Raw genomic sequence first — 43,993 nt, forward strand, 5'->3', positions numbered from 1 at the left:
GTTCCGGGGCAACACGGAAAGCGCCAACCGGCTCTGCGCCGACAGCGTCACGAGGCTCGGCCCATCTCGGCGGGGCACGACGACGTCGACCACAACCTGACCGTCGGTCTGCGGGGCGCCAACGTTCGCCACGGTCGCCTCGATGGCCTGCGGGGCGGCCGGCGGCTGATTGGTGGGCTTGGCGTCCGGTACGACGGCCACGCGCGGATCTGGGGTCACCACCAGCAGCACCTTGTCGCCGCGGCGCAGCGGCGTGGCCGGCATCTGCGCAGGTTTGAGCTCGATGCCGAACAACTGCTCGCCGGGCGCGGGGATCGGCGTGTCCGTGATCTGTTCCGCGGTGAGCAGAGTGCCTGGGACCAGGTCGACCCGCGCGTACCGGCCGACGTATTTGCCCCGATCACGTGCGGGAATCGGCTGCAGGCCTGGTGCCTTGTTGACGTTGACCACGCGCAGGTCGTCCTCGCCAACCTGAACGCCGACCGCGACCGGCCGGGCGATCGCCAGGAACGATGCGGGCCCGCTCGCGGCGGTGTACGCCCAGGCGCTGAGTGTGCCGAGCACGGTCAGAACCACGCCGAGCGCGACCAACATCGGGCTGCGCCGTCGAGGCTGGACGCGGGCGACGGTCGGCGCCGTAGGCCCGGTTGGGCTGGCAGTGCCTGGGCGGGTGGGGGCGGTCAGGCTCATCGGGTTACCACCTGCAACTCGTCGATCTGAACTGTGGTTTGCGACAGGCGGGTGGCGGTGGCGTCACCGCGCTCGCCGCCCCCGACGACCCACCACTGGATGGTCCAGGTGGCAGTGGCCGTGACGGTGAACAAGCCGCCGGGGGGAGTGGGGCGCTCGTACCGGTAGCCGCAATCTGGTGACGGAGCGCCACCGAAGGCGGGCCGGTACGCCGTGCCGGGGGTTGTGCAGGTCACGCTTCCGCCATCACCCATAGCCCAGACAACCCTGGTCACCTCGGCCCGCGCAGTGACCGCCAGCCCGGGGACTGCTGCGGTCCGGCTGACGGGGCCCCAACTCGTCGGGGTCTGGGCGGTCCACATCCACACGGGTAGGCCGACGAGGCCCCGGCCGGTGGATTGAGGAGCCACGCTGATCTGGGGTTTGCCCATCGGCAGCGCCCGGATCGCCCGGGCGGCGAGCTGGGCGGGCGTGATCGAGCCGGGCTGCCCAGGCGGGGGACTCTGTCGCCACACCGGCGTGCCCAGGAAGTCACCGAAGCAACGCTGGCGGTAAATGGCCCCGTCGCCGGGTGCGTGGCCCTCCCACACGGGGTCGCCAGCGGCGGGCTGTGGGGACTCCAGGATGTAGTAGCACCCGTCGGACTCGTTGAACCACCCGAAGCCCTCTTGGAAGCAGCTCACCCATTGGCCCTGCCACTCGCACGTATTGGTGCTTCCGCCGCTGGGGTCGCCGTCGTCCCCGCCGCCGCCCTCACCGGGGCCGCCGGGCGTCTCCACCACTAACCAGCAGTATTCGCCGTCGGGCGTGCACTGGTAGTAGTCGGCATACGCGGGACCGGCCGAGACGAGCGCGAAAGCCGCCGTGGCGATGACGGCCGAGGCGACCGCGCCGATCCGGCGGGTCAACATGGCCGGCTCCGATCGCCGGTGGACTCGAAGATGTACCACCGGTTATTGACACTCTTGGCCTTGCTGACCACGACATACTTCTTCGCCTGGTTACTCGGCGCCGGCATCGGCTTGCCGGTCTTTGCGCTGACGGTCACGACCGCGGTGGTGTCGCGGCAATCCTCGATCGTGACGATCGCCGGGCTGGCATCCAAGTCGACGTCGACGACCGTCGGATCCCAGATGGACTCGCCTCGGCTGACGACACCGGCCTCCCTCATCTGCGCGAACGAGTTGACGAGTTGACCGAGCAGCGGCTCGGCGGCGTACTTCGGCAGTTCCTTCGACTTGAAGTCCGCCTTACTGGCGGCCGCCTGGTAGGCCGTGCGGTAAAAGCTGTAGACAGCCATCACGTCCGTGCGCGCCTGAGCCTGGGCTGGATCCTCCGTGGCGCTGGGTGCCACCACCGTCGGCGATCCGGCCAGCCCGGGAGTCGCAGCCTCATCTGAACAGGCGGCGCCGGTGATCAGCACTCCACATGCTGACGCGACGAGCAGCAGCCGGGCGCGGTCGGTGCGTCGCCTCATGATGTTGTCTCCTCCCCATGCCGGCCGATGCGCGGCTTACGGTGATGAACGCCTATGCGCCTCGTTCAGACGTCCGCTGACCTGGATCATGCTAACGGGGTATCATTATATAGAACGTTGGAGTCCTCGTCTACCGTCACCGAATGAAAACCCGGTAGTCCGCCAGCCAGGTGTTCACGTCGAGCAAGTAGCCGAGTTTCATTTCGTTCCGCCAATCGGTGGCGCGGCCGGCGAGAAGGTGGCGAATCGCAGCCGCGTCGACGAGCGGATGGATTGGCGATGTCGGGTCGGTGATCACAGCGTGAAGGCGTTCGCGCACGGTCGCCTGCCACGCGCTCATGGCGTGCGACGACGGGTAGCCGCTCTTGGCCCGCCACGTGACCTGTTCCGGGAGGAGGTCAGCGACCGCATGGCGGAGCAGGCCCTTCGCATGGCCGCCAAGCCGGCGGGTGCCCGCTGGCACGTTGTAGACGTAGGCGAGCAGGCGGTGGTCGAGGAAGGGCACGCGCGTTTCGACACCAGACGCCATCGCCAACCGGTCGGCGCGGTCCAGCAGGAAACGTAGATAGTGGGTGATCGTCAGATGAATCGCCTGGCGCCGCCAGCGAAGGATGGACGGCTCGCCCTGAACGCGGGGCACGACGCGCAGCGCGTCGGCGCGTTTCTGGGCCTCGTAGTCCCTCGGTCTCATCGTGGCGTCGGCCTCGCGGGACAGCACGTCGACGGGGGAACCGAATGTCCGTGACCACGGCCAGCCCAGAGGCTTGATGTCGGCGACATCGTCGTGCCAGCCGTATCCCGAGAAGACCTCGTCTGCGCCTTCGCCAGACAAAACGACGGGCGCGGTCCCAGAGACCTCCCGGAAGAGGAGGTACAGACTGACGTTGACGTTGGTGGGGCCGGGCAGGTCCAGGGCATGGAGTGTGGCGCGTTCAGCGGCGACGAGGTCCTCGGCGCTGACCTGCACGGTGTGGTGCGCTGAGCCGATGTGTGCTGCGGCCGCGTCCGCGTAAGGGGCATCGCGGTCGACGTGGATGAGCGACGGTCCAGAGGCGCTGCCGCCTAGATAGTCGATGGTGAAGCTGTGAAGTTTGCCCTGCCCATTCGCCGCGAACTCCGCAGCTGCTAGCGCGGCGATCGCGGAGGAATCCACGCCGCCGGAGAGAAGCGCGGCGACCGGGCGGTCGGCGACAAGGTGGGAGCGGACCAGTTCTTGTAGTCGGAATCTGACCGTGGCGACTGAGGTCTCGGCGTCGTCTGTGTGTTCGTGCGGTTCCAACGCCCAGTACCGCGACGTGTTGATGCCGTTGTGGTCCATTACCGCCAGGTGCGCGGGTTCGAGCTCGTGAATGCCGCGGAATACAGCGGAGCCGGGGGAGCGGCAGGGGAACATGGCAAACAGCTCGTTGAGCCCGTCGGCGTCGACCTGCGGCGAGATCTCAGGGTGAGCGAGCAAGCCCTTGATCTCGGATGCGAACGCGAGTCCAGCTGCCACCGGGGCGAAGAACAGCGGCTTGATTCCGAGCCGGTCCCTGGCGAGCACGAGCCGGCCGTTCTGGGGGTCCCAGATCGCGAGGGCGAACATCCCCTCGAGGTGGTCGACGAATGCGGTTCCCCACCGCAGGTAGGCCGCGAGTACGACCTCTGTGTCGGACCTCGTTCGGAACGGCGGCACATGTGGCCGCAGTTGCTCGCGGAGATCGTCGGCGTTGTAGAGCTCGCCGTTGTAGACGATGGTCGCTTTCAGGCGGTGGGCCAGCGGTGACAGAATCAACGGCCGCCCAGACGGGGGTGTCCTGTGGAGCGGCATCCTCGACATCGGCTGGGCGCCCCCGTCGGCATCGATGATGGCCAGTCGGCGCTGTCCGAGGAGGACGTGGGTGTCGACGAATGTGCCGTGACCGTCTGGGCCTCGGTGGCTCTGCACGCTCGTCATCAGGGAGATGACGTCAGTCCGATTGGTGAGGTCGCGGGTCAGGTCGACCCATCCAGCGATACCGCACATGCTGTTCCCCCGGAGCCCTTGTGGTGGTGAGGTGGTCGTATTGAGCTGTCGTGAATGGCTTTGGTGGCGATGGTCCGTAGCCCCGGCCGGGCGCCGGCGCGATGTGCCAGGCGCCGTCGGCAGCTTGAGCAGGTGGAACCGGCACGCGGAGGGCCCGCGGCGGCCGGTGAGGTCGCCGTCGCGGGGTTTGGACTAACTGCCTTGCGTGTCGACTCTCGCGGCGCGCCAGCCGTCGACCGAGTAGGTGCATGTGATGCGGAGGGTTCCACCGTCGGTCTTGACGTTCATAGTCGCGATCAGGTTCGTCATCGTGACCGGCTCGGGCATGCCCTGCACCTGTGTGGACTTGATGATCTGGGGGTCGATGGTGTCGAGGTACTTGTTCATCTGTGGGTCGGCCAACGGCTTGACCTGGCCGAGCCATGCCTCTTTCGAGAGCGTTGGCTGAGACCATGCCTGCGCGAATTTCCCGACGCAGTCCTCAGCACCGGGATACTTCGAACCGTTACCCGATCCTCCCGGAGCGCCTGTAGGCGTTGACGACTGATCGCCGAGGCCGCGCTGGACCAACGGCGGATTGCCACCCGAGCCTTCGTACGGGTCGTCGGACCCGCTGCACCCGGCGACGGCGACTGCCAGCAGAAGGGCCATGGCGCCGGCGAGAAGTCGTGGAACGCCGCCGGTCCGCAGGCGCGGCCGACGCCGAGCCTCGGCCTGCGCTGGCGCCAGTTGGGTGTGATGCATGATCGCTTACTCCTAGGGTGTGTAGTGATCGGCTTGTCGTGCAGGCTCATCTGCGGTGTCGGCTGCAGCAATGGCGGCGGGCAGCGGCACCCTGAGGAAGGTGGAAGGGCTAGGGTTCCGGCCACGGGCGCGGTGGCTGAGGCGTCTCATCGCAGCGTTGCCGCCGCGGGCTGTGGTTCGCTGCGGTGTACCTGGGAGCCAGCGCCTGGGGAAACCGCGGCCCACTCCGGCAGTTGCAGACGGTAAGAGCTGCTCGCCTCCGCCGTGTGAACCGGCTCAAGGTATCTAGCGGCCGTCAACCGCGTCAGCATGCGACGCAGGCCTACCGGTCGCGTGTTGGTGGCAAGCAGGACCGCCCTGCCGGTCGGATCGCCGTCCAGTTCGACGGACCCGGCGCGACGAAGCCGGGTCGCTAGGACGTTGGCGAGGGCAACGATGTGGCCCCCCTGCCAGATCGTGGTGACTCTGGCCTGCCAGACCATCGCGAATCCGTCTGGATCAGCTGCCGGATCGACCGCCATCGTCGTTCGAGCGATCAGGATCTCAGCACTGGCGAGGATCTCCTGCCGAGGTCCTGTGCTCGGCCGGCGGCGGGCCACGATGTGGCAGTGCCAGCCGACTGTCGTCATCGAAAGGACGCGGGCGACCGCCCGACCGTCGTGGACCGCGAGCAGGCGCCCGCGGATGCTGGTAGACGGTTGCTCTGTATCGCCAGGGGCGAGCGGCACGGTGATCATCGCACGGCCCTCCTTCGACGGAGCCGCACGGATTCAGCGACGTCGTCGCAGAACGCGTCGATTTGCGCTGTCGTGATGCGAGGCATGCAAATCAGGTGACTGATGGATCCACTGGTGGCGAGGTGCCAGCGCTGGATGACCTCGTCGGCTGGACGATCAAGGACGACGGTCATGGCGTGGGGGTGTCGCCAGGCCCAGACTCCGACGTCGCGGAGCCGCATGACGGTGTAGTTGGCGATCCGACGTGCGTGATCGGCCCGGGCCCGAAGGCCCTCTTCTCCCTCGATAAGGAGTGCGTACCAGAGCATGACTGGCCCGTGTCCCGAGCGTGAGCTCAGGAGGGTGTTGGCGGTGGTCCCGACGTAGGCTATACGCCGCGCCGCGGCGTCCATGTGGGCACGATGGGTCAGGACAACGCCGGACGGGATAGGAGCACCCAAGAACTTGTGACCGCTGACGCTGACGCTGTCAACGTCAGCCAGCCCAAACGGTGGACGAAGCTGTGGCGGCAGTAGCGCCAGCGGAATGCCGGAGAGCGCGGCGTCGGCGTGGATGTAGCGGCGGGTGATGCCGGCCTGGTCGAGGATGGCCGTGATGGCGGCGACGTCGTCAACCGCCTCGGTCATGGTGGTGCCGATCGTCGCGACGACGATTACCTGCGGGGGCTGCCATTGGCGGCGTCGGGCTTGGCGGCGAACGGCGCGGTCCAGGGCGGCTAGGTCGAGGACGCCCGTCTCGTCGGTGGGAATCGAGACGGCAGGCAATCCGAGGGTATAGGCCCATCGACTGACGCTGAAGTGTGCGTCGGCGGAGTGATAGACCACCGCGTGCGGGTACAGGCTTCGGGCCTGCAGAAGGGCCCAGCCGATGGCTTCGGAGCTGCCTGAAGTGACGTACCCCCAGACCTTGCGCGGGTCGGGGGCCAGCAGCCGCGCAAACCAGTCGACGACCTGCCGCTCGAAGGCCTTCGTGTGCGCCGGGAACGCCGAACCCTGAGCCACGGGATCGCCGATGTTGTTGAGCACGTAGCCCATGAGGGGGAGCAGATCGGTGACGTCCAGGTCGTAAGCAGTGGGGAACCCGATGCTGGTCAGGCGATCCTGGTCAAGGAACTGGCAGAACCCGGCTATGACCGAGCGGGCGTGCTCGCGGCGCTGGAGCCTGTCCCCTTTATTCTGGTGAGCGGCCTGGAGGTTCACCTTGGCGTCGAGATGAGGACCATCGGAGGACCAGAGCATCGCTTGGGACAGGTCGGCCGGCGCCGTTGCGATCGTGCTCATGCCGCGTCCCGTGCCGTCCGCGCCCGCGCGGCCAGGTCCCGGGACCGGTCGGCAACGTAGGTGAGATCCTCGACGAGGCTCTCGACCGAGTCAGGCACGCCAGCCAAGATGAGCCGCTCCTGGTCGCCGATGAGGCGACCGACTCGTGCGGCGAACGCCTCGCCCACGGGCGTCGGCCGCAGACTGTCGCCGCGCCCAGCAGATCCAGCGCGCCGCTCGACGAACTCGCGCTGTACCAGCACGGCGAGGATCTCGGCTATCCGCGCGCGTGAGGTCCCGGTCTTGGCGACGACCGCGCGAACCTGGAGATTGGGCTCGGAACAGATCAGGGCGAGCGCGTCGAACTCCGACCAGCGCAGGTCTTCGTCACGAAGCACCGTTCGCTCAAGATGTGCGCGCAGGCTATTTGTCGTCCGGCACAGCTGCGACAAAAGCCCATTGCGGACGCAGCTCTCGTACATCATGACCCGACCCGGGCTGCGTCAACGACCGACGGGATGCCCGGCTCTGCGGGCGTGTTCTGGTCCATGGCTCGGCACTCTCCTCGCGGACGAGTTGGCCGTGACAGCACTGGCGAAGCGCGCGGTCCGCGCGCACGTCTTCGCCGGTCCCCGTTTGCTGTCACGGCTCCCGGCGCGGACCAGGCGTCGGAGCCCCACCCACGCGGGGATCTCAAGTGGGTCGCCGGAGATCCCCGCGCGTGAGGGCGGGTCTTGCGTCGCGGTGCCAGAGGAACCAGCCCCCCAGTGTCAACCGAGCGGATCCTCAGTAACCCGCCATCAACAACCCTCAGTTGACGACGCATTGGAGCTTAGGACCCAACACCCGCTGTCTGTCAACCCATGCATGAGATAGCCTTCCACGGCGGGGGTCGACGTAGTTGACAGCAGCAGAAGACCGGGGGTCTTTCGATGACGAATCGCGACGGGCCGCCGGTCCTGCGCACCTTGGGGGATCGACTCACCTATCTCTTCGAAACGGTGCGCGAGCCGGGCTCTCGCCCCTCCTACCGGGCGGTCGCCGAAGCGATCAAATCCGAGCAGGGCGTTGTGATGTCGGCGCAGTACATCAACCAGCTGGCCAACGGGGAACGGGAAAACCCCGGACTGGTCCAGCTGACGGCGATCGCGACATACTTCGGCGTCACGCCTGGATACCTGCTCGGCGAACACGCCCACGTCGAGCGATTTGCCGGCGAGCTGCAGCGTCTCGCTGAGGCGGTCGCGATGCGCGAGCAGGTGCAGCAGCTGATGGACGACACCATGCAGGAGCCCGCCGTCCAACAGATCGTGCTCAGGGCGCGCGGGGTGTCCCCGGCGCACCTCGAGCTCGTGGCGGAAATGTTGGCGAAGGTGCGGCGGATGGAAGGGCTCGACGACGCCGACGGTGACGAGAGCTCGCCACAGGACTGGCGGAGGGTCTGACGTGGGCCCGGCGAAGGTGTCGCGTTGCGAACCTCAACGCGTCACGCCATAGTGACGTCTTGATCGACTGAACGTGATGTCCGCACTGTGGCGCCACCGGCCTTGCCCTTGCGGGCCGGGGACCAGGCTCGCGGCACGACCTGCCATAAGGGAGTGGATCTTGGGTGGACGGGCAACAGAGACGGCGGTTTGAAGCCCTACTTCGTGAGCTGAAGATCACGATCCCGACGCCGTTTGATCCCTGGAGGTTCGGTCAGCTTGTCGCTGAACGAAGAGGACGCCCACTTCGCGTCCTCCGTCTCGACACCGCGGATGCCCCAACCTGTGGCTTGTGGCTGGCCACCCCCAGGAGCGATTACATCGTCGTCGACCAGAGCGCTCCGCCGGTGCTCGCAGGGCACATTGCATGCCACGAGGTGTGCCACATGCTCCTCGGCCACGTGGGCCTCATTCCCCTTACGGGGGAGGCCCTCGGTCTGGAACATATCGATCCCGCGGTCGTGAAACGCGTACTCGGCCGTACCAGCCGCTACCCCACGAAAGACGAGCGCGACGCCGAGGCGCTCGCGACCTACCTGCGGTCGTACGCGGGGCGCTGGACGCCAGCGCCGCGACCACGTCCCGGCGACAATGCCGACGCCAGAGTGATTGATCGAATCAGCGCGACCTTGGCCGGCGACCGGAGATGGTGGAGGTGAACGCCCTCGCCTTGATCACGGCGGTCCTTGCGTTTGCCGCTGCGGCGCACAAGGCCGTCCAGTACCGACGGGACTCGCGAAACCCCGCGCTCCTTGCAGCCTGTGTCGTGCTCTCCAGCCTTGGCGGCGCGGTGCTCCTCGCGTGGGCCCCATTGCATGTGTGGATCACCAACGGGGGCGGTGTGCCCAACCTGGCTCGTTACCTCTCGCACACCCTCGCCCTGGTCGCGGTGGCAGCCATGCAGTCGATGTTCCTGTTCCTCGCAGATCCCGCGACCGCGCGCAGGCGGGCGTTGTGGCGGTGGCTCATCCTCTTCGTCGCCGTGGCTGCGATGGGAGTCGCCTTTAGCCTCGGCGAGTTCGCTGTCGACGATCCTGGTCACCTTGCCAACCGGTACTCGGACACGCCGGAATTAATGATCTATATGGCGGCGTTCATCGGGTATTGCCTCCTTGGGGCGGCGGGCGTGCTGACCATGCCGGTGAGGTATGCGCCGCTAGTGCCGTCGCCGACCCTGCGCCTGGGGCTGCGGCTGCTAGCTGCGGCCGTCGTCCTGGGCGGGACCTACGGATTGCACAAGGCCGCCTTCTTCGCGCTCGTCGGCGCCGGCGTCGAACCGCCCTGGGCCGAGGCGCCGGTGTCGAGCGCGTTAACCATCCTCATTGTCAGCGCGGTGGTCGGTGGTCTTGTGGTTCCATCCGTCGGCCCATATGTCACCGAAGCCCTGGGCTGGCCCAGCCGCTATCTGCTGTATCGACAGCTGGAACCACTGTGGACGGCCATCTATCGCGTCAATCAGTACGCCGTGCTGAGTCCGCCCCTGCGTCGGCCCTCAATTGCCGACATGCGATTTCAGCTGGACCGCCGCGTGGTCGAGATCCATGACGGGCTGCGCTCCCTGAGCCGATACGCGGAGCTCGCGATAGAGAACGAGGCGACGATCGCCGCGCTTCGCGACGGTCAGCCAGCAGAGACCGCACGAGCAGTTGGCCAAGCGGCCAGCATCGCTGCCGCGATCGAAAGAATGACGACGGTTCCAGACAGCCACACTGGGAACGGTGCTGGCGCCGTCGCGACCGCCAGCGCCACGGCCGCCGATGTGGAAGCAAACGCCCGATCCCTCGCTCCGGTATCTCGAGCGTATGCGCGCAGTCGCCAGCATGGATTGTGCCCGCCTGAACGGACTGTCGACCTGCCGCCCGAACAGATCAGTCTTGCCGGAGACTTCTTCCTCGTGGCGCACGACGGTCACTCGGGCAGGCCTCGGCTGCGCAGCCGGACGCTGGAGGTAACCCTCGCCGCTGCGCTGCTCGCGGAGCTGCTTTACCACAACCTCGTCTACATCGACGGCAAGCAACTGATCCCAATGGGGCGAACTCCGCCAACCGACTCGCTAGCTCTGCAGGTCTGGCAATTGATCTCCGTCGAGCGGCCGAACCGCCACTCCGTCCGCACCTGGCTGACTTACCTGTCCGAGACCGCCGTTGACGATGTCACCAAGCGCCTCCATGATGCCGGGGTCATTGCACCGATGGTTGGCAGGACGCTGCGCGGAACCACGACCATCTGGCGGCCGACCGACCCGAGCGTTGCGGCCTCGTCGTGGGCACGGCTTTCCGCCCTGCTTCGAGCGCGAGAGGGCCTAGAGCCCCTCGATGTCGCTCTTGCGGGCTTGATTAACGCGGCTGAGCTAGACGCCGTCGTGTTAGAGGGAGCCCCGCGCTATGTACGAGAACACATGCTCTCCATTGTGGACGGCTCCTGGCTACCCCTGCGTCATCTGCTCAGCGAGACGCGCGCGCTGATCGGGAAGGAGGTCATGACGAACTACGTAGGCGCAGGCCGAGCCAGCTGAGTGCTAGGCAACAGCGATGGATCGAGGGTTAAGTCTTGTGAGCTTTCGGTGTCCTACAATGCCGTCCCATGTCGTAACATCGCCGGCAGCCGATGGCTTGATCAATCCATCACCGAGGAGACGCTAATGGCGATGCGGTCGCGGGACCTGACGTTCTCTGGCGAGACCTATCTGATCGCGCATGACGACCGAACAGGCAAACCTCGGCTACACAAGCGTGGAATCGCCGTGACGCTCGCGGCCGCCCTCCTTGCCGAACTGTTGTACGCGAACCGCCTTCACATTCAAGGTCGGGATGTCGCACCGATCGACGGCCCGCCACCGCAAGATCAGTTAGCCCGTGACATGTGGATGCATTTCTGGACCGAGCGTCACCCGCTGCGTACGTGGCTCGAGTTCTTTGCGACCACCGCACGCGATGATGTGATCGCCAGATTGAAGAAGGAGGGTGTCCTCGTGCCCGGCCGAAGGTCCGGGTCCTGGAGGCCATCCGACCCGAATGTCGGCGCGCAGTCGTGGGCGCGCTTGAGCGTCACCCTGCGCCGCCATGAGCGATTGAACCCCTTCGACGCATGCCTTCTTGGCTTGATCCACGCGGCTGAGCTGCAAGAGATTGTCTTAGACGGTGGCCGCCGCTCGGACCGTCAGTACCTCGAATCCATCGTCGACAACCTCTGGCCACCGCTTGCCGACCTGCTGGACGAGACCAGGTCTCTGATCGGCGCGCAGGCCATAACCCATCGCATGTAGCGCTGGGACAGTCATTTCAACCCCTCGGAGTAGCCCCGTGCCGCCAACGAGTTCTCCGTCCATCGTCAACGAACACCTACGGCGCAACAAACTCGGCGTTCCCAGCGTGGTGTTCTTCGTGGTCGCCGCGGCTGCGCCGCTGACCGTGATCGCCGGTGGCGCCGTCACCGCAGTTGCCGTCACCGAGCTGATCGCGGTACCCATCGGCTACCTTGTGATCGCTCTCGTCCTCGCTGTGTTCAGCGCTGGCTATGTCGCGATGAGCCGACACGTCGTGAACGCCGGCGCGTTCTACTCCTACATCACCCGAGGGCTGGGGCGCAGGTTTGGCGTCAGCGCCGCGGGCGTCGCGGTGATGGCCTATAACCTGATGCAAGTGGGCCTGTACGGCGCGTTCGGATTCGTTGCTGCCCAGGTTCTCGATACCTTCGGGGTAGGCGTTTCGTGGTGGGTCTGTGCGCTCGTGGGATGGGCGATCGTCGGTGTACTTGGCCTTCTGGACGTAAGCCTCAACGGTCGCGTGCTGGCCGCGATGTTGCTGGCCGAAGTCGTGATCGTGCTGATCTACGACGCTGTGATGATCAGCCATCCCGCGGGCGGAACGGTGCAATGGGACGCGCTTGATCCAGGCCAACTACTCAACCCGTCGATTGCCGCGGTGATGGTGGTCTCCGTCGCCGGGTTCGTCGGGTTCGAGGCCACCGTGGTGTTCTCGGAGGAAGCGCGCGACCCTAAGCGCACCATCGCCCGAGCCACCTACATCGCCATCGTCGCCGTCGGCCTACTCTACGGCTTGTCCGCATGGGCAATCTCCGTGGCCACCGGGCCAGAGGCATTCGTCGGCCGCGCGAAGGCCGACGGCACCGAGCTGATGTTCAACCTGGTCGTGCCCTACGTCGGTCAGACCTTTGTGGACATCGGACACCTACTGTTCTTGACCAGCCTCTTCGCCGCTTTGCTCGTCTTCCACCACACCGTCGCGCGCTACAGCTACGCGCTCGGACGCGAGCAGGTGCTGCCGCCCATGTTCGGCCGGATCGTTCGGCGGACCGGCGCGCCGAAGTACGGGTCGCTGGCGCAGACAGCGCTCGGCTTGGTCGTCATCGTGACCTACGCGATCGCCGGTTTGGATCCAGTCGACAACATGTTCGCCCGGCTGACGACGATCGGCGGCCTGGGGGTCCTCATCCTGATGGCGGCGACGTCGTTTTCCGTCATCGGCTTCTTCCGTCGCGAGCCTCATGACGAGCCCGTCTGGCGCCGCGTCATCGCGCCGCTGCTCGCCGGCATCTTCCTCGCCGTCCTGGCGATCATCACGATCCTGAACCTCGGATCGTTGCTGAACGTCGACGCGACCTCCCCAGTCGCGTGGGGCTTTCCAGTGGCCTACGGGGTGATAGCTGCGGTCGGTCTGATCTGGGCCACCATCCTCAAATGGCTGCGCAGCGACATCTTTGCCCGGATCGGGCTCGGCGTGGAGACATCCGCAACGCCGGACTCAGGCCTCGACATGCAGCGCAGTCACCGCGTGGGTGTCTGACTCAGATCGCTGAAGGGAAATCGCTTTCATGCCCTCGCTACCCACCCTTGCGTACACCCGCCTCGCAGAGCACGCGGAACTCCCAGCGCTACGCGCCGTGCTCGTGCGTAGCTTCCTGGACAGCCCAATCGGTGACTGGCTGATCGCCGACCGGGGAACCCGCCGCGCCGTCTACGAGCGATGCTTCACCCTCGTTCTGGACCATGCCTTCGAAAACGGCATCGTGCAGACCACGGCTGATTTGACCGCGGTCGCGCTTTGGTATCCGACAATGGAGCCAGCCCCCGACGACCCCGACTTCGAGGCCCGCCTCGAGCAGGCGGCCGGTGAATACTTCCAGCGTTACGCCATCAAGATGGTGACCACCGCACCGCACCACCCAACGGATCCGCATCATCACCTGGCGTTCCTTGGCGTCGAGCCGGAGCGCCAGGGCGAAGGGATCGGCACCGTCCTGCTCCGCGAGTATCTGGGCGTACTCGACTCGACCGGCACGGCCGCCTACCTCGAGGCAACCAACCCAAGGAACCGTGCCCTGTATCAGCGGCACGGCTTCGTCAGCGCGGACCCGGTGTACCTGCCAGAAGGGCCGCCCTTGTGGCCGATGTGGCGCCCTGGTTCCGATCCGGCGGAGCATCCGGTCGCCGCCGCAGTCCGACGCGCTGGCGAGCAGGCGGGGGTCGAGAGAGCCACCGCAGTGGTCGACCGGTCAGGGTTGCTGGTGTTCGGAGCGGCAGAAGACCTACCGGATGATGTGAAGCCGGCGCCGAGGCCAGTGCCGTCGCAGCGGCAGAGCGAGGGCGGGCCCTTCATCAATTGGGGGCGTTGGCCGCAGCGCAACCGTCGCCACGTCTCTGAGTGATTTCTAAGGGGCCCGCACGGTCGCGGCCGGGCGGGCCCCCTCTGTCAGTGCGCTGCCTGGGCGTCGCTGTTGCGTTGCTTTGCGCGGAGCCGTTTCACGGTCTGGATGCTGACCGGCGCCCCGATCCGATCGGTCAGGGCAGCAGCGAGAGCTCGTTGGCTCATGGCGGGGGCGTCGGCGCCGGCCGCGGCGAGGACGGCTTTGAGGTCATCGAGGGTGACCGTCCGGGCCGCAGGCGGTCGACCGCTGCTCCTCCGGGGAGCGGTTGGAAAGACCCATTCGAGCGCGCGGCGCCGAGTCCAGAGGTAGGTGCTGCCGTGACGCGCGGTTTCGGTGACGTCCGGTAGCGGCAGGTATCCGTCTTGTCCGCGATCCCAATCGGGTAGCGAGTTGGTGACGTAACTCGTCATGGTGGCGGCCTTGACGCCGCGGAGCTTGGCGAACTGCTCCCGGCCGATCAGCTCGTCCGGATCATCGACGAGCGGCGCCGGCTGCGGATCCGGGTTGCGCCGCGCACGGTAGACGTCCAGCGCGGCAATCGCGAACCAGTCCCGGCCGTCCAGACGGTCCGGCAGCGGGTCGGGCCACCCGCGCCGTGCCCGCTGGCCCGGTGAGGAGTACATGCTCACCGTCGCGGCCGGCATCCCGAGGTACTCGGCCGCGCCGGCGCGATCCGTCGCCGGCTGCCCGTCGACAATCCGCTGCTCCACAGCCGACCCGTCTCCTCGAGTAGAGGTGCGGCCCGGACCATCCACCTCATCAGAGGTGGCGGCAAGGTCCGGGCCGCTTTCCAGAAGTCCGCCCCGGACGAGTCCAGCCGCAGACCAAGTCACTGTATCGCGAGGCGCGGACCGTCCAAGGCTCGGACGCTGACACGTGTCGCTGGCAGGCCGGATAGGGCGTTGAGTGCTGTCGGCGGCGAGCACGGCGGTGGCCATCGGGGACCCCTTTCGGTCGGACCACAGGTAGACGTGGCGAACGCGGACTAAAACAGGCATCATTATAAGGCATGCTCGGCGACTTTGGAGGCAGAACTATGGCAGGCCATGTCAGCGCCGTGAACTACGCCACCGCCCACACGAAAGGGGTGGTTCTGCCTCACACCCGCCTCGCGGTGCCGCATCGTCGGCTGACCCTCCACCCGGCTGCGGGTCGCTCTCACCTATGACGGCGAGGCGTACTCGGGGGAGCTCCGGCTCGACGGGACGCTCGTCGGTATCGTCGAGAACACCGGCGAGGGAGACCCGCCGAGTTGGTGCCCGGTGCGACCCGCGGAGTTTGGGCCCGCCGAGATGTCCGCCTTCGTTGCGGCATGTCGAGACCGGGACGGCCAACCGGTTGACGGGTCCAGCGTGCTCAGTTCGCTGGTCGAGGAGACGTTCACGGGCCAGCATCTCGACCGCTTCGCGCGCATGGGCCGGACATCGTTTCGCACGATGGTCATACAGGGTGACCGCCTCGTCGCCGATGCGTACTACGGCATTCCAGCCGTTGCAGCTGGAGCACCGAGGAGGCTGTTGCCCAGATCCGCCGGGAGCAGCCCGACGCAGCCGCGATCGAAGTGTGGACGGGTACAAACTGGCAGCCTCGCACAAGCGGGCACACGACTCACCACTGATACGACCGCGCGGGGCCTTCAGAACACCAAATCCGAAGGCCTCGCGCGCGAGCCCAGCAGGACGGGACGCCAGCGAGGGTTTCCTGGCACTGGTTTCCGCAACTGGTTTGCTGGTTACCCGGTCAGGAGCTTCACGACCGTCTCCGGTGCGGGCACTGTCTGATTCGCTGGCGGCGGCTCGATGCTGACCGGCGAGCCGAAATCGAAGTACCGTGCCGTGTTTTTCCCGCCACCGTCTGCCGCGGTGCTGAGGTCGATAGTGGTGGTGGCCAGCCGGCCGTGGCCGTCGACGGTCGCGCTGAAGGGCAGCGCCATGTAGGCGTCACCCATCCGATCGGCTTCCTTCTTGTTGGTCGCGGTCTTGGTCAGGTCAATCGTCGCGCTGAACGTTCCGGGTCCGTCCTTTTTGACGTCCGAGAGCGCACCCAGCAGGCGCCCGACACCGACCGGGTCGTTCTCGGGGAACAAGTCGAAGGTCGAGCCCGCCAGTCGATCAAGGGAGATTCTCATCCACTTGCCGCCCGGCACGCCTGGCACGCCCTTGGCCAGGACGTAACCGTCTGTTCCGATGGTGCGTACCTGGACTTCGGCGCTGCGGCCACCGGCGTCCAGCTTCATCGTCATCTCGCCGAGCTTCGCCTTCGGGTCGAGGCTGCCGGTGCTCGTGCTCCCAGGCGACTCGAGCGTCATCTTCAGGGACGTCTCGTTGAGCCTGCGCGCCGCGGCGCCGAGTTCCTCTTTCGGATCGGCTGGCGGTGCCTCGGTGACCGTCGTGGTGGTGGCGCCTGCGGGCGCCGGTGAGGGATTGGTGGTCTTGCCACATGCTGTCAGGGCCAGGGACAGCGCAGAGACCGCGAATAGCCCCGTGAGCCTGCTTCGTATCCGCATGCGCATCAGTCTGCCGTTGACAACCAGATATGGCTGCCCCGTAGCCGCATTTGTTTGGTCTAGTTGACAGTCTCAATGGCCGGCGCGCTGACCAGCGCGAACGCTATAAAAGTCGCCGACAACTGGCTATTCTGGCGGCACCATCCGCCCGAGCCGATCGAACGCCGCCGCCGACACTGTCACACCGGCAGGGGCCGTCTACCGTGCCCACGCCAAGATCCGCGCTCGCGGCGAACGCGAGATCGCCACCCCCAGACCTGGAAGATCGTGGCCAAGCTGCGCTGCTGCCCGCGCCACGTCACCGCAGCCCTCTGCGGCCTTCTGCGCCACGCCGAGTACATCCGCTAGATGGAAGTGACTCATTTCAACCTGGGGTAGATCAGCGGCCTTTGCCCTCGTGCAGTCGGTTTGGGTTGGAAGCGATCATCGCCACCGATGTACCTGGCTGCATTTCAGTGTCGTAGAATGAGCCATGGCCCAGACGCCCCGCACCACTGCCGAGGTGCTCGCCGCGCACGGGTTCGCCGTCGATCCGAAGCGAGTATCGGCTGCGACCGAGCGCTTGCGTTCCGCGCAGGCAGGATTCGCCGCCGAGTCGGGCCGCCGCCGCGAGGACGCTTTGGCGTGGGCGGCGGCCAACGATCGTGACGCCCGTCACGTCGCGTGACCGCGTTCGGCTTCGTCCTCGACACGTCATCGATCCTCGGCTACGCCCAGCTACGGATAGGTGTGGCCGAGATGCTGCTCAGCGCCGAGGAGCTAGGCCAGGTCTTCGGCGCCACGGAGCTGTGCCTGGGTTCGGCAGCTGACCTCGAAGCGGCCGGTATCGGCACGGCTCTCGGCGCCCATGCCGTCCGGGATCACGGATCGCTGGTGGTTCTAGCCGATGCGATCCTGCCATCCGATCGGCGGGTCGCACTTCATAGACTCTTCCCCACCCGAGCGGACGTGGTGAGTGCCTTGCTCGCTTCGTTCCATTGGGGAGTTCCTGTGGTTACGTATGAACCGAAGGCTTATGTCGGTACTAACGGCATTCTTTATGGCGATGTCCTGGAGATCGAGGACGCCTGAGCTTGAGATAAGCAACTCGGACGCGGGTGGCGCTGACCGTCCGGCAACCACCGCTCGTGGGGCATCCAATTAACCGAGCACCTTTCACGCCGGGGGTTGGTCGGTTGCGCGCTAGCACGGGGGCGTTGGCTGGTTAGCGTCTCGAGTACTGACGTGCCAGCTCGCATAACACGCCTTAATCCGAAAGGCTGCAGCAGCTGTCGCGGCTGAGTACCTAGGACTCTGCTGGGCGTGTCCGTCGGCTGAGCCCAACGAGCTCGCCGCCGAGCTGCCAGCGCCCGCCTCCGCGCCCCCAGCCAGCGCCCGCCCTGGCACTCGGATTCGATACCAAGCCGGTCGGAGACAGGCATCGTTGACAACGCTGAGATATCGAGGTCCGCGTGGGGCCAGCGATTTTCGCGAACCGGTGTTGCCGGCCAGGAATCGACGGGGGGCGTGAGGCCTTCGGCATTTCGCCGCTGCGTGAACACTGACCCCGGGCGCCCTAGAACCCAGGGGCACCGCAGGGTCAGTGGCAGAGCGTTGGCATGGCGAGACACCGCGCCGACGACCCGCGATACTGCTACCTGTGTAGTAGCGGGCGACTTGAGCAAATCTATAGCTTGCTTGGCGTGACGGTTCCGTCATCAATTGCGGCAGGAGCGGGCGCAAGCTACGCCATCGCGTTCACCGGAGAAGGGTGGGAAGTTTGACCACCTACGGTGTGAGTGAGGGCGCTCTCAACGCAGTTCGCGCTCTGTATGGCCGATCCTGCTACCAGCATGCGGCACTTCGAGCTGCGCGTTGCCTTTCGCAGTTTGATCCGACCACCGTTGGTCCGGACCCGGTTCTAATGGAACTCGCGCTTCTCTACGCCGCCAGCGCCGTACACGCGGCGCCAGCGAAACGCACCTCGTACGAGCTTCAGCTCGTGAACACATGGACATGGGGACGCCCCGCCTGCAGCAGGTGGGCGCCGACCCTTCGAAGGGTTGATCTGGAGGCGGCCTTGCATTGGGCTCGCTACGCGCAAAACAGTGCCTGGCTAGTCGATCCGCCCGGAGCGCCGCGGCGAGCTGCCGCCCTACAAGCAGTCGCCGCGCTCGCCCACCAACTCGGCTTTCATCACGAAGCCATTGTCTTCGCCGCCAGGCTGCTCACCATCCAGCGCGAGACCCGCAAGGTCGACGGTCTCGTGCATGCTGAACTGACCCTCGGCATTTACCTGCACGCGAGCGGTAGTTGCACAGACGGGACCATGACGGCCACAGGCGCCTGGCGGAGGTGGAAGAACCACTACGGCAGCCCTCGTGAGAATACAGCCGCGCTGATCGTCAACGTGCACGTCGCCTCGCTGCTCATGGCCTGCGGTCGAGCCACGGACGGCCAGACCCTGATGGAAGAGGTGGTTGAGCCAACTGATCTGCTTGCCCGGCACCGCACCGCGATGTGCCGGAATGTGCTCGACCGCCTCGAAGGCGCACGCCTGTCCCACGCGGCTGTGCACCACAATCGCTTTGCCGTTGCCGTCGATCTGGCCGAACGGCCGAGACCAACATGACCCATCCCATACACGCGCTGGCAGTTGGGCTCCCAAATTTCTGCAGATCCTCCCTGCGGGACCCCAACCGCGGCCCACCACGCAGTTCGCTCGACGCAAGGCACGGCCTTCCTCGAGTGCTTTGACCGTCTTCGAGCCTGGCGTGGGTGTAGTTGCCGCCGCATTTGGCGACCCGAACCCGGCGACCCCATGGACTTCAGTGACACCCCTGCCCATAGCATCGGCCTGGCAGGCGTCGGGCAAAGGCCCTGACCCTGGCCAAACCTGGGGGATGTGAATGGCTGGTGGCGCATCGATCAGCGGGCCTGCATCGTCACCATGCCCAGCCTGCCCATACCGGCGCGATGTGCCCTCCGGGGTGTGGTCTCGACACGAGTACGTGCGGTTGACCGCGTACGACCTGGACACCGCTCTGCAGCCCAGCACGGTGCTTGTCTGCTATGGCAGCGAGCCGCGGCGGGTGTGCGCAGGATGGGCAGGCTGCCACGACACGCGCGAGCTGCTGGCACTACGGCTGGCCGCACCGTGGGGAACCATGGCTGCCGACGATCTCGCTGCCACCCACCGCTACGTCAGCCCGGCCCCGTTGTTCTCCTCGGGCCGGGAAGCAGCCGTGCACGGCGCCGCGAGCCTGGCCGACCCGAGCCCCGCGGCGCGTGCCCTGATCGCGCAGGTCGCACCGAGGATCGAGGTCCCGTTGCTCGGGCCGCTGGTCGCGACTCTTCCTGTTCCAGAGCCCGTGCCCGTCGACGGTGACTGCCTGATCTGGGCGCCGGCCACCGCGCGCCGTCTGGCGGCATCGGGTGTGACGGCGGCCCCTGTCAGTATCACCGGCTGGGCGGATCCCGCGCAGGTCACCATCGCGTTTGTGCATTGCGCCGTGGCCGTGGACCTGGAAGAAGAGAACCCCGCTCACCGTCGCGGCCCGTACATCGTTGATGTGACCGCTCGGCAGTTCGCCGGCGACCTGCCCGAACGGTGGGTGGCTGACTGGTCGAACTATGCTGCGTGCCTCGCGCGGGCTACGGGTGCGTTCGTCGTGACGTCCAGTCTGGACTCCTCGCAGCTGCGGCGAGAACGCTGGAACGACATACGAGACCGGCGCCGCATCTGGCACTGGGCGTAACCCCTGAGCGACGACCGTACGCATGTTCCACCCGGCCGTCGTGCCTGACGCCCTCCGCCCTCCAGACGCGTGCGTATGCCCGCGTACTGGCCGCCGCGAATGCGATCGGCCGGGACAGCGGCGTGGTCGACGTCGTCTAATTCGACGATTCCGCCGCGGTCGGGGCCTCGCCAGGCCGGCTTCGCGTCGCCTGGCTCAGGCAAGCTTTGGATAGGCGGCAACGCGCAGCCGCCTCGACGAGATCGCCGCGCACGGCGCCGAGGCGTGCATGCTTCCCGATACTCAAGACCTTACGTCGGCTGAGACACCGGCCATACGTCCGCGGTCGCCTGCCAGCGCGATCGCGTGGGCCAGGTCCTGGTCGGTGCCGTGAGCCACGATCAGCTTCAACCCGGCGCGGCTGACGACGTAAACGCCGCAGCGGCCTCCGTGCCGCTGGGCGAGCTCGGGCCAGCCGTCCGGCACGGCGGCCATGGGGGCCCAAAAAGGTCTACCCCCGGGCTCGACCACTACGCCCGGCCGCCGGGTGCTCGGCAGGATGACCCTCCACCCCGGGACGTGAGGCGGGATGTGGGAGAGGCCCCCGACGGGCTGCATCCCCTGCCGGATGCAGGCGGCGATGGCCAGGTCGACGGGCTCGGGTCCCTCGATGCTTGAGGCGGCGACCGCCGTCTCGATCAAAACGAATGGCCACCCGGTGTCAACGCTGCTGCCGATGAGGCCAAATGCTTCACCGGCTCTAAGCTCGCTTGGCGCGGGGATGCCCGGCACCAAGTCTGGTAGGACGCCTTCCTTGGAACACGCGAGGTGCGCGAAGAACACCAGGGCGGGCGGTCCGAGCCTGACACCCGCGACAGCAGGACGCGCGTCATCGAAGATGTCTTCATGGCCGCAGTAGGGACAGCGAAATCCAGGCGGCCACGGACCTTCGAGAATCTCGGCTGCCTGTTGCGCTCCAACGATGTCGCGCACCTCGTCGGGTATCAAAATGTTCCGGGTCACAGATGTCGCCCTCTCATCGCGGCCGCGTGGCGCGCGCGAATCCATAGGTGATGGCGACCAATGATTCTATTGCCGGGATGACGGCCCCGTCTGGGCCCAATTGCGGGGCGATTGTGTGGCCGGCGTCAGGGCCACGGCTGATCGGCCTGAAGTTGCGGCGGCCGGACGGGCCGGCAGTCATCGGCGATGCCCGGCTCGGCGCGAATGTCGCCGCACCCGTCGACCAGGCAGATCCAGACGTGGTGGCCCCCGCACGGGCACATCGCCCAGTCGGCCCGCGTCCAGGTGGGGGACCCAGTACCTGTGCTTGTTGCGACAATGAGTTGACGCGTCGCCGTCGAGGACACGGATCGAACGTTGGCTGTAGGAGGCAAGCGGGTCGGCGCGGGCCGCCATGACCAGGGTGCGCAGTTCGGCGGCGGTTCGCGCCTGCTCGACGAGTTTGGTTGTTCCGTGGGGAGAGTCCAGGGCGCGGTGCCAGGTGGTGGTGACCTCCCAGACCCGGACCCACTCCACCCCCGGATTCTATCGAACGTGCGTTCGATTGCTTCGAGGCCGCTGGACGGCAGTGGCCGGTGCCCACGGACCGCGGGCGCTGGACACGACTAAGGAGGAGGTCGAAGATCGGTGTGTGGTTCCGCTCTGAGGGTCCTGGCAACGTACGAGGCCAGCGCCGCGGGGACGAACGGAAGCGAGTGAGCACGGCGAGTTTGATCAACACGTTCCTGACGACAGGGCGCGAAGCCCTCGCCCTGGAGCAGCGGCTGTCCTTGATGGCCCTGGGCGATCCGCTGCGAGCGCGGCTTGGGCGTAAGCACCAGGAGGTGCTGCGGCGTCAACAGGCCGAGATCGTGGCCGCGGTTCGCGCCGGTGTGGAGTGGTCCACCGTGGAGTTCGCGTTGCGGCTACATGGCCAGCACGCCGACCGGGAGGCAGGGTCGGCCGTGTCGACTCCGGCCGAGGCCTTCCTGGAATTGCTGGAGCGCAGCCTCGCCGGCGTAGCTCCGACAGCCGCGGCGGGGATGGTGCCGGGATCCGCCTCTGTGGTTTCATTTCAATGAAGGCCGGACATCTTCCCCCGTGGATGTCCGGCCTTCATTGCTCAGCTGCCGGCGCCGCCCCGGATCACGCTGTCGGTGGAGGCCGGGACGCCGGGAAATCAAGGCGGGCTTGGGTAGCGTCACGGCAGCCAACATACGGACTTTCGGTGTCGGCCACCCGCTCGCTGGCGATGATGACGATGTAGCCGCCGCTGGGTGACCAAGGCTGCGGGTTGCCGGCCGCGTCTACGGCTTGTTCGTGCCAGGCGAGGATCTGACCGGTTGCCGGGTGGACGATCAGGGTTGCCTTGAGCCCGTCGCTGGCGAGGTCGGGTCGGATGTGGGTGATCGCGATTCCGGCGCGGCCTGCCCGATCCGTGACGTCGTAGTGGAGCGACAGGTTCGGGATCGTGGCCAGCAGCCGAAGCGATGCCGCTCGCACCGGTTGCGGGAGGTGCTGCTCGCGAGCCAACGCGAAGATAACGGCGATGAGGTCGCGCGCCTGGGCGGAGGGATCGCGGAGCAACTGGTGCCGGAGAGTTTCGGGATCGCTCGAGGGCTGGTCGACACCGAGCATCGTCGTCGGCATGCCGGCGGTCCATCGCTGCTCAGGTTCCTCAGGCGTGCATCCGGCGGTTTCGTTCCAGGTCAGCAGGCGCCCGCTGCCCCCGGGACCGCGCCAAGACTGCTCGACAAGGATCCGACGCTGGTAAGCCCAGGGACCATTGGTGGGCAGGTCGGGCCAACTGCGCGTGGTCACGTACGAGAAGCTGCCATGGCTGACGTCACCAGGTGCCGGCTGCAGGCGGTCGGCCAGTTCCTCGAGCTCATCGTTGGCTGAAGCAGCGGGGACGCTGGCCCTGGTCTGCCCTGGAGAGCCTGGTGCGATGGCCCTCTGCCCGGCGCTGCAACTGGCAGCCAAAGCTACGGCGATTCCAAGCGCGGCGGCGGCCGCGCAGCGGCGTAAAACGGGGATCATGAACGTCTCCAAGTCCACGAACTGCGCGATGATCGGCGTCGCCGGTCACCGAAGGCGTCCGCAGCGGCGTCGTTGGCAGGGTGAGCGGTCATCGCGCTGGGATGCGGATGCGCCAGGCGAGGTGCAGGTCAGACACCCGTGCGCCAACCGTGATGCGGTGGAAGACGGTGGTGGCGGCGTAGTCGAGTGCCGCGTCGATGGGGTGAAGGCCATGAAGGGTCGCGTAGCCAGTGACCAGGCGTGGCGTGTGGCGGAGGATGGCGTCCGTAACGGCCTGGTGCAGCGCCCCGCCGGGAATCATCCGGCAGCGGTTGGCGCAGATGTACACGCAGCGGCCCGCGCCATCGGCGGAGGCGGCCAGCGGCTGGTGACACAAACCGCATCGGGTGAGCGCGGGATCCAGATAGTTGCCCGGACGTGGCGGGCGGACCGCAGAGTATGCATCCGGGTCCAGGCCGCCGGCGTCGGTAACCCACCGCTTGGCGCGCCGTAGCGGTACACCGAGCTCGCGGGCCGTTTCCGAGATCGCCGCGTGCGGGTTGCGCGTGGCCCGCAGGCGCGCAGTCGCGACCACGGCCTGGCGGACGTCCGCGGAGTATTTAGTGCCCTTGCGCTGTCTCGGTTTAGCGGCCAACGTGGTTTGCGTTGCTGTCATCGTCGGTTCTTCTTCGTAGGTGGGGCGGCCGGGTTGGCCGCGCTCGAGCCGGTCACTGGTCATGCTTTCGGTGGCGGTGCGGACTGTGGGTGGTAGGCCCGGTCCCAGGGATGGCAGGAGTTGGGGGCCTCGGGCGCCGTCGCCGGTGCTGAGCTTCGGCGGGGCGCGGCCGGCGGGCAGGCCACGGGTTCCAGGCAGGTGTTCCGCGTTCGGGGATGCGCCCGACCACGGCGGTCATCGCATCGATGGAGTGCCCGACGGGTTCGCCGATGTCCGGCCGCCAGGCGTGCAGCGGGACGGGCTGCTGAGCGGTCCGGGTCCAGTCGGCAGGCTCGATCTGCCAGCCGTCGAACAGCGCGGCGACCTGGTCGGCGCTACGCAGGTGTAGTGGGCTGCCGATGCTGGCGTAGATCGCCTTGACGGCATCGCACCCGGAGCGGTCTGCAGCGCCGGGGACGGCATGCGATATCGCGAGCAGGCTGCCCGACGGTAGTCGGCGGCGCAGGGTCGCGGTGACCAGGTCGAGTCCTTCGGCGACGAAATGGCCGACGCCGAGCATCAGGACGCAGACACGCGGGCCGCCGGCGAACAGAGCACGGGTGGTCGGGTGACCGAGGATGGCATCGATGTCGCGGATGTCGCCGCAGACCGCGGCCGCCCCCGAGTCATCGCCGAGCAGATGCCGAGCATGGTGGACGACCTGCAAGTCGCGGTCGACGTATAGGGTGCGGGCGCGGGACCGCCAGCTACGCGCGACCCGATGTGTGGGAGACAGGGTGGGTAGGCCGCAGCCGAGGTCGAGGAAGCGCTGTATACCGTGCGCGGCCGCGCTGCCAATCACGCGGTGCGCGAACGCACGGTTCGCCGCGGCCGCATCCACGATGTGTGGTGCGGCAGCGATCACCAACCGGGCGGCCTTACGGTCGGCGTCGTAGTTGTCGCACCCGCCGAGGTAGAAGTCCCACATCCGGGCCACCGTGGCCACGCTGGGATCAACCCCTGATACGCCGGTCACGCCGGTCCTCCGGGCCGGGGTGCGACGATGGTTTGGCCATGGAAGCGCCTCATCCCGCACCGACCATCTGGGCAACGGCGCCCCATTCGCCGCCCGGACAAATGCCTTCGCCGGGAGCGGCTGGGGGTGGGGTGGCGTCGGGGTGCCAGTGGGTGATGCCGACGACGCCGGGCTCGATGAGGGTCAGCCCGGTGAGGAAATCGTGGACTTCGATGCGGGTGCGTGCCTTGGCAGGGGTGGCGGTCTGCTGGGCGTAGACGTCGCCCACGGCGACCGATGCGGAGAGCGTAGGTTGGAACACCTCCGCCGCCCCGTGGGAGATCGCCACGAAGCTGCCCGGCGGCAGCGCCGCCACGAGTCGGCGCACCGCAGAATGGGCTTGGTCATCGGGGAGGAAATGGAGCACCGCGGCCAGCACCAGCCCGACCGGCTGGTCGAAGTAGAGATGCCGCCGGGCGGCGTCGAGGATCCCATCAGGCGAGCGCAGGTCGCCGCGGACTGCAGTGGCGTAGTCGTTGCCCCTTAGAAGGTCGAGGCTTTCCGACACGGCCATGGGATCGATGTCGACGTAGAGGACCCGGGCCTTGCTGTCTACCTGCTGCGCCACCTCGTGAACATTGCCTTCGGTGGGGATTCCGGAGCCGATGTCGAGAAACTGCCGGACCCCGGCGTCCACGAGGTATCGGACGACACGGCCGAGCCAAGCCCGGTTCGCCCGCGCGACCGCCGGTACGTCGGGCCAGGCGTTCGCGATGGCCAAGGCAGCGGCCCGGTCCGCGGGGAAATGGGTGACGCCGCCGAGGAAATAGTCATAGATCCGGGCGGCGGTCGCCGGCCGCTGACTCCGGTCGCCCGTCGACGCAGGCGTGGCCGCGGTGTCGGCGGGCAGTGATTCAGGCGTTGATGGGTCCGATGGAGGCGTGAGGGTCACGTTGGGATTCCTTTGTGGATGGGATGGTCAGGTCGAGTCGCACCTGTTGGGGCGGCGCCTTCACCTGCCGCCTACGTAGGAGGGGATCGAAGCCGTGGTGTAAGAGGTGGCCAGGCAAGGGTTTGATGGCCGTCACCGGTTCTGCCGGGGGAAGTGAGGGAGACGAATTGGGTCTTGTTTCACGCCCGGGACTCCGACGCTCCCGAGTGGCGAAACCAGGGTGCGGCGCTGAGGTAGCACCTCGATGAGGCCGCGCCGGCTGAGGTGCCGGATGGCGCGGCTGGTTGTCGCTAGGGATACGCCGTAGTGGGCTGCGATACGTTCACCGGTGGGCATTTGCGTGCCGGGCGGGTAGTGGCCGGCGGTAATGGCGTCGGCCAGTTGGTCAGCGATCCGTAACGGCAGCGGGCGGAGGTCGTCGGCCAGCGGTTGGAGTACGTCGACCGGCGGAACCGGTGTGGGGCGCCGGGGTCGAAGATGTGGCGGGCAGGCGGCCAGCTCGAAGAACCGGGTGCGCTGGTCGGGCGGTAGCGCGGCGAGCACCTGGTCGAGCGCCTGCTGGTGCGCCGTCTCGGGTTGGTGAAGGCTGTTCTCCCAGCGGCTCACGGTGGGTTGGGAGACGCTTATGAGCGCGCCGAGCCCTGCGCAAGTGAGTTCGAGGACCTGCCGCAGTGCGCTGATGGCCTCGGCATTCCAGGACATGCCGGGCGGGCGCGGCGCAGCCGCGCGGTCGGCGCCCCCGTCCGTACCGGATTGGCGCGGCGGGTACAGCAGCGTGGCGAAGGCGTGCCGGTCGGCGGGGCCGAGCGCGCGGAGTAGCCGTGTCAGCGCGACTCGAGCCAGGCGTGAGGGTTGTATTGAGCCACGTTCCCAATGGGAAACTTGGCGGCGAGTGAAGCCGATGCATGCGGCGAGCTCGGCTCGGCTCATCTTTGTGGTTGCGCGCAGTGCGGCCACCGCGTGCGGTGGCCACGGCAGCACCTCACCGTTGCGGACAGTTCCGGCCAGGGTGATTGGACCGCCGGTTTCGCGGCTGTAGCTGGGTCTTCTACCGCGCCGCGGCGTGCCGCCGGCGATCGCGATCGCGATTCTACTGTGGACATGCTCTTTTCGTATCGTTCTATTGTCTCCCGACGTCGGGGTGGCCGCTGCCGGCAGAGGGTTCGTCTCCACCGCTTCAGCGGTCGCGTCCTTTCGCCCGCGCGGTGGCGCGGCTGACCACCGTGTCCTCCGCGGCTGATATTGAGCGCGCATCGGTGGTGCGGGACGCCAGGCTCGGCGATTTCCGGGATGGCCGGCGGGCGCCAGACGGATCCCGTCGAGCTGAACCCAGATCGTCCGGCGCAGAACGACCTCGCCGCTGTCGTCGAGTTGATCCCCATCGAGCCAGATCCAGCCGTCGTATGTGCTCCAATTGCTGTGGATCTGCAACAACCAGAACGGGAACGGCTCAAGCGCGAACTGAACACTCGCGGCACGACCAATCCACAACAGCTGTCCCACCGTCGGTCGGGGCCGGTCGTCACAGAGCCCGCTGTGAGCGGTGTACCAGGCCAGGTAGGCGGTGCCGTCGCCGGGCGAGGGGCCATCGTCGGGCGTGCCGTGCTCGTTCGCGCCGGGTGTGCCGTTGCAGGAGGCGGCGGGTCGGGGATCGACCACCACCGCCGCTCCTTGCCCGCCGGCCGGTCGGCGGTCTCGCGCCGACGGCGGGGTGGTGCGGCTGGTGTAGGTCGGGTTGAAGGGCGGGTGGGCCGCGGCCGGAGCCGGCGGCTCACGTGGCGGCCGCCCTGGAGGCAACGGCAACCCCACCGCCGCCTGGGCACAATGCCGGGAGTCGATGGGCGACCAGTCGAGGTGTGCTGACGGTCCACGGGTCTAGCGGCCATCTGGTTCGCGGCCGGCGGCGATGGCCACGGTTGCGGCATCGTGGTGGACGGACGCGTGCCGCAGCCGCAAGGGTTCGAGCCGGTCCAGAAAGTTCCGGACATGCGCGATGTACCGCCAGTCCACCGCGTCGGCGGGTTCAGTGACCTCTCGAAGCGCGCTCATCGCGTCCGCGGCTCGGCCGCACGCCATGAGCAGAGACACCAGCTGGACGGCGACCGTCAGGGCCGCGACGTTCTCGCGGGGGTCACCGTACGTGTCTTTCCAGGATTGCCAGGCGTCGGTGGCTAACGTGGTGCCTTCGGCGCAGCTGCCGTCGGCGTGCAGGTAGGCACCGAGGAGTAGCCGCGCGCGTATCACGTCGTCGACGTCGCCGTGTTCGCGCTGGAATGCAAGGAGCCGGCCCGCGAAGGTGATTGCCTCGTGGTGACGGTCGAGGCGGTGCGCAAGTACGGCGACCGCCTCGGTCGCGGCTGCCAGCTGGGCCGGACCGGCCACCTCGGACCGTAGCGCGGTGGCGTGGGCGTAGCGTGCCCATTCCAGAGCAGCTTGTGTATCGATAGCGGGGACGGGGCGGCCTGCGTCGCCGATGCTGTGGGGCAGCCGGCGCCCGGACCGTGGTGATCGCCGTCGCGGTGGATCGGTGGGTGTCGCGTGTACCGCACTGTCTGTGTAGAGGAGTGCGAGTTCGAGGAGACCGGCGTCAGCTTGCACGGTGGCGGGGTCGAGGCGGGAGAGGGATTGCGCTGCGCGCAGTGCGGCCTTGTGGTATCGGCGGTGGTGGTGGAGGGCGCGGACGTCGCGGATGATGCGGGCGTGCACGAGGTCAGTGGTCACGGTTCCCCGTCGTCGGTTCTGTTATCGGTGGGTGTCGGTGTGGTGCGCCGCTTCGGGAGGGCTGCGGCGCACCACACCGCGGCGCCCTGTTACTGAGCCCGGGCCGCCCGGCGAGGCTCAGGGTCGTGTCGGGGCGCCGGGTCCCTGCCCCCGGCGGGGGGCGCGGCCGGGCCGCCGCGTCACGAGGGCAGGGACGTCGCATCGGTAGGCGGGTCGGCGTGCCCGGGCAGGGGTCTCCTGTGGGTGTGGCTGCCGCTGGCGGGGTTGAAGAGTTGTGGTGATCCAGCCGAGAGCAAGCCCGTCGTGGGGGTGGTCGACGGTGGCGATGGCAGCGACGTGTTCAGGCAGGTCGGCGAGCGCGTCGAGTAGACGCCGTTGACCCCACGTCGAGAGAGTCGCGGCCGGTCGCTCGAGCAGCAGCACCGCAGGGCGATGCAGCAATGCCCCGGCAAGATCGAGCAGGTAGCGGCGCTGGCGCGAGAGGGTCTGCGGCGGTTGGTCCGCGGCGCCGCGCAGTCCGACGCGGACCAGCGCGTCGTCGACGAGATCCTCGATGCTCAGGCCGCCGCCAGCTACCTGTCGCAGGTGTGTCCTGGCCCGCCGGGCCGCCGGATGGAGGGTTGCCGCGACGGTGGCGGCCCTAAGCGGCCGCGGCGTCCCACCAACGGTCTGGATCCGGGCCAGAGCCTGCGCCGGACCGGTCGGTGCGAGCGGAGTCTCACCGACCACGATGCGGCCGGTGTCCGGGCGCTGGATACCGGCGAACACCTCGAGCAGCAGTCGACCAGCCGGCGGCTCGCACACCACCGCCATCCGAGCGCCGAGAGGCAGCGTGAGGTTGACGTCGGCCAGGTGAGGTAGGACGGACAGGGAGGTCACGGCGAGTGCCGGGGTCCTGGTCATGGCGCCGTCCGACGCGCCGCGCCGCGAATCTTGTTCCACGTCGCGGGGAGCCCGGAGGTGTCTCGGCTGAGTTCGGCGAGGACGGCCGCCACGACGGTGGAGGAATCGGCCCTGACGGTGCTGCCAGCACCGGGATCGGGGTATAGGCGCGGGAACCGGCCACCGCGGGTCAGGCGCCTGACCCGGGTGCCGTTGGTCACCGGAACGATCGCGACTTGCTCGGGTTCATGATTGCCGTCCCGCGGTGCGGCGATGTCGTCGCTGTCCGGCTCCCTCCGGAACACGATCGCGTCGCCGCATGCGGCTAACGTGTTCAGTTCGCGGACGGCCCCGGGGTAGGCGGTGGGATCGACCGTGATCCGGATGGCCGGCTCGGCACGGCGGATAGCCGCGGTGAGGTCGGTAACCGCCGCGCCCGCCGCCACGTCGGCCGGCAGGACGATGTGGACCAGCCGGTAACGGGCGAGGTACGCGATCAGGTCAGCTCGGCGGCTGGTCAGCAGGTCGATAAGCGGGTGCTGGTCCGGCCGGTGTCGGATGGTGGCCAGGGTCCGCCCTTCGGGGATGATGACCCTGACGCCGGCCACCCCGGACAGCGCGAGGTGCTGGCGGTCGACGCCTGGCCACAGCGGGAGCAGACTTCCGGGCAGGGTAGAGGCCGGTGCCGACGGGGCCGTTCCCGCAGCGGCCAGGCGAAGTTGGGGCCGGGTGCGGGCAAGCTGGTGCAGGGTGCGCACCGTGGCGAGCTCATCGCCGCCGCGCAGCAGATACGGGCTCAGCGCGGTGAGCAATGCCGCCATTGTGTCGGCGTCGACGTCGACTCTTTGGTCTGGCTCGAGATCGGTGTGCGCGATCAGGGTGCTGGCGAGGCGGCGCAGACCGGCGGGCCCGCCGACCTCGTGGGTGGGGTCGGAGGCGAGGAATCCGTGAGAGAAGTCGGCGAGCATGGCGACATCACCCGAACTGGTGGCCGAGGACCGCGCGGCGCCGGCCTGCAGTGCCGGGGGTTGGCGGTGGGCAAGGCGGTTCATCGGCGGCCTCGCCCGGTCAGGGACAGCACGGCCGGGTCGTCGGTTCCTACGGGCAGGTCCGCGACCGCGATCGGCTTCTGCGGGCGGCCGTCGTTGACGGCTCTGACGTGGGTCGCGATTGCCGCGATGTCGGCGACCGCGGGCGCCAGGGACAGCACAGCGGTGTCTTGAGGCAGCTGTGTAAGCGCGTAGGTGAGGTGCTGGACCTCGCTGCTGGTCATTGAGGCGGCAGGGTCGTCGATGACGATGGCGGCCGGGTGTTGGGTCCAGGCAATCGCGAGATCGAGGAGCCGGCGGCTGCCGACAGTCAGGCTGTTCACGCTGTGCGTCGCGTGGTCCCGCAGGCCACACGCTGCCAGGATGCGGGTCGTTGCCTCGTGGCCGTCCCGCCCGCCCGGCGTCAGCGGGGACCAAGCGGTCACGGCGCCGGCCACGGTGCCTGCTGCCACAGTGGCAGGCTCGCGGCGTACCAGGGCCAACGGCGCCGCCCGCCGGGTCCGCCCGGTGAGCGTCACACCGGCGACCGTCACTGCGCCGACGTGCGGCACGGATCCTTGGAGGATGCCGACGATAGCCGCGGAGACGTCGGTCGAGCAGATGATCGCTTCCCTGGCTCCGCGGCAGAGACGCAGTGTCAGCCCGTAGAGGGGCGGAACGTGGAGGCTGACATCGCTAAGGCACAGCATCGAAGGCGCCGGGAGGGCGGGCCCGGCCGTGGCATCGAGAGACCGGCGAAGCTCTGTAGCGGTCGGGGTTCTCATCGGCACACCTGGCATGTGGACGCGTCCGTTGGGATTCGCAGGCGGTAGGTGGTCCAGTCGGCGTCCCCGTCCTCGACCGTGAGTAGCCCGCTGGTGACGAGTGTGTGAAGGATGGTGCGTATGCCGATCTCGCGGGCGTGCACGGCTCGCGCGAGGCGCTGCGTGTCATGTGCGGTGAGGCGGATGGCGAGCGAGCCGGGAGTGCGCAGGGCGCTGTCTTCGACGAGAGCGCGGGCCAACGTCGAGGTGTGGCCGCCGGGCGCGGTGGTGGACACGACGGCGAGCCAGCCCATGGCGTAGCCATCCGGGTCACGTACTGGGTCCACGTCCATCGTTGGGCTGCCAGCTGCCAGCTCGGCGTCGGTGATCGTGATCCGTCCGGGTCCGCCGCAAGGCTGCTGGGCGATGACGTTGCAGCGCCAGCCGTTGCCGCTGCGGCTCTGGACGGCAACGATTGCCGTGCCCCCTCGGATGGCCAGGACGCGACGCCGCGGGTCATCTCCGGTCGGAGGAGGTCCGACGTGGCCGAGTTTCACGTTGGTGGTCATCAGGGCCGTCCTGTCGTGACGTCGTCGGGTGGGGGTACGGCCCGGCGCATCTGCCGAGGTAGGCCGCTGGCCGCGCGCGCAGGGCTTGCTGCTTTCAACGCGGCGAGGTCCGCGCACAGCGCGTCGATCTGGGTCCGGGTGATCCCCGGCATGCACATGAGGTGGCTGATTTGGCCGCTGGCCGCGAGATGCCATTTGGTCGTCAGCTCGTCGGTAGGGCGGTCGATCACGACGGTCATTCCGTGCAGGTGCCGCCACGCTGGCCAGCCGATGTCCTTGAGCCGGTCAACGGCATAGATCGCGGTTTCCCGTGCCTCGTGTGCGCGTTGACGGTGCCGGTCCAGGCCGAGGACGTCGAGCGCCCACCACAAATGCAGGGGGGCGTGGCCGGATCGCGAGTTGGCCAGGGTGACCGAGGTGTCGAGGTAGTCGACCCAATGTCCAGGGATGCGTGCGCTGGCTCGCACGATCAGGACGCCACAGGGCATCGGGGTGCCGAGGAACTTGTGGCCGCTGGCGGAGATGGAATCGGCGCCGTCGGCCATGTCGAATCCTGGTCTCGCGTCCGGTGGCAGCAGGGCCAGCGTGAAGCCGCTGAGGGCGGCATCCGCATGGATATACGCGCGGTAGATTCGCGCCTCCCGCAGCACGGTGCGGATGCCGGGGATGTCGTCGACGGCCTCGGTCATCGTGGTGCCGACGGTGGCGACCACGATGGCTGGCCTGTCGCGGTAACCGTGGACCGCGGCGGCGAGGTCGCGTGGGTCGAGGGCGCCGCGCTGGTCGGCGGCTACCGCGACGCCAGTCATGCCGAGTTGGTCCAGTACCGCGGGAACTGATGCGTGGGCGGCGTCGGAGTAGTAGACGATCCCCTTGGGATAGATGCGCTGGCCGTTGAGGAGGCCGTATTCGATGCCGGCGTACCCGCCGCTGGTGACAAACCCCCACCGATCGCCGGGCGGTGCGCGGAAAAGGTCCGCACAGAGTTCGACGACTCTGCGTTCGAAGAGCTTGGAATGCGCGGGGAACGCCGAGCCAGAGAATGGATCGCCGAGGTTGTTGAGCAGCCGCGGGGCCAGTGCCGAGAGTCCGCTGTAGTCGATGTCGAAGGCGGCGGGGAACCCGAGGTTGTTGGCACGATGCCCGTCGAGCTCAGCAGCGAAAGCGTTGACGACGTCCTCCGCACGGCGAATCCGCTCATCGCTATCGGTGCTGCCTCCCGCTTGGTGAATCAGGTCAGCGAGCGGCTGGCCGGCATCGTTGCTGTCCTCAAGGGCGGGCGCGGGGAGTGTCGTGGTCACAGTCTCGGCTCCTCGTTCAGCAGCAGGGTGTGGAGAGCGTGAAGGCGATTCCAGAAGGCCGACATGTCGTGCCAGTGGACGCCGGCTGGTCGTTGAACGCGTTCCCAGTCGGCGGTGAACACGCTCGCGAGACCCGCGCCGACGACGGCGTTGCTGTAGACGGTCATCTCGTTGAAGCCATCGGCGCCGAGACGATCGATCTGCATCACCGTGTTGTCACGGAGCCAGGCGTAGCAGGTTCCTGGCACGTCCTTTTGAGCGCCGACGGTTTCGGGATCCCACGGTTGGCGGCGATGGTCCAGTGTGGACAGGGCAATGCCGAGGTAGAACGCCTGGCCGGAGGACTCGTCGTAGCGATTGGCCAGTTGCGTAGCGGGGTCGAACGACCCAGCGGCGATGTAGTCGCGAGCGTTGGACTCGACCCGGAACAACAACTGCTTCGGATCGCTGAGGTCCGGCTCGTCATCGACCATCAGCGTTGCCGCCACGACGGCGAACGATGAACCCGGCAAGGGCCGCAGTGGTGCGGGGTCGACGAACAGGATCGCGACGGCGTGCGGGCACACCGGTTGAGCCCTGCGTTGCTGCCACGCGTAGTGGCCCTGGCGTACGTTCATCGCCCGCAGACGGTTCGCTGCTGCTCCCCGAGCCGCCGCCGCGTCGAGGGTGCCAAGCGGGTCGGGCCCAGGGTCGGAGCGATAAGCGGCGTAGGACTCGTCGGCTTGCTGGTTCCAGGCGCCCAGGTGCGAGTGAGTGGGCATGACGCGACACCTCCCCTGCGGCGCGGTCAGATCTCGACGCTGGAGTAGCGGTTGTGGACCTCTCGCAGCGGGTCACGGGCTTTCCCGAGAGCCCCCGCGACGTCGGGATGGCGTTTCTGCAGCCACCACCCGCGGACCAATCCGGCGATCGCCACGGCCGCGATCACCGAGATCAAGATCCATCCCATTGGCGCCTGGGCGGGGTCGTCGCTCGGTCCGAGGACGAGCGCGTCGGCGTTGGTCAGCATCACCACGAAGATCACGGCCATGGCGAGACCACCCAAAATGGGCGCGACCTTAGCGGGCCACATCCCGACCCGGCCACCCTCGACTTTGCCCTTGCGGTGGAAGGCGATGATGCCGACGCAGGTCAGCCCCATCACAGAGATCAGGCAAAGTGCGGCACCAGCAGCGCCCACCGAGAAGAGCTGATTCGCGTCGACCCCGGCCACGGCGCAGCCGACGATTACCATGAGCCCGACGGCGTTTTGTCCCCGCGACCCGCCGATCGGGACACCGATGCCTCTGACTGCGGCCAGCGCCGGTGGCAAGGCGCCCTCACGCGCCAGTGCGAAGGTGTAGCGCGCGACCGCCTGGTGGAAGGACAGTCCAGCGGCGAGGATGCTGGTAACCAGTAGGATGCGGGACAGGCCAGATACGACCGGTCCGAATGCTTGGTCGAGAACCTGGTAGACCACCTCAGGCCCGGCATCGGATGTCCGGGGCCCAACCGCGTTGACCATGGCGACCGACGCGACCGTGAGCATCCCACCCAGTGCCAGCAGCGCGGTGAAAGTCGCGGCTGCGGTCAGCCGTGGAGTGCGGGCTTCCTCTGCGTAGGCTGCCGCGGTCTCGAACCCGGTGAAGCTGGCGATGACAAGCGCGATGACGAAGCCGGCGCCCGGACCTGCGACGTTGGACGGTGACAGCGGGGACAGATCCAAAGACCCGCGTGCGGGGTTGGCCAGGGCGGCGACGCAGAAGGCGATCACGACGAACATTTCCACGCCGAGGAACCACTTCAGGACCAGCGCGGCGTCCCGCACGTGGAGACGCCCCAGAACTCCGATCAGCGCCCACGCCAGCAGCGCCCAGACCCACCACTCGACACCGAACGGCATCGCCGCGAGCTGCAAGCCCAACAGGCCGTACAAACACACCTGGATTCCGTTGTAACCGACCAGCACCACGAACGCGGCCGCGAGTCCGCGTGCGGGTCCGAGCCCCTGCGCAACAAACGCATACAGGGGGGCGGTGTGCGGAAGATGGGGAGCCATCGACGTGTAGGCGGCCGCGAAGAGCAGAAGCCCGACGGTCGCGCCGACGAACGCCAGAGCGATTCCCGTGATGCCGGTAGCAGCCAGCGCGCCACCGATGCCGCCGACTACCGCCGTCAACGGAGCCGCGGCGGTCAAAGCAAACGACGTCAGCTCAGGGCCGGACAGGGTCTTGCGGTCAAGACCCCGCGCAACGCCAACAATCGACCGGGTCATCGGTCTGCAGCCCTGAGGATCTCAGCCGCAGTGGACGGCTTCGGGCAACTCGGCGACCGGCAAAGGTCCCGGCGCAGATGAAGATCGAGGTCGTTGAGGCTGATCTCGACGACGCCGATGTCCGCGACACTCAGCGGACCACGCTGATAGAAGGTCAGCACTCCACCAAGCAGAGGCCGGACCTCCGCAGCAGTGGCCCTCGGCGAGCCGAAGACGTGCGTGCCATCACGGAAATCGATACGGACGGCTGCCATGGCCGCAGACCTCGCCGGCGGCCTGGACACGAGTCTGCGCCCTCGTCCCCGTAGGAAGCCGTACCAACCGGTGCCAGCCAACAAGTCCACAACTTTCCTCTCCCAGGGCATGACGGGATGGCGCGACGACCCGGCGGTCGCCTGCGGAGGTGCGGGGTTACCGGTCGCCGTCAGCGCGGGCCAAGGAGATCCATGGTGACCAGCGATGACGGCAGCGCTACGCAAAGCACGCTATTGATTGCGATCATCACTCGCTACTACACAGGTAGCAGTCTCGGCAGCTACCCTCGCTGGCATGGAGCAAGTAGCTGAACCGACCATCCTGCGCGGAATCGGCGCCAACATCGCCACCCACCGACGCGCTGCTTCCGTAACGCAGTCTGACCTTGCTGCCCGGATCGGAAAGTCCGTGCAATGGGTTTCCGCAGTCGAGCAAGGGCGCCGCCACGCAGATCGTCTGACCGACCTTATTCGCATCGCCCAGGTAGTGGGTTGCGCAGTCGAGGACCTCATCGGGCGTCCCGTAGAGACGCTCGCTCGTGGTGGCCACCCGCGCGCCGACGCGGTGTCTGCCGTACGGGAAGTCATCATGCGTGCCGCCGTACCGATCCCCAGGGCGGAACTTGTGCCGGATCTAGAGGACGTCAGTACGCGCGTTGCGGACGCGTGGACCGTCTGGCACCAGTCACCGACCGCTCACTCAATCCTCGGCGGCGTCCTTCCCAGCCTGATTCGAGATGCCAATGCGGCATATCGTCACGGATCAGACCCAAGGGCTGCAGCTCGAAACCTCTCCGGCGCCTACCAAATTACCCGTCAATGGCTGCACCACGTTCCCGACGGTGACCTGGCTTGGGTAGCTGCGGAACGGGCGATGAGTGCAGCCCGCGAGGCCGACGACCCGCATCTCATCGCACTCGGCGCCTGGGCGCTATCAGCGTCCTACCGTCGTGCTGGCCAGCAGGACGAGGCAACACGGCTCTGCCTCGCCGCAGCCGACGAGCTGAGGACGCGCCTAAACGACGATGACCCTCAAACGGATCTGTTGGCGGACTATGGGATGCTTCATCTCGCGGCAGCTGTAAGCGCGGCGCAGTCGGACGAGGATGGGCGCGCCTGGGCACTTCACCGCGTCGCAGACGACGCCGCGCGTGCTTTGGGAGCCCGTTACGATCCGTGGACCGCGTTCGGCAGAGGCAATGTGGACATCCACGGCCTAGCGATCAGCGCCGAACTCGGCAAAGCCGACAGCGTAGTGGATTATGCGTCCCGATTGGAGATCGACAACGTGCCGAGCGTAGAACGGCGCGCTGCTGCGCTGATTAATACGGCTCGAGGATACGTCCGGCGTCGTGAAGATGAGTCTGCGGCCCTCGTATTGCTCGACGCTGAGAACATTTCGCGCGACGAAGTTCATGACTCAACGCTGGTCCGCGAGCTTCTTCTGGAACTTCTGCATCGAGATCGCGCTCGCGCCCGCGCACACATCCGGGGACTTGCTCAACGCTGCGGACTTATCGCCGCGTAAAGTGCAAGGCCGGCCAGGCGCGCGATTGCGGCCCCTGGCCGGCCAATTGTAAAAAGCGCTCTCGCGGATCGGCGCAGCGTTGCGGGCGGTCCTGGCCGGAGTTGCCAAGAGGAGCCGAATGCACCTCTGCGGTCCTCGCATAGCGCGGTGGTGCTGAGCGTCGCACCTTCCCGCGCATGTGCTCGTCGCCGCGCCTAGTGATGCAGGAGCTCGGCTACGACTCCTGGGATGGCATCCGCCATCGCGCTGGCGCTCACAGGACCCCCGTTCGAGGCATGGTTACCCGCCACCCCGTGCACGAGTGCAGCCATCGCGCCGGCGTCCGGTGCTTTGATCCCTGCTGCCATTAGCGCACCTGCGACGCCAGCCAGTACGTCGCCCGATCCGGCGGTCGCCATCCACGACGTTCCGTCGCTTTGGCTATACATCCACCCGCTGGGACTGGCGATAAGCGTCGTGGAACCCTTAAGGAGGACCGTCGCTTCGGTCTCTGCCGCTAGCCATGCAGCATGATGCATCGGTCGAGACTCGACATCGGCCCTGCTGACGTGGTGTCCAAGAAGACCGAGCATTCGGGCCAGCTCGCCGGCGTGAGGTGTCATCAGAATGCCATCGGCTCCGATCGGCCTCGTCCCCGCCGACCGCCGTCGGACACACTCTTCTAGTGCCCCAGCGTCAACGACACATGGCAACCCAGAATCAAGCGCTTGGGCGATACCCCGATCTTGGGTCTCGTCGGATTCCACGCCTGATCCGAGCAACCAGGCCTGCACTCTGCCGAGACCGGGGACCGCTTCGGGCACTGCCAGGATGACGTGGTCGGTGACCCGCGGTGGCCCTACGTAGCGGACAACGCCAACGCCTGCGCGAACCGCGCCGCGTGCAGCGAGAACGGCGGCGCCAGGGTAGGTGTCGGATCCGGCGATGACTCCGAGAACTCCACGCGTGTACTTATGATCCGGCCGTGCGGGCACCGGCCAGCGGGCAGCTACGCCCGTCCTCGTCAGCCGCCGCAGCGGAGCTCTCTCCGGGAGATCGTTTCCCAACCCAACGTCGACGAGTACGGTTCGGCCTGCGGCATGCGCCGCCGGGGGAGCAAAGAGGCAGGGCTTGAACGTGCCAAACGTGACGGTGACATCCGCTGTGACGTGAGATCCTACGATCTCGCCGGTGTCTGGATCGACGCCGCTCGGAAGGTCAACGGCTATGACGGGCACCCCTCTGGGGATGGCGTCAACCAACGCGTCTGCTGGGCTTCGGAGCCCGCCATTGCCACGATCCCCAACTATGCCGTCGACGATGAGGTCTGCAGCGGACAACGCATCGAACGCCGCCTTGCTGCCTTCGTCCGAGAGCGCGTCGAGGACGCTTCCACCTAGTCGTCTTAGCTCAGAGAGTCCGGGCACGTAGGCATCAGTGCCCACTAGCACCGCATCCACGTGCGCTCCGCGGCCACGGAGGCGGGCACCTGCGACAAGGGCGTCGGCGCCGTTTTTTCCTACGCCTACCAAGAGAAGTACGCGACAGCCATAGACCCTCCGGTGACGTTCGATCAGTATCCGCGTACATTCAGCCGCGAGGCCGGCGGCTGCTCTCTGGATCAGTACGTCGTCCATTCTGGAACGAGCTAGCACCCGAGACACCGCACCCCGAACGTCGGCGCTGCGGTGTGCCTCCAAGACTTCAGCCGATTTCACCGGTACAGGTTTCCACACCACGCTTGGGAAGGCCGTACCCGAGGCAGCGACGGCAACCAGTTGACATAAGACAAGTTATCAACCACCTAGGCCTCACCGTGGGGCTCGGCACCGTACCGGGTTGAAAAGCGTCCATCGCCAGTCCCGGTCGTCGCGGATGAACAGCAGGCCGCACCCGTGTCGCGCTGCGCAACGGACGGCGCCAGTGCCTGCTCGGCTGCGAGCTGCTCGAGCAGCTGCTCGACCTGGGCGCGCTGAGCCGTTCGGCGGCGGCCGCCGACCAGCGCCCGCCGGCGACGTCCGGCGCCGGCAGCAGCCGCAGCTCGCGGGCGCGGTCGATCTCGAGCGGGCCGAAATCCGTTCGGCCTGCGGTCGGCTGGGACACCAGATTCTCCGTCGCGCTGGTCAGGCGGGAACGGGTGCGTCGCTGTCGGCGGGAATGAAAGAGGTAGCGCGGTAGGCGGCCGCGCGGACCAGGTCACCGGTGGAGACGATCGGACCCGGGCGGCTCCGGGCGCGCCGCTGCACCGTGGCGGTGAGGTCGTCGGCCGGCAACGTGTAGAGCTCGACGGCCAGTGCGCCCATCTCGCGCAACAGGTCGAGCGGGAAGAAGGCGGTTGTCTCGTCGGACAGCCGCTGCAGGTGGGTGGTGGCGCGCAGGCTCACCCAGTAAGAGACCCGGCGGACGTGCTCGCCGAGCTCGTCGGGCAGCAGGATCGTCAAGCGGCCTTCCCCGCCGCGGTGGTGCGCATACCCGGACGTGCCCCACCGCCGGCCCGGCATCCGATCCTGCCCATCGGGCACTGGCCGGAAGGTCCGGCCAGCCCAGCCAGTCGCGCCCATCAGCCTGGACAAGTGCGCGCTGACCAGCGCGGACCGGGATGCGAGGACTTCGTGTCGGCGGCGCCGGTCGTCACGCTCGGCGTACAACCTCGCGACCGCCGCTCGGCGCTGCGCCGCCGTCAGATCCCGCTGGCGGATCTCCAGCCGTTGCTCACCCAGCCAGCCGCGCTCCCGGATGAGGTCAGCGCCTACCAGTTCCGCCAGCCGATCGGGGACCGCCGGATCGACTGCCACAACCATCTTCACGCCCCCCACCGTAGGGGAATCTCGCACGCCACTGCAACTCACGTTTGTCCAGTTCAGAGCGCTCTCGTCGATAATCTATCTGTACTGATAATGGTGGGCTGGCGGGAGAGGACGGATTCTTTCGGCGGTGGCCCGCAGGCCGGCGCTGCGAACGGTGGCCGTAACCTCGCACCCGGGCGACCGGAAGGAGATGGCGTTGGAGCGCGACCGAGACAAGCTCCTGCTGCTGTGCGCGGTGCACCATCCCGACCACGGCCGCATCGACTGGCAGCTGTTGGCGCGCACCGCCCAGGCCAGGGCAGGTCTCGGGCAATGGCTCTCCGGGCAGGTGCCTGAGCGGTCGCCCAAGGCGACCAAGGCGCAGCGGGTGCTGACCTGGGCACTGGCCGACCGTCGCGCGATGGCGGCAGCGGAGGAGTTCGTCGAGAAGCAGCTCGAGGCTGCGCAGCAGCGCGGCGCGGCACTGACCACCGTCCTGGACGAGGACTACCCGGTCAACCTGCGGCTGGTCCCCGACGCGCCGCCGTTCCTGTTCTACCGGGGTGTTCTTACTCCGGCCGATGCCCGCTCGGCTGCCGTGGTCGGCACCCGTAAGGCCAGCGCAGAGGGCTTGTCCCGGGCCGCGGGCGGAACCGCCTGGCTTTCCCGACTGCCCACGGTGTCCCTACCGCCGCGGCGGGCCGGTAGCGACCTGCATCGCCTGTGTCCGCGAGACGGTTCCGCCACCGCCACGGCTGCGCTGCAGGGTCTGCCAGCAACAGCTGGATCGGCCCGGGCGGCCGTGCCGTAACCGGCTGTGTCTGGTACCGCGGCAGGGTCGCGGGTTCAACCAGATTCGCGCCATCTCGGTGCATACCTCGCCGCTGGCCGAGGCCCTGCGGGAGTTCAAGTACGGCGGTAAACGCACCTGGAGGTTGGTTTTCGGTCGGCTGTTGCTCGGCTGGTTGGAGGATCATCCGCGTTGGGCAGGGCGCATCGACCTGATCCTGCCCAACCCGTCCTACCGTGCGCGAACTCCGTACCCGCACGTGGAGTTGGTCCTGGCGGCCGCCGCCGCCGCAGATGACCAGCGCCGGTGGCCGATCCACTCGAGCGGGTTGGTCAAGGTCCAGCGCACACCGCGCTCCGCCGGCGGCAACAGCGCGGATAAACGGGAGGCGGCGCGGCGACACGCCGCCGCGGTGCGCATCCGCCGCGGTCTCCGCGACGAGCTCGCCGGCGCCAGGGTTTTGCTGTTCGATGACGTGCTCACCACGGGCGCCCAGCTCGACGCGGTCGGTCGCAAGCTGCAGCAGCGCTGGGGCGTCGAGCGGGTGGACGGCCTGGTCCTCGCCCGGCACCCCTGGCAGCCCTGATTCGCGAGCAGGTGGTCCTGCCCGCACTCCCGCGCGGGGCTAGGTCGATGGCGATCCACCCCCACCGGATCCGGTGGCCTGCGAAGATGTCATCGGCATCTATCTGTACTGATAGAGCGAGGATCCGACGGTGGGAGGCGGCCGGCTGCCCGCCGCCCCCCATAGCGCCCCGGCGAAGGCGACGTCGACGCCTCCGGCTCGGCAGCACCATCGCTACGAGGACCGGATGCCGCTGCCGGGGATGGTGATCTGGCCGCCATGGCCATGTGTGCGGGCCAGTCCGTGAACCTGGTGCACGAGACCCTCCCCGTGGCCCGCCTGGTCCGCGCCCTGGTCGAGAAGGCCGCCGCGACGATCGAATCGCTGTGGCCGCGATGACCCGATCGGGAAACGGAGTCAAACCCGCTACGACGGGACCGCCACCGTGGCCAGGAGCAGGCCGTCGGCGGCGTGCCAGCGGCCGGTGAACCTCGTCAGCACGCGGTCGCCGAGCGCGGCGCCGTTGGTCAGCACGCCAGCCGAGAACGTGCCGTCGACCGCCAGATCCACCCGCGCCTCCTCGAAGCCCAACCACCGGCCCGTCAACGGGAACCAGGCCTTGTAGAGCGCCTCCTTCGCGCAGAACAGCAGCCGGCCCCACTGCGGACCCGCCACAGCCGGAAACGCCGCCACCTCCGCCGGCGAGGCCACCATGTCGAGGACGCCTTCGGGCAGCGGCAGGTCGGGTTCGGCGTCGATGCCGAGCGCGGCGACCTGTGCCGCGGGCGCTACCGCGGCGGCGCGGTATCCGTCGCAGTGCGTCATGCTGCCCACCACGCCGGGCGGCCAGGCGGGTGCGCCGCGCTCGCCCGGGACCAGGGGTGTAGCCGCGACGCCCAGCCGGGCCAGCGCCTCGCGCGCGCACAGCCGTACGGTGGCGAACTCCTTCCGTCTTTTCTCTACCGCCCCGGCCACGACCGCGGCTTCCGAAGGGAACAGCCACACCGGGTCGGCGTCGTCGAAACGCTCCACGGCCACTGCCGCCGGCGGCAGCACCGCCTCGATCCGTCCGCGGGACGACGGCGCGGCCGGGGCCGATCGAGGCCTCACGCATCCTCCTGACGCTGGTCGTGGTCCGCGCGATGGCGTTCGCGAGCGAACAGGCGCACCAGCATCGGCATGGCGTAGCCGGCCTCCAGATCGCTGGTCCGCGCTCCGCCATCAGCAGACCATGCATGGCGAGGGTTTCGAGCAACCGGTCGGCCGCTTCCTCCGGCAGGTCGAGCCGCCGGGCCGCCGCACCGGCCGTGAGGTGGTCGTCGGGCAGCGCGCCGAGGCGGCGCAGGAAGAGCCGGCCGGCCGGGCTCAGGCCGCGGTAGCTCGCCACGACGCTGTCGCGCACCGATAGCTGCCCGACCGCGAGCTCGTCGAGGCGGTGCTCCTCGTCGAGCAGGCGGTCGGCGAGGTCGCGAAGCGAATGGGTGGGGCGGGCGTTGAGTTGCGCGCCGGCGACGCGGATGGCCAGCGGGTGACCGGAGCACGCGACGACGATGTCGTGCGCCGCCTCGGCCTCGGCCTCGACCCGGTCGAAGCCGACGTGCCGGGCGAGGATGGCCAGGCCGGACGACGGATCGACGACGTCCAACGTGAAGTGGTCGTCCGCGCCCAGCTGCGTGAGCGAGTGCCGGCTGGTGACCAGGGTGAACGACCCCGAGCCGGGCAGGAGGTCGCGCACCTGCGACGCGCTGCTGGCGTCGTCGAGCACCACCACGAACTGCCGCCCGGCCAGCTCCGGCCCCACGTCGAGGCCGGCGAGCGGATGCCCGCGCCAGAACCGGATGGCGGCATTGGCGTCGCGCGACACCGACCGGTGGTCGCCCTCGTGCATCGCCCGGTCGGCCCGGCGCGCCAAGGTGTGGAACTGCAGGAGGTCGAGCTCGTCGCGGGCGAACACGAGCCGGTACGCGCCCGGCCGGCTGACCAGCCGCGACGCCTTGTCACCGGCCGGTCAGCAGGCGCCGCAGGCCCGAGACGTAGGCGCGGATGTTGTCGACGGCCGACGCCGGAGGTTCGCCGCTCCAGATGCCGCTGACCAGGTCGCCGACGGGCACCCGCTGGTCGGCCCGCAGGGAGCAGCATGCCCGCCATTCCGGCCCGCCGTATGCCCGCGATCGGCACCGCACCGGCCGAGCCGACGATCTCCAGCTGGCCCAGAACAGCGAACCTGGCACCGAGGGCGTCTAACGCCGTGAGGTCCTCGCGGACCTTGTCTATCGGGGGCGATCGTGCTTCCCCGGTCGAGGTGGAGGGCAGGCACAATGGACGACGAATCGCAGCCGCCGCGGAGGCGACGGACTGGCCGGCTGTCGCCGCAGGGCGTGGTCGTAGTGGTCGAGGCCGTGGTCGCCGGGATCGCCGGCGTGTTCCTGACTACAGACTCGATTCCGGCCACTGCGATCGCCGCTGTGGCGGCCGTGCTGGTGGCCGGCGCGTTGGGCGTGCCGGTGCGTCACCGTCGCTGAAATCTGAAGATCTTGTGGTGCGCGTCTAACGAACGCCGGCGCTCGTGGACCTTGTCATAGGGAGCCGGTGTTGTCCTGGACCGCGCACGAGGGAGGTTCGTCTTCTGTGGATCCCGATTGGC

Annotated in this window: 44 protein-coding genes and 1 pseudogene (1 of these 45 running past the window's edge); 16 read left to right on the plus strand and 29 right to left on the minus strand. The window is 67.9% G+C overall.

From position 1 onward, the window contains the following. From Asi02nite_RS18615 to Asi02nite_RS18650, 8 genes are all read right to left on the minus strand, one after another. Positions 1-594: the 5' portion of an SAF domain-containing protein gene (locus Asi02nite_RS18615; RefSeq protein WP_203714622.1), read on the minus strand. Its footprint begins 3 nt before the window's first position; 594 of the gene's 597 nt are visible here — the first part of the coding sequence; it begins with the start codon at positions 592-594; the stop codon falls past the left edge of the window. 92 nt (positions 595-686) lie between these two features. Next, the gene (locus Asi02nite_RS18620) at positions 687-1,601 is read right to left on the minus strand and encodes a hypothetical protein (RefSeq protein WP_089255393.1); all 915 of its coding nucleotides are present in this window, start codon (positions 1,599-1,601) and stop codon (positions 687-689) included. Continuing rightward, entirely contained in the window at positions 1,595-2,167 is a 573-nt protein-coding gene (locus Asi02nite_RS18625) for a hypothetical protein (RefSeq protein WP_144022948.1), read from the minus strand. The genes Asi02nite_RS18620 and Asi02nite_RS18625 overlap by 7 nt, the downstream gene beginning before the upstream one ends. Positions 2,168-2,303: 136 nt before the next feature. Continuing rightward, the gene (gene asnB, locus Asi02nite_RS18630) at positions 2,304-4,172 is read right to left on the minus strand and encodes an asparagine synthase (glutamine-hydrolyzing) (RefSeq protein ID WP_505605805.1); all 1,869 of its coding nucleotides are present in this window, start codon (positions 4,170-4,172) and stop codon (positions 2,304-2,306) included. 192 nt (positions 4,173-4,364) lie between these two features. Then, the gene (locus tag Asi02nite_RS18635; protein WP_144022949.1) at positions 4,365-4,916 is read right to left on the minus strand and encodes a hypothetical protein; all 552 of its coding nucleotides are present in this window, start codon (positions 4,914-4,916) and stop codon (positions 4,365-4,367) included. A 146-nt stretch (positions 4,917-5,062) separates the two neighbouring features. Continuing rightward, the gene (locus tag Asi02nite_RS18640; protein WP_089255397.1) at positions 5,063-5,653 is read right to left on the minus strand and encodes a hypothetical protein; all 591 of its coding nucleotides are present in this window, start codon (positions 5,651-5,653) and stop codon (positions 5,063-5,065) included. Continuing rightward, the gene (locus Asi02nite_RS18645) at positions 5,650-6,933 is read right to left on the minus strand and encodes a histidine decarboxylase (RefSeq protein ID WP_089255398.1); all 1,284 of its coding nucleotides are present in this window, start codon (positions 6,931-6,933) and stop codon (positions 5,650-5,652) included. Before Asi02nite_RS18645 ends, Asi02nite_RS18640 begins: the two co-directional genes overlap by 4 nt. Next, positions 6,930-7,397, minus strand: a complete 468-nt coding sequence (locus tag Asi02nite_RS18650) for a MarR family winged helix-turn-helix transcriptional regulator (RefSeq protein ID WP_089255399.1) — start codon at positions 7,395-7,397, stop codon at positions 6,930-6,932. Before Asi02nite_RS18650 ends, Asi02nite_RS18645 begins: the two co-directional genes overlap by 4 nt. Positions 7,398-7,844: 447 nt before the next feature. On the opposite strand from Asi02nite_RS18650, the gene Asi02nite_RS18655 reads away from it, so the two are divergent. The 6 genes from Asi02nite_RS18655 (at position 7,845) to Asi02nite_RS18680 (ending at position 14,063) form a co-directional block, all read left to right on the plus strand. Next, positions 7,845-8,357, plus strand: a complete 513-nt coding sequence (locus Asi02nite_RS18655; protein ID WP_089255400.1) for a helix-turn-helix transcriptional regulator — start codon at positions 7,845-7,847, stop codon at positions 8,355-8,357. A 164-nt stretch (positions 8,358-8,521) separates the two neighbouring features. Next, complete coding sequence (locus Asi02nite_RS18660; RefSeq protein ID WP_144022950.1) at positions 8,522-9,055, plus strand: hypothetical protein; 534 nt, start codon at positions 8,522-8,524, stop codon at positions 9,053-9,055. Next, positions 9,052-10,911, plus strand: a complete 1,860-nt coding sequence (locus Asi02nite_RS18665; RefSeq protein WP_179266558.1) for a GOLPH3/VPS74 family protein — start codon at positions 9,052-9,054, stop codon at positions 10,909-10,911. Before Asi02nite_RS18660 ends, Asi02nite_RS18665 begins: the two co-directional genes overlap by 4 nt. A gap of 48 nt (positions 10,912-10,959) precedes the next feature. Continuing rightward, positions 10,960-11,661, plus strand: a complete 702-nt coding sequence (locus tag Asi02nite_RS18670) for a GOLPH3/VPS74 family protein (protein WP_144022951.1) — start codon at positions 10,960-10,962, stop codon at positions 11,659-11,661. 37 nt (positions 11,662-11,698) lie between these two features. Continuing rightward, a complete protein-coding gene (locus tag Asi02nite_RS18675; RefSeq protein ID WP_373312282.1) occupies positions 11,699-13,201 on the plus strand; it encodes an APC family permease in 1,503 nt (500 codons plus the stop codon). A gap of 103 nt (positions 13,202-13,304) precedes the next feature. Continuing rightward, entirely contained in the window at positions 13,305-14,063 is a 759-nt protein-coding gene (locus Asi02nite_RS18680; RefSeq protein WP_179266559.1) for a GNAT family N-acetyltransferase, read from the plus strand. A gap of 44 nt (positions 14,064-14,107) precedes the next feature. Here Asi02nite_RS18680 and Asi02nite_RS18685 read toward each other — a convergent pair whose 3' ends face one another. Both Asi02nite_RS18685 and Asi02nite_RS18690 read right to left on the minus strand, forming a co-directional pair. After that, positions 14,108-14,773, minus strand: coding sequence for a hypothetical protein (locus tag Asi02nite_RS18685; RefSeq protein ID WP_089255406.1), 666 nt, complete (start codon positions 14,771-14,773; stop codon positions 14,108-14,110). A 1,022-nt stretch (positions 14,774-15,795) separates the two neighbouring features. Continuing rightward, positions 15,796-16,569 (minus strand): hypothetical protein, encoded by a 774-nt coding sequence (locus tag Asi02nite_RS18690; RefSeq protein WP_144022952.1) that lies wholly within the window; start codon positions 16,567-16,569, stop codon positions 15,796-15,798. Positions 16,570-17,041: 472 nt separating this feature from the next. Between Asi02nite_RS18690 and Asi02nite_RS18695 the strand changes: the two genes are divergently transcribed. From Asi02nite_RS18695 to Asi02nite_RS18710, 4 genes are all read left to right on the plus strand, one after another. Continuing rightward, positions 17,042-17,236, plus strand: coding sequence for a hypothetical protein (locus tag Asi02nite_RS18695; RefSeq protein WP_089255408.1), 195 nt, complete (start codon positions 17,042-17,044; stop codon positions 17,234-17,236). Further along, positions 17,233-17,640, plus strand: a complete 408-nt coding sequence (locus Asi02nite_RS18700) for a hypothetical protein (RefSeq protein ID WP_203714625.1) — start codon at positions 17,233-17,235, stop codon at positions 17,638-17,640. The genes Asi02nite_RS18695 and Asi02nite_RS18700 overlap by 4 nt, the downstream gene beginning before the upstream one ends. Before the next feature lie 688 nt (positions 17,641-18,328). Beyond that, a complete protein-coding gene (locus Asi02nite_RS18705) occupies positions 18,329-19,180 on the plus strand; it encodes a hypothetical protein (RefSeq protein WP_144023002.1) in 852 nt (283 codons plus the stop codon). 277 nt (positions 19,181-19,457) lie between these two features. Next, positions 19,458-20,306: a DUF6283 family protein gene (locus Asi02nite_RS18710; RefSeq protein WP_239126810.1), complete on the plus strand. Its 849-nt coding sequence runs from the start codon at positions 19,458-19,460 to the stop codon at positions 20,304-20,306. Between the two features lie 282 nt (positions 20,307-20,588). On the opposite strand, the gene Asi02nite_RS18715 is transcribed toward Asi02nite_RS18710, so the two are convergent. Next, on the minus strand, positions 20,589-21,308 hold the full coding sequence (locus Asi02nite_RS18715; protein WP_144023003.1) for a transposase: 720 nt from the start codon (positions 21,306-21,308) through the stop codon (positions 20,589-20,591). Between the two features lie 710 nt (positions 21,309-22,018). Here Asi02nite_RS18715 and Asi02nite_RS18720 point away from each other — a divergent pair. After that, the gene (locus Asi02nite_RS18720; protein WP_144023004.1) at positions 22,019-22,369 is read left to right on the plus strand and encodes a hypothetical protein; all 351 of its coding nucleotides are present in this window, start codon (positions 22,019-22,021) and stop codon (positions 22,367-22,369) included. 64 nt (positions 22,370-22,433) lie between these two features. Here the strand turns inward: Asi02nite_RS18720 and Asi02nite_RS18725 are convergent, their stop codons facing one another. The 14 genes from Asi02nite_RS18725 to Asi02nite_RS18790 form a co-directional block, all read right to left on the minus strand. Then, positions 22,434-23,345, minus strand: a complete 912-nt coding sequence (locus tag Asi02nite_RS18725) for a hypothetical protein (protein ID WP_144023005.1) — start codon at positions 23,343-23,345, stop codon at positions 22,434-22,436. Positions 23,346-23,415: 70 nt separating this feature from the next. Next, positions 23,416-24,045 (minus strand): hypothetical protein, encoded by a 630-nt coding sequence (locus Asi02nite_RS18730; RefSeq protein ID WP_144023006.1) that lies wholly within the window; start codon positions 24,043-24,045, stop codon positions 23,416-23,418. Then, positions 24,035-25,057, minus strand: coding sequence for an SAM-dependent methyltransferase (locus Asi02nite_RS18735; RefSeq protein ID WP_308440163.1), 1,023 nt, complete (start codon positions 25,055-25,057; stop codon positions 24,035-24,037). The genes Asi02nite_RS18730 and Asi02nite_RS18735 overlap by 11 nt, the downstream gene beginning before the upstream one ends. Continuing rightward, positions 25,047-25,928: an SAM-dependent methyltransferase gene (locus Asi02nite_RS18740; protein ID WP_203714629.1), complete on the minus strand. Its 882-nt coding sequence runs from the start codon at positions 25,926-25,928 to the stop codon at positions 25,047-25,049. The genes Asi02nite_RS18735 and Asi02nite_RS18740 overlap by 11 nt, the downstream gene beginning before the upstream one ends. A gap of 132 nt (positions 25,929-26,060) precedes the next feature. Further along, positions 26,061-27,590 carry a GntR family transcriptional regulator gene (locus Asi02nite_RS18745; protein WP_144023008.1) on the minus strand — a complete coding sequence of 510 codons (1,530 nt, stop codon included), beginning with the start codon at positions 27,588-27,590 and terminating at the stop codon, positions 26,061-26,063. 213 nt (positions 27,591-27,803) lie between these two features. Next, a complete protein-coding gene (locus tag Asi02nite_RS18750) occupies positions 27,804-28,649 on the minus strand; it encodes a hypothetical protein (RefSeq protein ID WP_203714631.1) in 846 nt (281 codons plus the stop codon). A gap of 117 nt (positions 28,650-28,766) precedes the next feature. After that, entirely contained in the window at positions 28,767-29,552 is a 786-nt protein-coding gene (locus Asi02nite_RS18755) for an ATP-binding cassette domain-containing protein (RefSeq protein WP_203714633.1), read from the minus strand. Beyond that, on the minus strand, positions 29,549-30,583 hold the full coding sequence (locus Asi02nite_RS18760) for a hypothetical protein (protein ID WP_203714635.1): 1,035 nt from the start codon (positions 30,581-30,583) through the stop codon (positions 29,549-29,551). Before Asi02nite_RS18760 ends, Asi02nite_RS18755 begins: the two co-directional genes overlap by 4 nt. Further along, positions 30,580-31,344, minus strand: a complete 765-nt coding sequence (locus Asi02nite_RS18765) for a hypothetical protein (protein WP_179266598.1) — start codon at positions 31,342-31,344, stop codon at positions 30,580-30,582. The genes Asi02nite_RS18760 and Asi02nite_RS18765 overlap by 4 nt, the downstream gene beginning before the upstream one ends. Further along, positions 31,341-31,892, minus strand: coding sequence for a hypothetical protein (locus tag Asi02nite_RS18770; protein ID WP_144023010.1), 552 nt, complete (start codon positions 31,890-31,892; stop codon positions 31,341-31,343). Before Asi02nite_RS18770 ends, Asi02nite_RS18765 begins: the two co-directional genes overlap by 4 nt. Further along, on the minus strand, positions 31,892-33,193 hold the full coding sequence (locus Asi02nite_RS18775) for a histidine decarboxylase (RefSeq protein WP_179266599.1): 1,302 nt from the start codon (positions 33,191-33,193) through the stop codon (positions 31,892-31,894). The genes Asi02nite_RS18770 and Asi02nite_RS18775 overlap by 1 nt, the downstream gene beginning before the upstream one ends. After that, the gene (locus Asi02nite_RS18780; RefSeq protein ID WP_203714637.1) at positions 33,190-33,954 is read right to left on the minus strand and encodes a hypothetical protein; all 765 of its coding nucleotides are present in this window, start codon (positions 33,952-33,954) and stop codon (positions 33,190-33,192) included. Before Asi02nite_RS18780 ends, Asi02nite_RS18775 begins: the two co-directional genes overlap by 4 nt. A gap of 26 nt (positions 33,955-33,980) precedes the next feature. Continuing rightward, positions 33,981-35,447: an APC family permease gene (locus tag Asi02nite_RS18785; RefSeq protein WP_089256116.1), complete on the minus strand. Its 1,467-nt coding sequence runs from the start codon at positions 35,445-35,447 to the stop codon at positions 33,981-33,983. Then, the gene (locus Asi02nite_RS18790) at positions 35,444-35,701 is read right to left on the minus strand and encodes a hypothetical protein (protein WP_144023012.1); all 258 of its coding nucleotides are present in this window, start codon (positions 35,699-35,701) and stop codon (positions 35,444-35,446) included. The genes Asi02nite_RS18785 and Asi02nite_RS18790 overlap by 4 nt, the downstream gene beginning before the upstream one ends. A 295-nt stretch (positions 35,702-35,996) precedes the next feature. On the opposite strand from Asi02nite_RS18790, the gene Asi02nite_RS18795 reads away from it, so the two are divergent. After that, the gene (locus Asi02nite_RS18795) at positions 35,997-37,229 is read left to right on the plus strand and encodes a helix-turn-helix domain-containing protein (RefSeq protein WP_089256119.1); all 1,233 of its coding nucleotides are present in this window, start codon (positions 35,997-35,999) and stop codon (positions 37,227-37,229) included. A 194-nt stretch (positions 37,230-37,423) separates the two neighbouring features. On the opposite strand, the gene Asi02nite_RS18800 is transcribed toward Asi02nite_RS18795, so the two are convergent. After that, entirely contained in the window at positions 37,424-38,845 is a 1,422-nt protein-coding gene (locus Asi02nite_RS18800) for a bifunctional ADP-dependent NAD(P)H-hydrate dehydratase/NAD(P)H-hydrate epimerase (RefSeq protein WP_203714639.1), read from the minus strand. A 486-nt stretch (positions 38,846-39,331) separates the two neighbouring features. Continuing rightward, positions 39,332-40,015 carry a hypothetical protein gene (locus tag Asi02nite_RS18805; protein WP_144023013.1) on the minus strand — a complete coding sequence of 228 codons (684 nt, stop codon included), beginning with the start codon at positions 40,013-40,015 and terminating at the stop codon, positions 39,332-39,334. A gap of 196 nt (positions 40,016-40,211) precedes the next feature. Between Asi02nite_RS18805 and Asi02nite_RS18810 the strand changes: the two genes are divergently transcribed. Together Asi02nite_RS18810 and Asi02nite_RS18815 are read left to right on the plus strand one after the other, a co-directional pair. After that, on the plus strand, positions 40,212-40,805 hold the full coding sequence (locus Asi02nite_RS18810) for a DNA-processing protein DprA (RefSeq protein ID WP_203714648.1): 594 nt from the start codon (positions 40,212-40,214) through the stop codon (positions 40,803-40,805). Between the two features lie 58 nt (positions 40,806-40,863). Beyond that, entirely contained in the window at positions 40,864-41,370 is a 507-nt protein-coding gene (locus Asi02nite_RS18815) for a ComF family protein (protein WP_203714650.1), read from the plus strand. 405 nt (positions 41,371-41,775) lie between these two features. Here the strand turns inward: Asi02nite_RS18815 and Asi02nite_RS18820 are convergent, their stop codons facing one another. After that, positions 41,776-42,459 (minus strand): 4'-phosphopantetheinyl transferase family protein, encoded by a 684-nt coding sequence (locus Asi02nite_RS18820; protein WP_239126811.1) that lies wholly within the window; start codon positions 42,457-42,459, stop codon positions 41,776-41,778. Between the two features lie 121 nt (positions 42,460-42,580). On the opposite strand from Asi02nite_RS18820, the gene Asi02nite_RS18825 reads away from it, so the two are divergent. Continuing rightward, positions 42,581-42,757, plus strand: a complete 177-nt coding sequence (locus Asi02nite_RS18825) for a hypothetical protein (RefSeq protein ID WP_203714652.1) — start codon at positions 42,581-42,583, stop codon at positions 42,755-42,757. A 432-nt stretch (positions 42,758-43,189) separates the two neighbouring features. Here the strand turns inward: Asi02nite_RS18825 and Asi02nite_RS43070 are convergent. Continuing rightward, positions 43,190-43,237, minus strand: a pseudogene (locus tag Asi02nite_RS43070) (hypothetical protein); the annotation flags it as partial. 430 nt (positions 43,238-43,667) lie between these two features. Here Asi02nite_RS43070 and Asi02nite_RS18835 point away from each other — a divergent pair. Next, positions 43,668-43,871, plus strand: a complete 204-nt coding sequence (locus Asi02nite_RS18835) for a hypothetical protein (RefSeq protein WP_089256128.1) — start codon at positions 43,668-43,670, stop codon at positions 43,869-43,871. Positions 43,872-43,993 lie beyond the last annotated feature (122 nt).

Origin of the sequence: Asanoa siamensis (assembly GCF_016862555.1) — a bacterium.
GTDB lineage: Bacteria > Actinomycetota > Actinomycetes > Mycobacteriales > Micromonosporaceae > Asanoa > Asanoa siamensis.

Coding starts and splice junctions, on each gene's coding strand:
- Asi02nite_RS18800 (WP_203714639.1), bottom strand. CDS start 38,845: ATGGACGACGTACTGATCCAGAGAGCAGCCGCCGGCCTCGCGGCTGAA.
- Asi02nite_RS18625 (WP_144022948.1), bottom strand. CDS start 2,167: ATGAGGCGACGCACCGACCGCGCCCGGCTGCTGCTCGTCGCGTCAGCA.
- Asi02nite_RS18730 (WP_144023006.1), bottom strand. CDS start 24,045: ATGACCAGTGACCGGCTCGAGCGCGGCCAACCCGGCCGCCCCACCTAC.
- Asi02nite_RS18770 (WP_144023010.1), bottom strand. CDS start 31,892: ATGACCACCAACGTGAAACTCGGCCACGTCGGACCTCCTCCGACCGGA.
- Asi02nite_RS18645 (WP_089255398.1), bottom strand. CDS start 6,933: ATGAGCACGATCGCAACGGCGCCGGCCGACCTGTCCCAAGCGATGCTC.
- Asi02nite_RS18755 (WP_203714633.1), bottom strand. CDS start 29,552: ATGACCAGGACCCCGGCACTCGCCGTGACCTCCCTGTCCGTCCTACCT.
- Asi02nite_RS18620 (WP_089255393.1), bottom strand. CDS start 1,601: ATGTTGACCCGCCGGATCGGCGCGGTCGCCTCGGCCGTCATCGCCACG.
- Asi02nite_RS18650 (WP_089255399.1), bottom strand. CDS start 7,397: ATGATGTACGAGAGCTGCGTCCGCAATGGGCTTTTGTCGCAGCTGTGC.
- Asi02nite_RS18655 (WP_089255400.1), top strand. CDS start 7,845: ATGACGAATCGCGACGGGCCGCCGGTCCTGCGCACCTTGGGGGATCGA.
- Asi02nite_RS18695 (WP_089255408.1), top strand. CDS start 17,042: ATGGCCCAGACGCCCCGCACCACTGCCGAGGTGCTCGCCGCGCACGGG.
- asnB (WP_505605805.1), bottom strand. CDS start 4,172: ATGTGCGGTATCGCTGGATGGGTCGACCTGACCCGCGACCTCACCAAT.
- Asi02nite_RS18760 (WP_203714635.1), bottom strand. CDS start 30,583: ATGAACCGCCTTGCCCACCGCCAACCCCCGGCACTGCAGGCCGGCGCC.
- Asi02nite_RS18765 (WP_179266598.1), bottom strand. CDS start 31,344: ATGAGAACCCCGACCGCTACAGAGCTTCGCCGGTCTCTCGATGCCACG.
- Asi02nite_RS18640 (WP_089255397.1), bottom strand. CDS start 5,653: ATGATCACCGTGCCGCTCGCCCCTGGCGATACAGAGCAACCGTCTACC.
- Asi02nite_RS18780 (WP_203714637.1), bottom strand. CDS start 33,954: ATGCCCACTCACTCGCACCTGGGCGCCTGGAACCAGCAAGCCGACGAG.
- Asi02nite_RS18710 (WP_239126810.1), top strand. CDS start 19,458: ATGGCTGGTGGCGCATCGATCAGCGGGCCTGCATCGTCACCATGCCCA.
- Asi02nite_RS18795 (WP_089256119.1), top strand. CDS start 35,997: ATGGAGCAAGTAGCTGAACCGACCATCCTGCGCGGAATCGGCGCCAAC.
- Asi02nite_RS18690 (WP_144022952.1), bottom strand. CDS start 16,569: ATGCGGATACGAAGCAGGCTCACGGGGCTATTCGCGGTCTCTGCGCTG.
- Asi02nite_RS18635 (WP_144022949.1), bottom strand. CDS start 4,916: ATGCATCACACCCAACTGGCGCCAGCGCAGGCCGAGGCTCGGCGTCGG.
- Asi02nite_RS18825 (WP_203714652.1), top strand. CDS start 42,581: ATGCATGGCGAGGGTTTCGAGCAACCGGTCGGCCGCTTCCTCCGGCAG.
- Asi02nite_RS18790 (WP_144023012.1), bottom strand. CDS start 35,701: ATGGCAGCCGTCCGTATCGATTTCCGTGATGGCACGCACGTCTTCGGC.
- Asi02nite_RS18835 (WP_089256128.1), top strand. CDS start 43,668: ATGGACGACGAATCGCAGCCGCCGCGGAGGCGACGGACTGGCCGGCTG.
- Asi02nite_RS18785 (WP_089256116.1), bottom strand. CDS start 35,447: ATGACCCGGTCGATTGTTGGCGTTGCGCGGGGTCTTGACCGCAAGACC.